The sequence below is a fragment of the Roseococcus thiosulfatophilus genome (assembly GCF_017311575.1).
GTDB classification, from domain to species: Bacteria; Pseudomonadota; Alphaproteobacteria; order Acetobacterales; family Acetobacteraceae; genus Roseococcus; species Roseococcus thiosulfatophilus.
In genome coordinates this window covers 110,091-164,600 of the sequence record NZ_JAFFQY010000033.1, presented here as the reverse complement: position 1 = coordinate 164,600, position 54,510 = coordinate 110,091, and the positions used below count along the sequence as shown (strand labels likewise).

Genomic DNA, 54,510 nt, shown 5'->3' with positions numbered 1-54,510 from the left:
CCCTCCATGCTGCTGGCGGCCCCGCGCGGGGCCGCGTCCTTGTCGCCGTTCAGCCTTCCGGCTCGTCCAGCGCCCCGCGGAGCCGGACCAGCGTGTCGTCCAGCTGGGCCGAAAGCGCCTCCAGCTCCGCGCGCGGGACGGTATCGCCCGCTTCGGCATGGGCCGCCGCCTCGCGCAGCCGGGCGGCACGCCAGGCCTCCAGGGCGCCGGCGAGCCGTTCCACCGCGGCTTCAAGTCGTTCGGCCGCCAGCATGTTCATGTCCTTCGCGGCCAAGCCCGTCTCTCCACGCCCATGCCTCGCTGGGCCCATTCCCCACCGGATGCCGCCCTGTGGGAAAACCCTTGCGGAAAGCGTTGACATGCCAGGGAAGCAGGGTCAACCGCGTTGCAGCATGCTCCCTCCCGCGGCCCTTGCCCCCTGCGTCATCATCCACGGCGCGCCTGAGTTGGCCGCCGTGCTGGCGCTGGCGGGGGAGAGGCCGCCCCGCCTGCTCTCGGCGCCCGGGGCCGCCGGCTCATGGGGGGTGGGCGGGTTTCGCGCGCTGCTGCAGGCGCATGGCGCCCTGCCTCTGGGCATTCTCGACGCGGCCGACGCGCCGGGTCATGCCCTGGCGGCCCTGCGCGTGGGCTTCCGGGCCGTGGTGCTGGACCCCGCGGTCCCGGCCTTCCCGTCCCTGGCGGTGCTCTTCGCCAGCGAGGGCGCCACGCTGATACCGGAGGCCCCGCCCGCGCTCGATCTCGCCAGGGTGCAGTTGCACAAACTGCAGGGCCGGGCGCATCTCGCGCGGTGGCTCGGGCTTCCCCGCACACCTGATCTGGCCTAACACCCGGCAAACAGGCCGATTGCCCCCGAAAGGACATGCGATGAAGCTGACCCCGCAGGTGAAGAAGATCCTCTCCTGGTATGAGAGCGACAACCCCGGCACCAAGGCGAATCTCGCCCGCATCCTGATGACGGGCCGCCTGCGCGGCACCGGCCGCATGGTGATCCTGCCCGTGGACCAGGGCTTCGAGCACGGCCCGGCCCGCAGCTTCGCCTCCAACGCCGCGGCCTATGACCCGCACTACCTCTTCGACCTGGCGATTGATGCGGGGCTGAACGCCTATGCCGCGCCGCTGGGCATGATCGAGGCGGGTGCCTCCACCTATGCCGGCTGCATCCCCACCATCCTGAAGGTGAACAGCAGCAACAGCCTCTCCACCACCAAGGACCAGGCCGTGACCGGCACGGTGGCGGATGCGCTGCGCCTCGGCTGCTCGGCCATCGGCTTCACCATCTACCCGGGCAGCGAATACCAGTTCGAGATGATGGAAGAGCTGCGCGAACTGGCCGCCGAGGCCAAGGATGCCGGCCTCGCCGTCGTCGTGTGGTCCTATCCGCGCGGCCCCATGCTGGACAAGGTGGGCGAGACCGCCCTCGACATCTGCGCCTATGCCGCGCACATGGCGGCGCTGATGGGGGCCCACATCATCAAGGTGAAGCCGCCCACCGACGCCATCAGCCTCGAGGCCGCCAAGAAGACCTATAAGGACTTCCCGGTGGAGGTGTCCGACGGCGCGGCGCGAATCGCGCACATCGTGAAGGCCTGCTTCAACGGACGGCGCCTCGTGGTGTTCTCGGGCGGCGAGACGGCGGGTGCCGACAGCCTGCTCACCTCGGCCCGCGCCATCCATGCGGGCGGCGGCAATGGCTCGATCGTGGGCCGCAACGCCTTCCAGCGTCCGCGCGAGGAAGCGCTGAAGCTGCTCTCCGACATGATCGACATCTACAAGGGCAAGGCCTGATCCAAGGCCGGGCCGAGTGCCGGGGGGCGCGGATTCCGCGCCCCCTTTTTCATGTCCGCTACTCGATGCGGATGTTCGCCTCCCGCACGAGCCGGCCCATGGTGGCGCGGCCTTCGGTGACATAGCGGGCAAACTCGGCGGGGCTGCTGCCCACGGGCACCGCGCCGATCTGGGCGAGGCGCTGCGCCACCTCGGCATCCTCCAGCGCGTTCCGCAGGGCGGCGTGGATGGCGGCGATGGCGGGCTCGGGCGTGCCGGCGGGGGCGAAGAGGCCCGTCCATTCCGACAGCTCCACCCCCTGGATGCCCAGCTCCGCGAAGGTGGCCAGTTCCGGCGCCAGCGCCACGCGCTGCGGTGCCGAGAGCGCGATGAACCGCGCCCGCCCGCCTTCCACGACGGGCTTGGCCGAGAGGAGGGTGATGAAGACGCCGTCCAGCGTGCCGCCCGCCAGGTCCCGCGCCGCCGCGGCGCCGCCGCGATAGGCCACATGGGTCAGTTCCACCCCCGCCGCGCGCGAGAGCATGGCCAGGCCCAGATGCCCCGCCGTCGCATTGCCCTGGGTGCCGATGTTCAGCGGCTGGCGCCGGGCCAGGGCCACGAATTCCTCCAGCGTCCGCACCGGCAGGTCGGCCTTGACGGCCAGCACCTGAGGGAAGGTCACGACCTGCGAGATGGGGGTGAAGGCCGTGCTGTAGTCGAAGGGCAGCCCCTGCAGGAGCGAGGGGTTCACGATGTGGCTGGAGGCGTCCATCAGCAGCGTCTGGCCATCGGCCGCGGCGCGCGCCACCTCGCCCGCGCCGAGCGAGCCGCCCGCGCCGGTGCGATTCTCGACGGCGATGGGCTGGCCCAGGCGCTCACCCATGCGGGGTCCCAGGGTGCGGGTGCTGCTGTCCGCCGCGCCGCCGGCCGAGAAGGGCACGATCATGCGGATGGGGCGGTTGGGGCTCCAGCCTTGGGCGCTGGCCGTGCCGGCGGCGAGCAAAGCGGGCAGGGCGAGGGAAAGGCGGCGGGTCAGCATGGGTGTCCTCCCGGTCATGCAACGGATTACCGGTCAGAAAGCCGCGTGGCCCCGCCCCGTCAAGCCGCATCGCTTCGCTGGCCGCTGAAACCGTGGGGTGCGGCGCGGGGTAGCAGGGGGTCATGACCGACCTGATCGCCATCGCGCTCGTCTTTCTCCTGGCCGGCTTCGTGAAGGGGGTGATCGGGCTTGGCCTGCCCACCATCGCCATGGGGCTGCTGGGGCTGATCCTGGGGCCGGCCCATGCGGCGGCCCTGCTGCTGCTGCCCTCCTTCGTGACGAACCTGGTGCAGATGGGCCCGCCGGCGGCGGCGGTGGCCATGGCGCGACGGCTCTGGCCCATGTTGCTGGGAGTGGCGTTCGGCACCGCGCTGGGCGGCTGGCTCTGGGGCGGTTTTGGCGGGCGGCTCGGTGCCGTGCTGCTGGGCGTGGCGCTGATGGCCTATGGCGCGCTGGGGCTGCTCGCCTGGCGGCCCGCCTGGCCGGCGCGGGCGGGGCTGCCGGTGGGGGTGGCCACAGGCGCGCTGACGGCGGCCACGGGTGTCTTCGTCCTGCCGGCCGTGCCGTGGCTGCAGGCCCAGGGGCTGGGGAAGGAGGGGCTGGTGCGGGCGCTGGGCGTGTCCTTCACCGTCTCCACCCTGGCGCTGGGCGGGCTGCTGGGCGGGGCAGGCCTGCTGGAGGGCGGGCTGCTGCTGGCCTCGCTGCTGGCGCTGGCCCCCGCGCTGGCCGGGCAGTGGCTGGGCGCGCGGCTGCGCCACGCCCTGCCCGAGGCACGCTTCCGGCAGGTCTTTTTCCTGGGGCTGGCCGGGCTGGGGGCGGCGATCGCGCTGCGCTGACGGCGGATAATGCCCACGAATTCTTCACCTTCCGGATGCGAGGCTGGCGTCCAAGGAGAATTCGCATGCAACGCTTCGCCCTGTTCCGCTTCAAGAGCCTCGGCACCAGCCTCGCGCTGGCCATGACGCTGGTCGCCTTCCTGGCCTGTGCGGGCTTCGCGGCCGTGCTGCTGGTGAACCAGCGCGCCTCGCTCGATGAGGACACCGAACGCCGCCTCGCCAGCGCCCGCTCCGGCTTCGAGACCGCGCTGGCCGCCGAGGGGCGCGAGGTGCTGACGGCCTCCGAAATTCTCGCCGCCCTGCCGGCCGTGACCCAGGCCGTTGTCGCGCGCGACCGCGACGCCCTGCTGACCCTGCTGCGCGATGGCCAGGTGGCGGCGCAGGCGCGCGGCCAGCGGCTGAACGTGCATCTGCCGCCCGCGGTGAACCTGCTGCGCGTGTGGCGGCCCGAGCAGCATGGCGACGACATCGCCTCCCGCCGTCGCACCGTCGTGCAGGCCGCCGCCACCGGCCGCAGCGTCGCGGGGCTGGAGGTCGGCGCGGCCGAGGTCTCCCTCTTCGGCGTGGCGCCCATCCGGGCCGGTGGCCAGGTGGTCGGCACCATGGACGTGGCGCTGGGCCTGACGCCGGAGGTGCTGGGCCGCCTGCGCGACGCGGCGGGGCTCGACTTCACCCTCTATCGCCGCACGGCCGATGGCACCGCGCGCATCGGCGGCGGCCTGCCCGGCGCGCCCGATGGCACGCTGGACGCCGCCGCGCGCCAATCCATCCTGGGCGGTGGGGAGTTGCGCCGCGAGGCCCGGGCAGGTGGCCGGGACTTCGCCATCCTGGCCGTGCCGCTGCGGGACTTCGCCGGCCAGCCCATCGGCACGGTGGAATTCGCCTATGACCTCTCCGCGAAGGCGGCCGCGTTCCAGACCGCCCTGCGCTCGGTGGGGCTGACCGCGCTGGTCATGCTGCTGCTGGCCGCCACCGCCGGTCTGCTCTTCGCGCGCGGCCTGAGCCGTCCGCTCAAGGGCATGACGGTGGCGCTGGAAGGCCTGGCCGCGGGCCGGCTGGATGCCAGCGCCGCGGGGGCCGAGCGCCGCGACGAGATCGGCGGCATGGCCCGCGCCTTCGCCACCCTGCGCGCCGCGCTGGTGGAGGCCGAGCGCCTGAAGGCCGCCCAGGCCGAGGCCGAGGCGCGCCTCGCCGCCAGCCGGGCCGAGGCCACCGCCGCCACGGCGGCCGAGGTGGAGGGCTCGCTCTCCGGTGTCACCGGCGCGTTGACCGAGGCCGGCGCCCGGCTGGCCGAGGCGAAGTCGCGGCTGGAAGAGACCTCGCTGCGCTCGGGCGCGGCCAGCCAGGACGCGGCGCAAGGCGCCGGCATGGCGGCCGAGAATGTGCGCGCCGTCGCCGCGGCGGCCGAGGAACTGGCCGCCTCCACCAGCGAGATCGGCCGGCAGGTGAGCGAGGCCGCGCGGGTCGCCTCCGAGGCCAGCCAGCAATCGCGCGAGACGGACGCCAAGGTGCAGACGCTCACCGAGGCCGCGAGCCGCATCGGCGATGTCGTGCGCCTCATCAACGGCATCGCGGGCCAGACGAACCTGCTGGCGCTGAACGCGACCATCGAGGCCGCCCGCGCCGGCGACGCCGGCAAGGGCTTCGCGGTGGTGGCCAGCGAGGTGAAGAACCTGGCCGGCCAGACCGCCCGCGCCACGGAGGAGATCGGCGGGCAGATCACCGCCATGCAGGCCGCCATGGAGGCCGCGGTCAGCGCCGTGGCCGATATCGCCAGCACCATCCAGCGGCTGGACGGCATCACCACCGCCATCGCCGGCGCCGTGGAGGAGCAGGGCAGCGCCACGCGCGAGATCGCGCGTTCGGTGCAGGAGGCGGCGGCGGGCACCTCGCTCGCTTCCACCGCGGCCGAGCGCGTGGCCGGCGAGGTGGATGCCGCGCGCGGCGCCGTGCAGGGCGTGGGCGAGGCCATCGGCCTGATCGGCGAGCAGTCGGGCCGGCTGGACGCCGAGGTCGGGGCGCTGGTGCGGCGGCTGCGGGCGGCATAGCTCCACCATCCGGTGCTTGCCGCGCCGGGCGGCAGGCGCCACACAGGCGGCATGGATGACCGTTGCCGCCTCTATCTCATCACCCCGCCGCGCCTCGATGCGGGCTTCGAGGCGCGGCTGGAAGCGGCGCTGGAGGGCGGCGACGTCGCCTGCCTGCAGCTGCGGCTGAAGGATGCCCCGCGCGAAGAAGTCATCCACTGGACGCGTCGCCTCATGCCCATCGCCCAGGCGCGGGACGTGGCCTTCCTGCTCAACGATGACGCGCCGCTAGCCGCCGAACTGGGTTGCGACGGCGCGCATCTCGGCCAGTCCGATGGCGACCATGCGGGGGCGCGGATGCTGCTCTCGGGGCGCATCCTGGGCATCACCTGCCATGCCTCCCGCCACCTCGCCATGAATGCCGGGGAGATGGGGGCGGATTATGTCGCCTTCGGCGCCTTCTTCCCCACCAGCACCAAGGAGACGCAGCATGTGGCGGATCTCGAGCTGCTGTCCTGGTGGAGTTCGGTGATGGAAATCCCCGCCGTCGCCATCGGCGGCATCACGGTGGAGAATTGCGCGCCGCTGGTGCAGGCGGGGGCGGATTTCCTGGCCGTCGTGGGTGCCGTCTGGAACCATCCGGAAGGACCGGCGGCGGGCGTGGCCGCCATGAACGCCGCCATCGCCGCGGCGCTTGTGGAGGCCCCCGCCCGTGGAACTTGAATACGAAACGGCCGACGTCTTCACCACCACCCGCTTCGGGGGCAACCCGCTCGCCGTGGTCCATGGCGCCGAGGCGCTGGACGGCGCGCGCATGCAGGCTATCGCGCGGGAGTTCAACCTGTCGGAGACGGTGTTCGTCCTGCCCTCGGGCGTGGCCGATGCGCGGCTGCGGATCTTCACCCCGGGCCAGGAGGTGCCCTTCGCCGGCCACCCGAATGTCGGCACCGCGGTGCTGCTGGCCAGGCGCATGGAAGGCGCGCCCGCGACGCTGCGGCTGGAGCAGCAGGCGGGCATCGTCACCGCCTGGATCAGCCGCAACGCCGCCGGCATGCCCACCGCCGCGGAGATCGAGGCGCCGCTGCCCCTGCAACTCGGCGCCAATCTGGACCCCGGTGAGGTGGCCCTCTGCGCCGGCCTGCCACCCGGGGCCATACATCTGAACGGCCACCCGCCCATCGAGGCGGGCTGCGGCCTGCCCTTCGCCATCGCGGAGGTGGAGGATGTGGCGACCCTCGCCGACGCCACGCCCGACACCGCGGCTTTCCGCCGCCACCTCTCCCGCACCGGCGCGCTGCTGTTGCACGCGCCGCTGGGCCTGGGCCGGCGGCGCGTGCGGATGTTCTCGCCGCTGGACGGCATCGGAGAGGACCCGGCCACCGGCAGCGCCAATTGCGCGCTGGCCGGGCTGCTGCTGGCGGTGGCGGGCGGCAGCGTGCTGAATCTGGAGGTGGAACAGGGTGTGGAGATGGGCCGCCCCAGCCTGCTGCACCTGGCCGCGCGGCGTGACGCGGACGGCGCCATCCGGGTGCGGGTCGGCGGCGGGGTGGTGCCCGTCGCGCGCGGCACCATCTGGGTGTGATGGAGGAGATCGATTTCTTCCGGGCCCTGCACCGGCCCGGCACCATCCTCGACATCGGCGCCCATGACGGGCTGCTGACCGCGCCCCTGGCCGAGTTGCCCGGCGCCCATGTCATCGCCTTCGAACCCCTGCCAAGCGCCATGGCCCGGCTGCGCGAGCGGCTCGGCGCGCACCCGCACGTCACCCTGCGCGCCGAGGCGCTGGGCGCCACCCATGGCGAGGCCACGCTGACGCTGCCCGTGGTGGCGGGCGAGGCGGCGGAGCAATGGGCGAGCCTCGCCAAGACCTATGCGGGCCATGCCGGCGTCACCACCGAGCGCCACCCCGTCACGGTCCTGCCGCTGGATGCGCTGGAGCTGACCGACGTCACCGCCATCAAGCTCGATGCCGAGGGCTATGAGGAGGAGGTGCTGCAAGGCGGGCGCGAGACGCTGCGCCGGTGCCGGCCCGCGCTCTCGGTCGAGATCGAGGAACGCCACCGCCCGGGCAGCACCGTGGCCGTCCCGGCGCTGCTGGCCGAATGGGGCTACACGGCCTGGTTCTGGCATGCGGGGCGCCTGCGCCCCTTCGAGGCCTTCGACGCGGCCACCATGCAGGTGGCCAGCCCCGACCCCAGCGTCTTCGCCGCCTCCGACCCCTACATCTTCACCTTCTTCTTCCTGCCTGGCGGGGAGGGGCTGCGGCAGCTTGCCCTGGCGGGATTCCGCACGATGGAGGCCGGAGAAATCCGCTGAAGAGGTAAAGAATTCAACCTGAAATAGAATGTACCGGTCGATTTACCTTGTGAAATTCACTCCGGGCATAAGAAATACCCGGATACAACAAGGAAGGAACGACATGTGCATCTCATGTGAGGGGCCGCGGCTGCCACGGCGAGCAATGTTTGCCACCGGTGCGGGGATGCTTGCCACCTCCCTTGTTTCACCCGCGCTGGCGCAAGGAAATGCTGCCGCGCCGGCCACCCCCGCCGCCGCCCTGCAAGCCCTGGTGGAAGGCAATGCCCGCTATGCCGCCGACCAACCGCGCCGGCGTGACTTCTCCGCGCGCCGCGCCGCCCTCGCCCAGGGTCAGTCACCCTTCGCGGCGGTGCTGGGCTGCGCGGATTCCCGCGTCGCGCCGGAACTCGCCTTCGACCAGAACCCCGGCGACCTCTTCGTGGTGCGCGTCGCGGGCAATTTCGTGACGACGGAGGGGATGGGCAGCCTCGAATTCGGCGCCGCCGTGCTCGGGACGAAGCTGATCCTGGTCCTGGGCCATACGAGCTGCGGGGCGGTCAATGCCACCGTGGACGCGCTGCGCCAGGGCGGCAACGCCCTGCCCGGCAACATCGCCGGGCTGGTCACGGCCATGAACCCGGGCATCGAGCCCGCGATGGCGGGGCCTGGCGGCGATGAGCCGACCCGCCGGGCGCTGGTCTCCAACGTCCGGCACAATGTGCGGGCGCTGGAGACGGCCTCGCCCATTCTGGCGGGGCTGATCTCGCGGGGCGAACTCGCGGTGCGGGGCGGAATCTACGACCTCGCCACCGGGAGGGTCGAGCTGGTCTGAGGTCCTGCCCCCCTTCCGTGCGCTACCGCGCGCGGAAGGGCCGGTGGCAGTCGCCGCAGGCCGCGCCTGTGGCCTGCAGGGCGGCGCCGAAGGCGCGGGCGTCGCCCGACTGCGCGGCGGCGTTCAGCGCTTCGAGGCGCGCGGGGAGGGCGGCGGCGACGCGCTCGAAGGTCGCGCGGTCGGTCCAGATCTCGGGCAGGGCGCGGGTGTCGAGCCCCGCGGTCCCGCGCGCCGTGCCTTCCGGGAAACGGGCGGGGAAGTTCACGAAGAAGGCCTGCACGGCGGCCACCCGCTCGGCGGCCGGGCGGGGGTCGCTACCCGCGCGCGCGATGGCCGCCATGGCCTCCATGTGGGCGCCCACGGCGCGCAGCCCGTCGCGGCGCTCCTGGACGATCTGGGCGGGGTTGGTTTGCGCCGCGGCGGTGCCCAGCAGGGCCAGCAGGCCGAGACCGATGAGGAGTGGCTTTGACATTCGGCTGTCGCTCACAGGTTGAGGCTTTTCATTGCACACCCCCGGCTTGCCCGCCAAGCGCCGTAACGTTAAGAGACCCGCACGGCGCCGGAGTGTAGCTCAGCCTGGTAGAGCACTGTGTTCGGGACGCAGGGGCCGGAGGTTCGAATCCTCTCACTCCGACCAGCCGTTTTCAGACATCCCGCCAGTCATGGCGCCGGGCCTCGAAGGCGTCGCGGCCCAGCATGAACACGGCGGCCGTCCGCGCCAGGATGCGCAGATCCAGCCAGAGCGACCATTCGGAGAGGTAGGCCAGGTCATGCCCCACCACCTCCCGCGCCATGGCCGGGCCCGCGATGGTGCCGGACAGCCCATTGACCTGTGCCCAGCCGGTGATGCCGGGCTTCAGCCGGTGCCGCGCGCCATAGCCGGGCACGATCTCTTCCATCGGCACCCCTGCCACCTCGATGCCGGGGACGTGCGGGCGGGGGCCCACGAAGCTCATCTCGCCGCGCAGCACGTTGATGATCTGCGGCATCTCGTCGATGCAGGTCGCGCGCAGGAAGGCGCCCACGCGGGTGATGCGGCGGTCGCCCTCGCGCACGCCGCGGCGCCCGTCATCGGCCGGGTCCACGCGCAGGGTCCGCAGCTTCAGCACCTCGAAGGGCCGGCCGAACTGGCCCACCCGCCGCTGGCGGAACAGGACGGGCCCGGGGCTCTCCAGCCGGATCGCGATGGCGGCCACCACCAGGATCGGCATCACCACCATGGCCAGGGCGGCCGCCAGAAGCTTGTCCACCGCCTCCTTCACCAGGATGGCGGCGCCCGGCACGGGCGCGCGCACCAGGCGCAGCGCCGGCCGCCCGGCGATGAGCGGGCGTGGCGCCCCCTGCGGCGCGGCGTTGTCGCCCCCCAGCATGACCATCACGTCGGAGGAGAGCCACTGCACCTGCTGGATCACGCGCAGGATGTCTATGGCGCGGCGCATCGGCAGCGCGATGACGATGACGTCAATCCGCTCCCGCGCCGCGAGTCCCGCCAGCACGCGCACATCGCCGCACACCGGCACGCCATGCAGGGCGGCGGGGCGGCGCGTCGCGTCGCGGTCGTCGAAGATGCCCACCAGGTCGGGCGGTTCGGAATTCTCGGGCGCGGTCAAATCCGCGATCAGCCCCTCCGCCTCCTCGGTGGCGCCGATGATGGCGATGCGCCGCCGCAGCCAGCCCTGCCGCACGCCGACCTGCGCGGCCGCGGAGACGAGCAGGCGGGACGCCATCAGCAACATGCCCGCAAGCGCCGGCCACAGCACAAGGGCGTGGGTGGCCTGGCCCCCCAGCGCGGCCAGCGACAGCAGCGCGGCCGCGAGGCCGACCAGTGCCGGATAGGCCATGGCCTCCAGCACGGTCCAGGGCAGGCGCATCATCTGGCCCAGATGGACGGGCCCGAAGGCGCGCATCAGCAAGACGGTCATCACCGGCAGGAGGAAGGCGATGAGCGCGGCCTCCAGCGGCGAGAAGGCGAGCGGCGTCGGCCCCGCCCGCGTCCAGACGAGGCCGGCGAGGGCGAGGGCCAGCAGGTCGGCGAACCCCGCCATCTGGCGCAGCAGCGCCACCGGCGAGGCGCCGCCGGCCGAGGGCGGCGCGGCGATGCCGGTCGCGGACAGGATTTCGGACAGTGGGCCCTCCCCCGAGGCGTGAACCTCAAGTGGAGGATAGCGCGCTTCCGACAAAGGAACAGCCTCGCGGCGCGGCAATGCTCGGCGAATGCTTGTCCGGGCCCCGCGCGCGGCATAAACTCGAGGTAACGGAAGAGGGCGCGTCGCCCGGCTTTCGTCGCATTGCCCGCCATGGCCCTGATGGCCGACATCCTTTGCTGGGGACATCGCGTTTGGCCACCCTGCGGATCGGTACCCCGGGCTTCACCCCACGCCCTTCGGCGGGCTGGTCGCGCCGCCATGGCTGGTGGGCGACGGCGCGCTGGCATGCCCCCTGGATGCTGGTGGCGCTGCTGCTCCCCCCGGCGCTGGCCATCCTGCTTGCCACGCGCGTGCCGCCCCTGCACGAGGCCGAGATGCTGCTGCGCCTGGACGCGCCGCAGGAAGCCCTGGCCGAGGCCGCCCTGCTGCGTGAGCAGGCGCCCCGCGTGACCGATGCGACCGCCGGCCCGCCACGTATGGACATCCTGGCAGAGGGGCGGGTGCTGCGCCTCGTCCTGCCGCACCCCGACCCTGCGGCCGCCACGGCGCAGGTCGAAGCGATGGTCCGCGCCTGGCTTACAGCCCGTGAGAGGTTCTGGTCCGACGCCGAGGCCACGCGCCTCGCGGCCCGGCTCGCCGCCCTGGAGGAGGAGGCGCGCGCCACCACCGCCCGCCTGGGCGCGCTCGACCTGGAGCGGGAGGCCGCCGCCGCCATCGCGCACCGCCAGCGCCTGGCCGAGCGGCTGGACGCCCTGGCCGCCCAACGCGCGGCCGCGACAGGCCGCCTGGCCGCCGCCGAGGCCGCGCTCGCCGCCCAGCCCGGCCGCGTGCTGGGCGCCGTGGAGCGCAGCAACGCGCCCCTGGTGGAGGAACCCCGCACCCTGCTGACGCGCCTGCTGGCCGAGCGCGCCCGCATGCGCGCCCAATACCAGCCCGACGCGCCCATGCTGGCGGAGCTGGAGGCACGCATCACCGACGCCCGCCGCGCCCTGGCCCAGGCGAGCGGCCAGCGTGTCGAGACCGCGCGGGAGGAACGCAACCCCCTGCTGGACGGGCTGGCGGGCCAGGTGCTGGACGCGCGCATCGCCCGCGATGCCCTGGCCGAGGAAATCGCCGAAACCACAAGGCTCCGCGCCGAGGCGGAGGCCCGTGCCGCCGCGCTCCTGGCCGCCCTGGAACCCGGCCGCGAGCGCGCCGCCCTGGCCGCGCGCCTCGCCGCCCGGCCGGTGCAGCAGGCGGCCCCGGTGGGTGTGCCGGAGGCCGCGACCCTGCGTCCCGGCACCACCCATCCCGGCCGGCTCTGGGTCGCGGCCGGTGTGGCGCTGGGCCTGCTCTGCGCCCTGTTGCTGGGCGCGCTGCTGACCCGCTGGCGCGCCGTCTTCCTGCACCCGGCCGAGGCCGAGCGCGCCACCGGCCTTGCCGGGCTGGGCGCGATGCCGGCGCAAGGCCGGGCCGGCACACCCCTCGCCATCGCGAGCCTCGCCGTGCAACTGCTGGACGGCGCGCCGCCCGGCCACGCCCAGATGGTGCAATTCCTCGGCACCGCCGCCGGGGATGGGCGGGACGCCGCCGCCCGCGCCCTAGCGGTGGAACTGGCGCGTACCCACGGGCTGTCGGTGGCGCTGATTGACCTGGATGGCGATGGCCGCCGCCACCTCGCTACGCTGGGCGACCCGGCGCAGCCACCCATTCCCTCGCCCGAGGGCGTTTTCGCCCATGCGACCGGGGTGCCGCGCCTCTGGGTCACCTACCAGCGGCGCGAGGCCGCGCTGATGACGCCCCACGCGCTGGAGGCGGGCGTGCTGCACATGGCCGACCGGCTGCGGTCCGCCTTCGACGTCTGCGTGCTGATCGGTGGCAAGGAGATGGACCACTATGCCCGACGGCGCCTCTCCGCGCTGGTGGACGGCAATATCCTGGTGGTGGGGTGCGGCCGCACGCGCGGGCCGGCGGCCCAGGAGATGATCGGCCAGGTGCAATCCGGCGGCGGGCGCTTCTTCGGCCTGTTCTGGACGGAAGGCGCGCGGACGGCATGAGGCGCGCCCTGCTGGTCCTGCCCCTGCTGGCCGCCTGCACCGGGCAGGAGATCCGCGTGCAGCAGCAGCGGCCCGAGGGCTTCACCGCCTGGACCGACGCGCCCCCCGTCTATCGCTTCGGCCCCGGCGACCGGCTGAACGTCCGCTTCCGCCTGACGCCCGAGTTGAACGAGGCGGCGCTGGTCGGCCCCGACGGCACTATTGCCCTGCGGGCCGCCGGGCGGGTGCGGGTGGGCGGCCTTTCGCCCGCCGAGGCGGAGGCCGCCATCGCCCAGGCCTCGCGCCGCCTGCTGCTGAACCCCGAGGTCAGCGTGGCCTTTGACGAGACCGCCGCCAACCAGGTCTTCGTGGGCGGCATGGTGGAGCGCTCCGGCGCCTTCCCGCTGGTGGGCCGTCGCGGCGTGCTGGAGGCCATCATGCTGGCCGGCGGCTTCACGCCGGAGGCGCGGATGAACGAGGTGGTGCTGATCCGCCGCGACCCCGACAACCGCCCCATGCTCCGCACCGTGAACCTGCAGGGCTTCGCCGCGCGGGCGGAGGCCGACGTGCCGCTCTTTCCGGGCGACATCGTCTTCGTGCCGCGCAGCCGCATCGCGGAGGTGGCCAATTTCGTGGACCAGGCCATCAACCGCACGCTGCCCTTCTCGCGGGGGTTCAGCTACACCATCAACCGTGGCGCCACGGCCGGGACGTTTTGACCGACCGGGTGATGCTGGGGGTGATCGGCCTCGCCCCCCTCGACACGGAGGGCGCGCTGGCCGCCCTTGCGGCGCGCGACCCGGCCGCGCCCTTCGCCTATGTCGTCACCGCCAATGCCCAGCATCTGGCCTTGCTGGCCGAGCCCGCGCACCCCCTGCGCGCCGCCTATGACGCGGCCTGGCTGCGGCTGAATGACAGCCGGGTGCTGTCCCGCCTGCATCGCCTCGCCACCGGAGAGGGCTTTCCTGTGGCGACGGGCAGCGACCTGACGCGGCTGCTCTTCGAGCGGGTGATTGCGCCCGGGGATGCGCTGGTGCTGGTGGGGGGCGATGCCTTGCTGGCCGAGGCGCTGCGCGCACGCTTCGGCCTGACGGCGCTGCATTTGCATGTCCCGCCCATGGGTTGGGCGGCGGACCCTGCCGCCGTGCAGGCGGCGCTGGATTTCGTGCGGGCGCACCCGGCGCGCTTCGTCTTCGTCATCACCGGCGCGCCCGCTTCGGAAACCTTCCTCCAGCGCCTCGCCATCGAGCCGGGGCTGACGGGCACCGGCCTCGCCGTCGGCAGCGCGCTGCGTTTCCTGGTGGGGCAGGTGCGGCGCGCGCCGGTCTGGATGCAGCGGGCGGGGCTGGAGTGGCTGTTCCGCCTGCTCAGCGAGCCGCGCCGGTTGTGGCGGCGCTACCTGGTGGATTCGATGCCTGCGGTGGGCATCGCCCTGCGCCTGGCCCTCAGGCGGCGCCAGCGGGGCTGACCCGCGGCGCCCAGAGCTTCGACAGCGTCGGGTAGAACAGCATGACGAGCCCCAGCGTCATGATCCCGCCCACCAGCCAGTTGGAGAAGAACACGGCCAGCGAGCCTTCGCTCAGCAGCAGGGACTGGCGGAAGCTCTCCTCCGTGCGGTCGCCCAGCACCAGTGCCAGCACCAGCGGTGCCAAGGGGTAGTCCAGCTTTTTCATCACGTAGCCGATCACGCCGAAGATCAGCATCAGCACCACGTCGAACTCGGCCGAGTTCACCGTATAGGCGCCGATGGCGCAGACCATCAGGATGATGGCGGCGATGATGGAGAAGGGCACGCGCAGGATGGCCGCGAACCAGGGCACCGCCGCCAGCACGATGATGAGGCCCACGATGTTGCCGAGATACATGGAGGCGATGAGCCCCCAGACGAAATCCTTCTGCTCGACGAACAGCATGGGCCCCGGCTGCAACCCCCACATGATGAGGCCGCCCAGCAGCACGGCGGCGGTGGGCGAGCCCGGGACACCCAGCGAAAGCATGGGCAGCAGGGCCGAGGTGCCGGCCGCGTGCGCCGCCGTCTCGGGCGCCACCACGCCCTCCATGCGGCCGCGCCCGAAGCTGTCCTTGTCCTTCGCCATCCGCCGCGCCACGCCATAGGACATGAAGGAGGCCGGCGTGGCGCCCGCCGGCGTGATGCCCATCCAGCAGCCGATCAGCGAGGAGCGGATGAACAGCGCCCAGTGCCGCGGCAGCTCGGCCCAGGTGCGCAGCACGGTGCCGAGGGTGATGCGCGCCTTCGCCCCCTTGAACCGCAGCCCTTCCTCGATGGACTGGAAGATCTCGGACAGGCCGAAGAGGCCGATCACCACCACCAGGAAGTCAATGCCACGCATCAGCTCCATGGAGCCGAAGGTCATCCGCAACTGGCCCGTGACGCCATCCATGCCCACACCGGCCAGCAGGAAGCCGAACATCATCGCCGCCAGCGCCTTCAGCGGCGACCCGCGCGCCAGGCCGATGAAGCAGGCAAACGAAAGAAACATCACCGCGAAGAATTCCGGCGGGCCGAATTGCAGCGCGAACTGCGCGACGAGCGGGGCGAGGAAGGTGATCATCACCACCGCGATGAAGGCGCCCACGAAGGAGGAGGTGAAGGCCGCTGTCAGCGCCTCCCCGGCGCGCCCCTGCTGCGCCATCGGGTAGCCGTCGAAGGTGGTGGCGACCGACCAGGGCTCACCCGGGATGTTGAACAGGATGGAGGTGATGGCCCCCCCGAACAGCGCGCCCCAGTAGATGCAGGAGAGCAGGATGATGGCGCTGACCGGCGGCAGGGTGAAGGTCAGCGGCAGCAGGATGGCGATGCCGTTGGCCCCCCCCAGCCCCGGCAGTACGCCGATGAGCACGCCGAGCACGATGCCCGCCACCATCAGCAGCAGGTTTTCCCATTGGAGCGCGACGGCGAAGCCGTGGCCCAGGAGCTGGATCTCTTCCATGTCGGTTCCCGCGGCGCGCGCCCGTCAGGCCGCGCGCGGGGTGTCCGCGCGCCGGGTGGGGCCGTTGCTGGAGGGCGAGGTCAGTAGCCGAGCGCGGTCTCGAGCGGCCCCTTGGGCAGGGCGACCAGGAACCAGATCTCGAAGATGACGAAGGAGACGAGGGCGGCGGCGGCCCCGGACAGCATCGAGGTCACCATCCGGAATTCGCCGAAGCGCCGCATGAAGAAGCCCACCAACACGGCGGAGCTGACATAGATGCCCACCAGCGGGATCACGGCCACATAGATGGCGGTCGGCACGAAGACCTGCGCCACCAGCGCCAACTGCCCCCAGGTGGCGAAGCGCGGCCCGCGCGCGCCGCGCCGGTGGTCGCGCAGCGCGACCACCAGGTTGCCCAGGCTCGCCAGCGCCAGGATGGCGCCGAGCCAGAAGGGGAAGTAGCCCGATTGCGGGCCATCCGCCCCCCAGCCCGCGCCGATGCGGAGGCTGTCCATCATGCCGATGCCGCCCGCCGCCATCAGCACGACGGCGGTCGCGATTTCCATGCCACGTTGGCTCGGGCCACGCTCGGCGGCCGCCTCGGCGCTGGGGATGAGGACGCTGTCCTGGGTGGTGATGCTCATCGTCTCAGCCCCCCGCCGCCAGGAAGCCCGCTTCGCGCATCAGTGTGCGGTGGCGTTCCTCCTCGCGGGTCAGCCATTCGGCGAAGGGCGCGCCGGTCAGGCTGGTGGTGTTGAAGGCGCCCTGGGCCATCAGTTCGCGCCATTCGGGCGTTTCGGAGACGCGTTCGAGCAGGTTCACCCAGAAGGCGGTCTGCGCGGGGGTGATGCCGGGCGCGCCGAAGATGCCGCGCAGCATCAGGTATTCCACGTCCAACCCGCTTTCCTTGCAGGTCGGGATGTCCTGCCAACCCATGCTCTCGGTGACACGGCCCTCGCCCGGCAGGCGACGGCTGTCGAAGACGCAGAGGGGGCGCAGCGTGCCGGCGCGCCAATGCGTCACGGCCTCGATCGGGTTGTTCACCGTGCTGTCGATGTGCCGGCCGACCAGCTGCGTCGCCACCTCGCCGCCGCCCCGGAAGGGCACATAGGTGAAGGTGGCGCCCGTAGCGCGCTGCAGGGCGACGGTGATGATCTGGTCTTCCTGGCGAGAGCCGGTGCCGCCCATCCGCAGGCGCCCGGCGCGCGCGGCCTCCACGAACTGCGCCACGTTCTGCCAGGGGCTCTCGGCATTCACCCAGAGCACGAATTCGTCCAGCGCCATCATCCGGATGGGCGTCAGGTCGCGCCAGGAGAACGGGATGCCGGTGGACATCGGCGTGGTGAACAGGTTCGACAGGCTGATGATCAGCACATGCGGGTTGCCGCGGCTGTTGCGCGCCTCGAGGAAGCCCTCGGCGCCCGCGCCGCCCGCCTTGTTCACCACCATGATGGGCTGGCGCATCAGGCTGTGCTTGCTGACGATGCCCTGAATGACGCGGGCCATCTGGTCCGCGCCGCCGCCCGTGCCGGCGGGAACAAGGAACTGCACCGGGCGCTGCGGCTGCCAGGCGGCCTGCGCCAGAGCAGAGGGGGCCAGGGCAGGGGTGGCGAGGGCGGCGACACCCAGCCCGGCGCCCATTGCGGCAAGCTGACGACGGCGAAGCATCATGGTCGGGGCCCTTTCTCGCTGGCCCTTTGAAAATGCCGTAAAGTCCGCCCGGTGGAAGGGCTTCGTTTTGCAAAGGTGTCAACTTGATGTGAAGCAATGAAAATTCTGAAAATCGGCCGGCTCGACTTTTCGCTTTAGTGAAATGATCCCATGCTTTCTGGAGTTTCGTTTGAGGACATCGCATTGGCCATGACATCCGCGACCCGTCTTTCCGACCTCCTGGCGCGCGGCGCCGCCGAAGCACCGGCGCTTCGTGCCCCCGGTCGTCCGGCCCTGACCCATGGCGCGCTGCGCGACCTCGCCGCCCGCACCGTGGCCACCCTGAACGGGCGCGGCATCGGCCGGGGCGAACGCGTGGCCATCGTGCTGCCCAACGGGCCCGAGATGGCGGCTTCCTTCCTCTGCATCGCGGCGGGTGCCTGCACCGCGCCGCTCAACCCCGCCTACAAGCAGGACGAGTTCGCCTTCTACCTGGAGGACCTCAAGCCCCGCGCCCTGGTGGTGCAGCGGGGCGTCGAGACCTCCGCCCGCGCCGCCGCCGAGGGGTTGGGCATTCCCGTGCTGGAACTGGTGCCGGGCGAAGCCGCCGGCGATTTCACCCTGGAGGGCGGCACCCCCGGCACCGCCGCCCGCCCCGGCATGGGCGACGCCGAGGATGGGGCGTTGGTGCTCCATACCTCCGGGACCACGGCGCGGCCCAAGATCGTGCCGCTGAGCCAGCGCAACATCTGCGCCTCGGCCGCGCATATTGGCGCCACGCTGGAACTGACCGAGGCGGATGTCTGCCTGAACATCATGCCGCTCTTCCACATCCATGGGCTGATCGCGGCGGTGCTGTCTTCCGTCGCGGCCGGCGGTGCCGTGGTCTGCACGCCGGGCTTCGACGGGATGCGCTTCTTCCGCCTGCTCGAGGAGGAACGGCCCAGCTGGTACACGGCCGTCCCCACCATGCACCAGGTGATCCTGGCCCGCGCCGAGCGCAACGCGGACGTCATCGCACGCGCGCCGCTGCGCTTCATCCGCTCCTCCTCCGCCTCGCTCCCCGGCCCGGTGATGGAGGCGATGGAGAAGGCTTTCGGCTGCCCACTCGTCGAGAGCTACGGCATGACCGAGGCCGCGCACCAGATGGCCTCCAACCCGCTGCGCGGCGCGCGCAAGCCTGGCGCTGTCGGCCTGCCCGCCGGCCCCGAGGTCGCCATCATGGACGAGGACGGCAGGATCCTCCCGCAGGGTGGCATCGGCGAGGTGGTGATCCGCGGCCCCAACGTGACGGCGGGCTACGACAACAACCCCGACGCCAACGCCAAGGCCTTCACGAACGGCTGGTTCCGCACCGGCGACCAGGGGATGCTGGACGCCGATGGCTACCTGGTGCTGACCGGGCGGCTGAAGGAGCTCATCAAGCGCGGCGGCGAGCAGGTGAGTCCGCTGGAGGTGGATGGCGTGCTCTCCGCCCACCCCGCGGTCGCGCAGGCGCTGACCTTCTCCATCCCGCACAAGATGCTGGGCGAGGAGGTGGGGGCCGCCATCGTGCTGCGCGAAGGCCAGGAGGTGAGCGAGCGCGAATTGCGCGACTTCGCGGCCCGCCAGCTTGCGGACTTCAAGGTTCCCCGGAAAATCGTCTTCCTGCCGGAGATTCCCAAGGGCGCCACGGGCAAGCTCATGCGGATCGGCCTGGCGGAGAAGCTGGGGGTGACGGCTTGATGCACGCCCTGGGTCGCGGAGCGGCGGAGCAGCGGAGCGTGAATCCATGGCGATGAAAGTTTGCGTCTTTGGGGCAGGGGCCATCGGCGGGCTGATGGCGGCCAAGCTCGCCGCCGCGGAGGCCGCCGAGGTGACCATCATCGCCCGCGGCCCGCACCTGGCGGCCATGCAGTCGAATGGCCTGAAGCTGATCAGCGAGGGGGCGGAGACGGTGGTGCATCCCCGCTGCGTCGCCACGCCCGAGGAGGCTGGGCCGCAGGACGCCGTCATCATCACTCTCAAGGCCGTGGGGCTGCCGGGTGCCGCGCCGCAGATCGCGAAGCTGCTGGGGCCGGAGACGGCCCTCGTCTCGGCCGTGAATGGCATTCCCTGGTGGTATTTCCACAAGTTTGGCGGCGAGTTCGACGGGCGGCGGGTGGAAAGCGTGGACCCGGGCGGCGAGGTCTCCCGCCTGCTGCCGCCCGAGCGCGCCATCGGCTGCATCGTCTACCCGGCGGCCGAGGTGGCCGAGCCCGGCGTGATCGAACATACCTATGGCGACCGCTTCACCCTGGGCGAGCCGTCCGGGGAGCGCACGGCACGGGTGGAGGCCCTTGCCAAGGCCCTGGTCGCGGCCGGGTTCAAGGCGCCGGTGCGGCCCAAGATCCGCGACGAGATCTGGGTGAAGCTCTGGGGCAACCTCGCCTTCAACCCGATCAGCGCGCTGACCTCGACCACGCTGGATGTCATCACCGCCCCCGGCGAATTGCGGGACCTCGCGCGGGCCATGATGCTGGAGGCGCAGGAAATCGGCCAGGCGCTGGGCGTGCGCTTCGCCATTGATGTGGACAAGCGCATCGCCGGCGCCGCGGAAGTCGGCGCGCACCGCACCTCCATGCTGCAGGACCTGGAGCGCGGGCGGCCCATGGAGGTGGAGGCGCTGCTCGGCGTCATTGTCGAATTCGCGGAACTGACCGGACGCCCCGCGCCCAGTTGCCGCACCGTGCTGGCGCTGCTGCGGGCGAGAGCGCGCGCGGCGGGCTGCCTCTGATGCAGGGCAGGCGTTAACGGTTAACGGTTCACGCGCACGCCGCGATTCCATAAGGTAAGCCAGACTTTCATCTGGAGTGTCGGGCGCGTGGACAATTTGCCTCCGGCGAAACCCGCCCCGGCGCGGGCGGACCCCGTGCGGGGCGCACGGCTGACGGCCTCGCTCGGCCGTCTGGCGCGGATCGGCTTCGCGGTGCTGGTGGTGGGGGCCACCCTGTTCTTCCTGCATGACCGCTTCTCCACTGTGCAGGCGCAGAAGGCGCTGATGGCCGGCCAGGCACTGACCTTGCGCGCCCCCATCGAGGGCCGGCTGGACATGCACCCGCATTTGCCCGGCGCCTGGTTTGGCCAGGGCGACAGCTTCGCGAGCATCGTGAATGAGCGCGTGGACACCCAGCGCCTCGATGAGCTGCGCGCCACGCTGGAGGGGATGGAGGCCGAGGTCGCGGCCCTGGTCAGCCGTATGGAGGCCACCCGCGTGCTGCTCGCCGCCGCGACCGGCACGGCCGACAGCTTTCGCCAGACCCGCCTGGACCAGCTCCGCGCCCGCATCGCGGAGGGCGAGGCGCTGCTGGGCGCCGCCCAGGCCCGGCTGCGCGAGGCCGAGGCCGCCGCCTCACGCGGGGAGCGGCTGCTGCGCCAGGGCATCATCAGCCTCGCCGCCGTGCAGGGGCTGCGGCGGGACCTTGCCGTCGCGCGCGACGAGGCGGCCGCGACGACGGAGCGCGTGGCCTCGCTGCGCGCCGAGGAGGAAGGTGCCCGCCGCGGCATCTTCGCCGCCGACAATGCGAGCGATCGCTCCGTCTCGCAGCAGAACATGGACCGCCTGAGCCTCGCGCTGGTGGAGCTGGAGACGCAGCTCGCCGAACGCCGCGCCCGGCGCGACGCGACCCGCCGCCAGTTGGAGGCCGAGACGGCGCGGGTGGGCGGCTGGCCAATGCGCCCATCGAGACGCCGGAGCCCGCCCTGCTGGCCCGCCTGCTGGTGCAACCGGGCAAGACGGTACGGCCGGGGCAGGAGCTGGCGCGGCTGATTTCCTGCGCCGCCCCCCTCATCACCGCCGAACTGGATGAGCGCGGCTTCCGCCAGACGCATCTCGGCCAGCAGGCGGAGTTCCGGCCCCTGGGCGGCGGGCCCGCCCTGCGCGCCGAGGTGATCCAGCGTGTCGCCCCCAGCTTCACGCCCGGTGAGGCGCGCGCTTTGCCGCAGGTGATCCTGCGCCCCGTGACGCCGCCGGAGGGCTGCGAGACGGGCCGCCTCGGCGCCGTGCATTTCCACTGAGCCATGGACCCGCTGGCGGAAGCCTTCCTGCCCGTGCTGCTGGTGCTGTCACTGGCGGCGTTCCTGCCCTGGATTTCCTCCATCAACCCCTGGGCGCGGTGGGTCGGCGCCTGGCTGACCATCCTGCTGATGGGCCGTTACCTGTTCTGGCGCGCGACCGAGACGCTGCCCGAGCCGGCGCTGGACCCGTTGGCGCTGGGGGCCTGGGCCTTCTTCGTGGTGGAGGTGATCGGCAGCTTCGCGGGCGTGCTGCTGCTGCATGTGCTCTCGCGCACCCTGGACCGCAGCGCGGAGGCCACGGCGCATCCGGTGGAAAGCCACCCCGGCGGCCCGCCGCTCATTGACCTGCTGATTCCGACCTACAACGAGCAGGAGGAGATCCTCTACCGCACCATCGTGGGCGCCATGTCGCAGGACTATCCGCGCTTCCGCGTCTGGGTGCTGGATGACGGCAAGCGCGCCTGGCTGCGCGAGATGTGCGAGAGGCTGGGCGCCAACTACCGCATCCGCGGCGACAACAGCCACGGCAAGGCGGGCAACATGAACGCCACCTTCTGGCACCTCATGACGCTGGACGAGAAGCCGGATGCCATCGGCGTGCTGGACGCGGATTTCGTGGCCACGCCGCTCTTCCTGCGCCGCGCCGCCGCCCTGTTCCATGACCCCAAGGTGGCGCTGGTGCAGACGCCCCAGCATTTCTTCAACCCCGACCCCATCCAACTCAACCTCGGCGACGCCGCGCGCGTGCCGGACGAGCAGCGCTTCTTCTTCGACGTGGTGCTGGCGTCCAAGGACGCGCATGGCACGGCGTTTTCCTGCGGCACCTCCTCCATCGTGCGGGCGGATTGCCTGGCGCGCATCGGCGGCTTCCCGACCGAGAGCGTGACCGAGGACATCCTCCTCTCGATCAAGCTGACCGGCATTGGCCACAAGACCGCCTATCTGAACGAGCCCCTGACGGCAGGCCTCGCCCCCGAGGGGTTGCAGGAATACCTGACGCAGCGCGGCCGCTGGTGCCTCGGCACCATGCAGATCGTCCGCACGCCCTGGGGCCCCTTCTCGCGCGGGGCCAATACGCCGCTGCTGATGCGGCTGCACACCATGGACACGGTCCTGTTCTGGACCATGACGCCCATCCTGCGCATCCTCTGCCTGCTGATGCCGGTGCTCTATTGGTGGACCGGACTCGTGGTGGTGCAGACGGATCTGCATGGGCTGATCTCGCACCTCGGCCCCTACTGGATCTGCTGCGTCATCTTCCTGGGCTGGGTCAGCCGCGGCACCAACGTGCCCATCCTGGCCGATGGCATGTCGCTGCTGGTGGCGCGCGAATCGCTGCGGGCCAGCGCGGTGGGGCTGTTCGGCAACAAGAACCAGAAGTTCAAGGTGACGGCCAAGGGCGCCACGCGCGACCGCACCGTGGTGCAATGGAGCCTGGCGGGCTGGTTCCTGGCCATCGCGGCCCTGACCGTGGCGGGCATGGTGCTGCGCCTGGTGCTGGGGCCCATCGAGGGCACGCCGCCCGCCGCCGAATCCATGAACCTGTTCTGGAGCGTCTACAACATCATCATGCTGGCGGTGGCCTCGCTGATGTGCGTGGAGGCGCCCCGCTACCGGCGCGAGGAGCGTTTCCTGGCCGGCGAGGCGGCCGTGCTGCGCCAGGAGGGGCGGGAGGTGCCGGCGGTGCTGGAGGATGTTTCGCTGCTCGGCTGCCGCCTGCGGCTGCGGGCGCCTGGGCGTCCCGCCACCGATGCGCGCGTGGTGGTGTCCATCGCCGAGGTCGGCGAGGTGCCGGCCCTGGTCCGCGCCGCGGGGGCGGACCATTGCCAACTGGTCTTCGACGCCGATGCGGAGCAGCGCGCGGCCCTGGTGCGGAAGCTCTTTTCCGGCCGCTACCGTCATTCGGTCACGACCCTGCGCCCCTTGGCCTTCATGGGCATCCTGTTCCGCAAGGCGTTCATGTAGGCCAAGGCATGGAGTGGGCTGGCCTTGTCGCGGAGACCGGGTTACGCCAAGGCCATGTCGCGTCATTTCGCCTTCATGCATGTTCCCAAAACCGCCGGTATCGCCTTCGCCTTGGCCATCAGGGCCGCGACCGCCGCACCGGGCGACGTCTTCGGCTTCGACCGGCACCAGTTCGGCAGCTACGATGCCTTTGACGAGTTGGACGAGGCCCAGCGTTCCCTGATCCGGTTGCAGGCGTCCGATTGGCCGCAGGGCATCGGCTTCGTCCGCGGCCATGTGACGCTGGGCACGCTGCGCGCCGCCTATCCCCGGCATGAACTCCTGACCGTGCTGCGCGAGCCGTGGTCGCGTCTCATCTCGCTCTGGCTGTTCTGGCGCGGGCAGTCCGAGGCGGAGATGCAAGGCTGGGGCGGCTGGGGTGAACGGGTGGGTGCGGCGCGCGGGTCGCTCGGGCGTTTCCTCGCGAACCCTCTTCTGGCCACCCAGACCGACAATGTGCTCGTTCGCCTGCTGCTGGCTCCGCATCCGCTGGTCCCGCCGGAGGGGTTCATTCCTTCATCCGCCGACCGGCTCCTGTTGCCGGCCGCCCGCGCGGCCCTGGCCCGGTTCGACTTCGTGGGCTGGTCGAGGATCGGGCGCTCGGCACAAAACTTGGCCAATTCCTGGGTCGGCCCGCGCCGCTCGGCCGACACAACGTCACCACCCTGGCGTCGGCCCCGCTGCGACCGGCTTTCGATGAGGAGATGACCCCGGGAACGCATGACCTGCTGGAGAGGAGGTCGCGGCTGGACCGGCAGCTCTGGGCCGAGGTCGCGACGGAGCAGGGGCTCGATGTGGCGGCGGATTGCGCGTTCCGACGCGCGTTGCGGCGCTACCGCAAGAACAACATGCTGAACTGAGAAGGGGGTGGTGCCGACGGCGAGAATCGAACTCGCGACCTACCGATTACGAATCGGTTGCACTACCGCTGTGCTACGTCGGCCCAGATCCGCGGCGGGGCAGGGCCCACCGCGCTGACGGCCCGCTCTTAGCCCCGCCGCGCCGCCCGCGCAACCGGGCTTGCCTCGATGCGGCAAGGCGCCATCTGCATTGCGCGCAATTTCGCGCCCCGTGCTACCAGCGGACATGGCCCTCGAACCCGACCTCCTGCTCGACCGGCGTCGCCTCAAGCGGCAGCTCGCCTTCTGGCGCACCACCCTCGTCCTCGGCGTGGTGGTGGGCTTGGCCGTCATCTTCGGCGGGCCCGGGCCCGCCGCCAGCGTGCTGGGCGGGCAGCATGTGGCCCGGCTGACGCTGGCGGGCACCATCAGCGAGGACCGCCGCACCCTGCGCCTGCTGGAACGCGCCGCGCGCGATGACGACATGCGGGCCCTTCTGGTCATGATCAACAGTCCGGGCGGGTCGGTCGCGGGTGGCGAGGCCTTCCACGCCGCCATCGCCCGCGTGCGCGCGGCCGGCAAGCCGGTGGTGGCCGTGATGGGCGGCACCGCCGCCTCGGCCGGATACATGGTGGCCCTGCCGGCGCACCGCATCTTCGCCCGCGAATCCACGCTGACGGGCTCCATCGGCGTGCTGCTGCAAAGCTTCAACGCGGCGGAATTGCTGGAAAGCCTGGGCGTTCAGCCGGAAAGCATCACCTCCGGCCCGCTGAAGGACCAGCCCAGCCCCTTCCGCCCGCTGACCGAGGAGGGGCGCGCCACGCTGGCCGCCGTGGTCGAGGACATGCAGTCCCAGTTCGTCGCCATGGTCGCCGCCGGGCGCGACATGCCCGAGGCCCAGGTGCGCGCCGTGGCCGATGGTCGCGTCATGACCGGCCGCCAGGCGATGGCGCTGGGGCTGCTCGATGCCATCGGCGGCGAGGCCGAGGCGCGCGTCTGGCTCGCGGAACAGCACGACGTCCCGCGCGATCTCAGGGTGCGCGACCTGGACCCGCGCGGCACGGCCGAACGTGCACTTTCCTCCATGTCGGATGCCTTCTGGGGAGGAGCTTCGCGCCTGCTTCGCGCGGAAGGCCTATTTCCCTGGCAAATTTCGCTTCGATAAACGCTGAACATCCTGCAATCTTGACCACATCGGGTTGTGTGGACGTACGAAGTCGCGAGGAGCGCCATGACAAAAAGCGAGTTGATCGCGCATCTGGCCACCCAGCACCCGCATTTGCGGCAGCCGGACGTGGAACTTGTGGTTGGTACGATCTTCGAGGAGATCAGCAAGGCCCTCGCGCGCGGGGACCGGGTGGAACTGCGCGGCTTCGGCGCCTTCACCACGCGCAAGCGCGACGCCCGCCAGGGCCGCAACCCCCGCACCGGCGAGAGCGTGGCCGTGGCCAGCAAGGGCATGCCGCATTTCCGCCCGGGCAAGGAACTGCGGATCCGCGTCAATGGCGGCCAGGACCCCGGCGAGGGCGCCTGACCCGCCCCGGCTGACGCCGCCGCGATTCCGGGGTAACGCATGCGGCATGCTCGCTCGTCCCCAAGCCCCGGGCGGCCGCCTGATCGCGGCCCTCGATACCCCGCGCCTCGATGAGGCCCTGTCCCTCGCCGACAGCATGGGGGGTGCCCCCGCCGTGCTGAAGCTGGGGCTGGAGCTGTTCTGTGCCGAGGGGCCGGCGGCGCTGGACGCGCTGACCGCCCGCGCGCCGGTCTTCCTGGACGTGAAGCTGCACGACATTCCGAACACCGTGGCCGGCGCGGTGCGCGCCCTCTGCCCCCGTGGGCCCGCTATGATCACGCTGCATGCCGGCGGCGGCGCCGCCATGATCACGGCTGCGCGCGAGGCGGCGGAGGCGGCCGGCGGAGCGCGCCCCATCCTGCTCGCCGTCACGGTGCTGACCAGCATGGACGCGGCCACCCTGCACGAGGTGGGCGTGGCCGGTGGCCCGGCCCAGCAGGTGCTGCGCCTGGCGCGCATGGCGCTCTCGGCCGGCGCCGATGGCCTGGTCTGCTCCGCGCGGGAAGTGGCGCTGATCCGCGACGCGCTGGGCGAGGAGCCGCTGCTGGTCGTGCCCGGCATCCGCCCGGCCGGCAGCGCCCATGGTGATCAGGCGCGCGTCGCCACCCCGGAGGAGGCCGTGGCCGCCGGTGCCGACTGGATCGTGGTGGGCCGGCCCATCACCGCCGCCCCCGACCCCGGCGCTGCCGCCCGCGCCATCGTGGCGGCGCTGCCGCGATGAGCGTCTGGGTGAAGGTCTGCGGTATCGCGACCCCCGAATCCCTGGCGGCGGCTGCCCAAGCGGGCGCGGATGAGGTGGGTTTCGTGTTCTTCCCCGCCTCGCCCCGCGCGCTGACGCCGGAACAGGCGGGTGCCCTCTCGGCCACGCTCGAGGGCGGGCCGGGAAGGGTGGGCCTCTTCGTGGACCCGACCGACGAGGAACTGGCGGAAACGCTGGCCGCCGTGCCGCTCGACACCATCCAGCTCCATGGCGAGGAGACGCCCGCCCGCGTCGCCGAAATCCGCGCCCGCTTCCGCCGCCCGGTGATGAAGGCGCTGGGCATCGCGACCGAGGCCGACCTTGCCGCCATCCCGCCCCACGCCGCGGTGGCGGACCGGCTGCTGCTGGACGCCAAGGCGCCGCCCGGCGCCGCGCTGCCCGGGGGCAACGCCCAGCCCTTCGAATGGCGCCTGGTGCGAGGCTTCGCGGTCGGCCGGCCCTGGCTGCTGGCCGGCGGCCTCACGCCGCACAATGTCGCCGAGGCCATCGCCACCTCTGGCGCGCCGGGTGTGGATGCCTCTTCCGGGCTGGAGAGGGAGCGCGGGGTGAAGGACCCCGCCCTGGTCGCCGCCTTCGTCAAGGCCGCGCGGGGCAGCTGACAGCCGGCGCCGTCCGGGCCCGCACGATCCGGGGTTGGGGAAAGCCGCGCGCTTGGCTATCACTGTCGGCCCCGGGGGGCCGCACCGCCCCCCGCGCACCTCAGTCCCGGGAACGCTCCGTTGAACAAGCCCCTCACGCGCCCGAACACCTATCGCAGCGGCCCCGACGCCGCCGGCAAGTTCGGCGGCTTCGGCGGCCGCTATGTGGCCGAGACGCTGATGCCCCTCATCCTCGAGGTGGAGCAGGCCTACAACGCCGCCAAGGCGGACCCGACCTTCGACGCGGAGTGGCGACGCCTGCTGACGCATTATGTCGGCCGCCCCAGCCCCCTCTGGTATGCCGAGCGCGTGACGGAACATCTCCGCGCCGAGGCCGCGCCCGGCATGGGGGCCAAGGTCTATTTCAAGCGCGATGAGCTGAACCACACGGGTGCCCACAAGATTAACGCGGTGCTGGGCCAGATCCTGCTGGCCAAGCGCATGGGCAAGAAGCGCATCATCGCCGAGACGGGCGCGGGCCAGCACGGCGTCGCCACCGCCACCGCCTGCGCGCTGTTCAACCTGCCCTGCACCGTCTTCATGGGCGCCACCGACGTGGCCCGCCAGCAGCCCAACGTCTTCCGCATGAAGCTGCTGGGCGCCGAGGTGGTGGCGGTCGAATCCGGCGCCGCCACGCTGAAGGACGCGATGAACGAGGCGTTGCGCCACTGGGTCGCGAATGTGGAGGACACCTACTACTGCATCGGCACCGTGGCCGGCCCGCACCCCTATCCCGTCATGGTGCGCGACTTCCAGAGCGTGATCGGCAGCGAGACCCGCGCCCAGATGATTGAGGCCGAGGGCCGCCTTCCCGACGTGCTCGTGGCGGCGATCGGCGGCGGGTCCAACGCCATGGGCCTGTTCCATCCCTTCCTGGACGATGCCGATGTGCGGATGCTGGGCGTGGAGGCGGGTGGCCATGGCGTGGACACCGTCACCGGCCATGCGGCGAGCCTTACGGGCGGCCGCCCCGGCGTGCTGCACGGCAACCGCACCTACCTGCTGCAGGACGAGCACGGGCAGATCCTGGAAGGCCATTCGATCAGCGCCGGCCTCGACTACCCCGGCGTGGGGCCGGAGCACGCCTGGCTGCATGAGCTGGGCCGGGTGGAATATGTGAACGCCACCGATGACGAGGCGCTGGCCGCCTTCCAGCTCTGCTCGCGCCTCGAGGGCATCATTCCCGCGCTGGAGCCCGCGCATGCGCTGGCCCATGTGATCAAGGTGGCGCCGACGCTGCCCGAGAGCACGCTGATCGTGATGAACATGTGCGGCCGGGGCGACAAGGACATCTTCACCGTCGCCCGCCTGCTGGGGGAGGAGTTCTGATGTCCGCCACCGCGACCGAATCCCGCCCCGTGGCCGCCACCGGCTCGCGCATCGCCGCCCGTTTCGCGGCCCTGCGCGCCGAAGGACGGGGCGCGCTGATCCCCTTCCTCGAAGCCTATGACCCCGACCGCGCGACCAGCATGGAGATCCTGCGCGGGATGCCGGGCGCGGGCGCCGACCTCATCGAGATCGGCGTGCCCTTCACCGACCCGATGGCGGATGGGCCCATCATCCAGCTCGCGGGCCAGCGCGGGTTGAAGGCGGGTGCGACGCTCGGCGGCACGCTGGAAATGGTGCGGGAATTCCGCGCGGGCGATTCCGAGACGCCCGTGATCCTGATGGGCTACCTGAACCCCGTCCTTTCCTATGGGGCCGAGCGCTTCGTGGCCGACGCCGCCGCCGTCGGCGTGGACGGCCTGATCGTCGTGGACATGCCGCCCGAGGAGGCCGAGGTCCTGGCGCCGCATGCGCAGGCCGCGGGGCTCGACATCATCCGCCTCGTCGCCCCCACCACGGATGCGGCGCGGCTGCCGGTGGTGCTGAACGCCTCCTCCGGCTTCGTCTACTATGTCGCCATCACCGGCATCACCGGCACGCGCAGCGCGGACCCCGAGGCGCTGGAAGCCGCCATCCCGCGCATCCGCGCGCACACGGACCTGCCCATCTGCATCGGCTTCGGGGTGCGGACGCCCGAGCAGGCGGGGCATGCGGCGCGCGTCTCGGACGGCGCGGTGGTGGCCTCGGCGTTGATCGAGACCATGTCGCGCACCCTGGATGGTGAGGGCCGGGCCACCCCTGGCACGGCGCAAGCCATGCTGGACCAGGTGCGGGCGCTGGCGGCCGCGGTGCGCGGGGCGCGTTGAGGGGGCGCCTCGCCCTCAACCTTCGGGCGCACCATGCGTTTCAAGCCCCGCAACAGCGGGACGCATGACCATGACTCACGCCGAACCGCCGGAGATGGTCACCGATCCCTTCCGGGATCTGTCGGGGCCCATGGCGGACCGCATGCGCCAGCACGACTGGCCGACCACCTCCTTCGGCCCGCCCGACGGCTGGCCAACCCCGCTCTGCACCCTGCTGCGGCTGATGCTCTCGGCCAACCAACCCATGTTCATCGGCTGGGGGCAGGAGGCTCGCATCCTCTACAACGAGGCCTATGCCGAGGTGCTGGCCGACAAGCACCCGGCCGCCCTGGGCGAACCGCTGCTGGAGGTGTGGTCCGAAATCCGCGAGGACCTCTCCCCCATCCTCGCGGAGGTGCAGGCGAGCCGCCCGGTCCACATGGACCAGATCCGGCTGAACATGCTCCGGCGGGGATACCTGGAGGAGACCTTCTTCGCCTTCTCCTACACCCCCATCCAGGACGAGGCGGGCGCGTGGGCCGGGCTGTTCTGCGCCTGCACGGAGACCACCGCACAAGTGCGCCTGCAAAGGGCGCTGGCCGAGAGCGAGGCGCGCGCGAGCCGCCTGCTGGAGAGCATCACCGACGGTTTCATCGCCATCTCGCCCGATTGGCGCATCGCCTTCCTGAACCGCCAGGGCGAGCGCATCCTCGGTCCCTTGCAGCGCGGCAGCACGAGCTTCCGCGGCGCCTCCTTCTGGGAGGCCTTTCCCGAGGTGGTGGGCACCCCCTTCGAGGCGGTCTATCGCCGCGCCATGGACCAGGGCGTCGCCGGCAGCACGGAGGCCTATTTCGCCCCGCTCGACACCTGGTTCGACCTGCGGGCCTATCCCACGGCCGATGGCATTTGCGGCCATTTCCTGGATGTGGGCGAGCGTAAGCGCGCCGAGCGTCACCGCGAACTGCTGATCCATGAGCTGGACCACCGCGTGAAGAACACGCTGGCCATCGTCCAGGCCATCGCGTCGCAGACCTTCCGCGCGACGCCCGCCCTGGCCGAGCCCACCCGCGCCTTCCAGCAGCGGCTGGGCGCCCTGGGCGCGGCGCACAACCTGCTGACGCGGCAGAGCTGGGACCATGTCTCGCTGGAAGCGCTGGCGACCGAGGTGACGGCCAGCGCCTGCGACCGGCCGGAGCGCGTCACCTTGCAAGGCCCCGAGGTGATGCTGCCGCCCAAGGCGGCCATCACGCTGGCGATGGCGCTGCACGAACTCTGCACCAATGCGCTGAAGCATGGCGCGCTGACGACCGATGCGGGGCGGGTGGACCTCGACTGGAGCGAGGCGGGGCCGGGCGACTTCTGGCTGATGTGGCGCGAATGGGATGGGCCGGCCCTGCAGCCGCCCAGCCATCGCGGCTTCGGCCTGCGCATGATCGAACAGGCGCTGGCGCAGGAATTCCATGGCCAGGTCTCGCTCGAGTTCCGGCCCGAGGGGCTGGTCTGCACGCTGCGCGGCCGGCTGCCGCTGGACGGCTGACCCCGCTTGGCCGAGCATTCGCCCCCAAGGGATGGAGGCGAAGATGGCGCAGGTGGGTTTCGTGGGCTTGGGCATGATGGGGCGCCCCATGGCGGGCAACCTGGTGGCCAAGGGGGTGTCGCTCAGGACGCATGACGCCGCGGGCCAGGCCATCGAGGGAGCGGAGGCCGTGGGCCTGGAAGGCCTGGCACCCTGCGACACCATCATCCTCATGCTGCCCGACAGCCCCGCCGTGGCCGCGGTGATGGAAGGGCTGCTGCCCGTTCTGCGGCCCGGCGCGCTGGTGATCGACATGGGCAGCTCCGTCCCCGCCGAGACGCGGCGCTGGGCGGCGGCGCTGGAGGCCCGCGACTGCGCCATGCTGGACGCGCCCGTCTCGGGCTCGGTCCCCAAGGCGCGGGCGGGGACGCTTGCCATCATGGTGGGCGGTGCCCCCGCCGATGTGGCGCGCGCCGACGCGCTGCTGCGGCTGATGGGCGAGGCCATCATCCCCACCGGCCCGGTGGGCAGCGCCCATGCGATGAAGGCGCTGAACAACTACGTCTATGCGGCCGGGCTCCTGGCGGTGAGCGAGGCCGCGTTGATGGCCGAGGCGGAGGGGCTGGACCTGAACATCCTCACCGCCGTGATGAACGCGAGCTCGGGCCGCAACATCGCGACCGAGACGAAGCTGGCGCAGGAGATCATCACCGCGCGCTATGCCGGCGGCTTCCAGCTCGGCCTCATGCGGAAGGACCTGGAGACGGCGGGGCGCATTGCCGCCGGCACCGGCACGGCCCATGCGCTGCTCGACCTCTGCCGGGCGCAATGGGGCGCGGCGGTGGAGCGGCTGGGGCCCAAGGCCGACAACACCGAGATCCATCGCCATCTGAAGGGCTGACCTCAGGCGGCGCCCTTGCGCTCGGCCAACAGGTCGCGGATTTCGGTGAGCAGCCGCACATCGGCGGGTGGGACCGGGGGCTTCGCGGCCTCCTGCTTCTTTTCGTGCTCCAGGCGGCGGCGGACGCTGTTCAGCCCCTTCACCATCAGGAAGACGATCCAGGCCAACAGCAGGAAGTTCAGCACCACGGTGGCGAAGTTGCCATAGGCCAGCACCGCGCCCTGGGCGCGGGCCGCTTCCAGCGTGGTGGCCGTGACGGCGGGCGAGAGGGGCAGGAAGTAGTTGGAATAGTCCAGCCCGCCGATGATCGCCCCCGCGATGGGCATGATGATGTCACTCACCAGCGAGGACACGATCCGCCCGAAGGCGGTGCCGATGACGACGCCCACCGCCAGGTCCATGACATTGCCCCTGGCGATGAACTCCCGGAATTCCTTCAGCATCGGCACCTTCCCGCAAGTTGAGATGCGAGCGTAACGCCTCAACCCAGCTTGTGGTTGGCCATGGCCTCCAGCGCCTGCACCAGGCCCGAGTGGTCCCAGCCCTCGCCGCCCATGGCCGCGCAGGCCGAGAACAGCTGCTGCGCGGAGGCGGTGTTGGGCAGCGCCACGCCCAGTTCCTTCGCCGATTGCAGGGCGAGGTTCAGGTCCTTCTGGTGCAGCTTGATGCGGAAGCCCGGGTTGAAGGTGCGGTTGATCATCCGCTCGGCATGGACTTCCAGGATGCGGCTGTTGGCGAAGCCGCCCATCAACGCCTGGCGCACCTTGGCGGGGTCGGCGCCGGCCTTGGAGGCGAAGACCAGCGCCTCGGCCACCGCCTCGATGTTCAGCGCCACGATGATCTGGTTCGCGACTTTCGTGGTCTGCCCCGCGCCATTGGGGCCGACGAGGGTGATGTTCTTGCCCATCGCCTCAAAGAGCGGCAGGGCGCGGGCGAAGGCGGCCTCCGGCCCGCCCACCATGATGGTGAGTGCCGCGTTCTTCGCACCCACCTCACCGCCGGAGACGGGCGCGTCGAGATAGTCGCAGCCCAGCGCGTTCACGCGCGCGGCATAATCCTTGGTGGCGGTGGGGCTGATCGAGGACATGTCGATGACCAGCTTGCCCGCGGAAAGCCCCGCGGCCACGCCGCCCTCGGCGAAGAGCGCGCGCTCCACATCGGGCGTGTCGGGCACCATGATGATGATGACCTCGGCGGCCTTTGTGGCGGCGGTGGCGTCGGGCACGATGGTGAAGTTGGCGCGCGCCTCGGGCTTCAGGCTGGCGCGTTCGGGCGCGATGATCTCGTGGCCGGCGCGGGCCAGGTTCTCGGCCATGGGCTGGCCCATGATGCCGAGGCCGATGAATGCGATCTTCATGTGGCGTCTCTCCTTGGAAATCAGGCCCGATAGGGCGCGAACCAGCCGAGCCCGGCCAGCGTCTCGCCCTTGGGCCGGTATTCGCAGCCGATCCAGCCGCGATAGCCGCTGGCGTCAATGGCGTCGAAGACGAAGGGCCAGTTGACCTCGCCGGTGCCGGGCTCGTGGCGGCCGGGCGTGTCGGCCACCTGCATGTGGGCGATGTAGGGCAGGAGTTCGCCCGCGCGGCGGGACACATCGCCCTCCGTGATCTGGCAGTGGTAGAGGTCGAACTGCAGCCCCAGCCGCTCCGGCCCCACCGCTTCAATGACGGCCACCGCCTCGCTGGTGCGGTTCAGGAAGAAGCCCGGGATGTCGCGGTGGTTGATGGGCTCGATGATGGGCTTCACGCCCACCTTCATGCATTCCTCCGCCGCCCAGTCGAGGTTGGCGGCGTAGGTGCCGAGCAGCGTGTCGCGCGGGACGCCGGCGGGGGTCAGGCCCGCCATGACGTGCAGCCGCGGGCAGGAGAGGGCGGCGCTATATTCGAGCCCGCGCTTGATCCCTTCGCGGAATTCGGCGCGGCGGTCGGGCAGGCAGGCGGTGCCGCGCTCGCCATTGTTCCAGTCGCCCGGCGGGCCGTTGAACAGGACCTGGGCGAGCCCCTGGTCCTTCAGGCGCGTCGCGATCTCGGCGGCGGGGAATTCATAGGGGAAGAGGAATTCCACCGCCTCGAAGCCTGCCGCGCGCGCGGCGGCGAAGCGGTCCAGGAAGGCGAGTTCGTTGAACATCATGGAAATATTCGCTGCGAAGCGCGGCATGGCCCGTTTCCCCTCCTGGCGTCGAAGCGCCCGTCATCCGGCGCGACGATGGACCAAACGCCCCGATCTGCCCAGACGCGGCGCATTGTGGCGGGTGGCGCGCCGTAGCATGCTCATCCCATGCCCCTGATCCGTTTCATCACGCATCCGGAGGTCATCATCGACCCCGCCGTTCCGGTGCCGGACTGGAAGCTCTCCGCCGAAGGCTTGCGCCGCACGGCGGCCATGCTGGAGCGACCCTGGGTGGCAGGCATCCGCGCTGTCTTCACCAGCGCCGAGCGCAAGGCGCGCGACATGGCGGCGCCCCTGGCGGCGCATCTGGACCTCTCGCCCGTCGAGGACGAGGCCTTGGGCGAGAATGACCGCTCCGCCACCGGCTATTTGCCCAAGGCCGAGTTCGAGCGCGTGGCCGACGCCTTCTTCGCCAACCCCTTCACCAGCATCCGCGGCTGGGAACGTGCCGTGGATGCGCAGCGCCGCATCGTCGCCGCGGTGGACCGCGTCATCGCCACCGCCCCGGCCGAGGGCGACGTGGCGATCATTTCCCATGGCGGGGTGGGCGCGCTTCTGCTCTGCCATCTGACGGGCGCGCCCATCAGCCGTGCGAAGGACCAGCCCGGCGGCGGTGGCGGCAACGTCTTCGCCTTCGATGCCAGGACGCGGGCGCTGCACCATGGCTGGCGCCCGATCGAGGCCTGACGTCACGCGTTGCCCGTCAGGTACTCCATCGCCGCCCGCACACCCTCGGGCTTGTGCGGCACGCCCGCGATCCGCAGCCCCATCTCGATGCCCGAGAGCGTGGCCATGAGCTGCAATTCGCTGATGTCGCCCAGATGCCCGATGCGGAAGACGCGGTCGTTCAGCTGGCCGAGGCCGTTGCCGAGCGACATGTTGAACCGCTCCACGATGGCGGCACGCAGCGCATTGGCGCTGTGGCCCTCCGGCAGGCGCACGCCCGTCAGCACCGAGGAATAATGCCGCGGCTCCTGGCACTGCACCTCCAGCCCCCAGGCGCGCACGGCGCGGCGGGTGGCCTCAGCCATGCGGCCATGGCGGGCGAAGACGTTCTCGAGCCCCTCCTCCAGCAGCATGTCGAGCGCGGTGTCGAGCGCGTAGAGCATGTTCGTCGCCGGCGTGTAGGGGAAATAGCCGGTGGCGTTGGACGCGATCATCGGCTTCCAGTCCCAGAAGCTGCGCGGCAGCTTCGCCGTGTCGCCGGCCTTGAGCGCCTTGGCGCTGACCGCGTTGAAGGACAGGCCCGGCGGCAGCATCAGCCCCTTCTGTGAGCCCGAGACCGTGACGTCCACGCCCCATTCATCGTGCCGGTAGTCCATGGAAGCCAGGCCGCTGATGGTGTCCACCAGCAGCAGGGCCGGGTGGCCGGCGGCATCAATGGCGGCGCGGACCTCGGCGATGCGGCTGGTGCAGCCTGTGCTCGTCTCGTTGTGCACCACGCAGACGGCCTTGATCTCATGGCCCTTGTCGGCGCGGAGATATTCCTCGATGCGCGCGGGCTCGGCGCCGCGGCGCCAGTCGCCCTTCAGGAATTCGGGGCGGATGTCGAGGCGCTCGGCCATCTCGCGCCAGAGGCTCGCGAACCAGCCCGTCTCGCACATCAGCACGCGATCGCCGGGAGAGAGGGTGTTGACCAGCGCCGCCTCCCAGGCCCCTGTGCCGGAGGCGGGGTAGATGACGACGTGGCTCTGGGTTTGGAAGACCTTCTTGACCTTGTCGAGGATCATCTTGCCCATCACGCCGAAATCCGGGCCGCGATGGTCCATGGTGGGGTTGTCCATGGCGCGCAGCACCCGGTCCGGCACGTTGGACGGGCCCGGGATTTGCAGGAAATGGCGGCCGGGCGTGGTGCGGGTCTGGAAATAGGCCATGACGATCCTCCTGTGCTGCGGCCCGGTGTGCCCCAGATCGCGCCCCCGCGCCAATGAGTTCGGCTTGTGCGCGGGATGAGGATTATCCATCTGACGCCGCGCCGCTTCGGGGCTAGATAGGGCGACATGAACGCCATGCCCGCACAGATCGGCGACAGCCGCCTCGCCCAGCGCCTGCAACGCGAAACGGAAGGGGAGGTGCTGTTCACCCCCGCCGATCGCGGCCGCTATGCCACCGATGCCTCGATCTACCAGGTCGAGCCCATCGGCGTGCTGGTCCCCAAGACGGCCGCGGATGTGGAAGCCGCGATGGCCATCTGCCGCGAGGAGGGAGTGCCCGTCCTGCCGCGCGGCGGCGGCACCAGCCAATGCGGGCAGACGGTGAACCGCGCCCTGGTGCTGGATTGCACGAAGCATCTGCGCCGCGTGCTAAACGTGGAGGGCGAGACGGCGCGGGTGGAGCCGGGCATCACGCTGGGCGCGCTGAACGAGGCGCTGAAGCCTTCGGGAAAATTCTTTCCGGTGGACCCCAGCACCTGGGCGCGCTGCACCATCGGCGGCATGGCGGGGAACAATTCCTGCGGGTCCAAGTCCATCCGCTACGGGCTGATGGCCGACAATGTGCGGGCCATTGACGGCATCCTGGCTGACGGTTCGCGCCATATCTTCGGCGAGGGGCTGCCTAACACGGACCTCGTTGCCCGCCTGCATGCGTTGGGGGAGCGCGAGGCCGCCGAGATCGCCGAACGCTTCCCCGAACAGCTTCGCCGCGTGGGCGGCTACAACCTGGATGCGCTGACGCCGGCCGCCCGGGTCGCCGGCCGTGGCAACCTGGCGCGGCTGCTGGTGGGCAGCGAAGGGACGCTGGCCTTCTCGGCCGCGCTCGATCTCAAGCTCTGGCCCATCAAGCCGCGCAAGGTGGTGGGCATCTGCCAATTCCCCACCTTCCGCCGCGCCATGGAGGCGTCCAAGCACCTCGTCACGCTCGACCCCGAGGCGGTGGAGCTGGTGGACCGCACGATGATCGAGCTGGGGCGCTCCATCCCCATCTACCGCCCCATCATCGAGCGCATGTTGATCGGGGAGCCTGACAGCCTGCTGATCGTCGAGTTCCACGGCCATGAGGATGCGCCGCTGCTGGCCGCGCTGGACCGGCTGGAGGAGATGATGGGCGACCTCGGCCTGCCCGGCATGGTGGTGCGCGCGACGGACGCGGCGTTCCAGGCCGAGGTGGCGGAGGTCCGCGAGGCCGGCCTCAACATCATGATGTCCATGAAGGGCGACGCGAAGCCCGTCTCCTTCATCGAGGACGCGGCCGTCTCCCTGGAGGATCTGCCGGACTACACCGAGCGCCTGACTTCCGTCTTCGACAAGCACGGCGTGAAGGGCACCTGGTATGCCCATGCCAGCGTGGGCTGCCTGCATGTGCGCCCCGTGCTGAACATGAAGGATGGTGGCGATGTGCGCCGCATGCGCGAGATCGCGGAGGAATGCTTCGCCCTGGTGCGCGAATACAAGGGCAGCCATTCCGGCGAGCACGGCGATGGCATCGTCCGCTCGGAATTCCATGAGAGCATGTTCGGCCCGCGCATCGTGCGCGCCTTTGAGGCGGTGAAGGATGAGTTCGACCCGAACGGCCTCCTCAACCCCGGCCGCGTCGTTCGCCCGCCGCGCATGGATGACCGCACGCTGTTCCGCTACGGCCCGGACTATGCCGCCCTGCCAGTGACGCCGGCGCTCGACTGGTCCGCCTGGCCCGGCCCGCAGCGCGGCCTGCTGGGTGCCGTGGAGATGTGCAACAACAACGGCACCTGCCGGAAGTTCGACGCCAATGTCATGTGCCCGAGCTATCGCGTCACGCGCGAGGAGCAGCACCTGACGCGCGGCCGCGCCAACACGCTGCGCCTGGCGCTGACCGGGCAGATCCCTGGCGGCATCGGCGGCGAGGCGGCGGTGGAGGCCATGTCCCTCTGCGTCTCCTGCAAGGGCTGCAAGCGCGAATGTCCGACCGGCGTGGACATGGCGCGCATGAAGATCGAGGTGCTGGCTGCGCGCAACGCGCGCCAGGGCGTGCCGCTCAAGGACCGGTTGATCGCGACGCTGCCGCGCTGGGCGGGCATGGCCTCGGCGGTGCCCTTCCTGGCGAACCTGCGCGATGCCATCCCTGGCCTCGCGAAGCTGTCGGAGAAGCTGCTGGGGCTGTCGGCCGAACGCTCCCTGCCGCGCTTCCGCCGCGATGCCTTCCGCGATGGCGAGGCCCGCGCGGGCAGCGGCACGAAGGAGGTGCTGCTTTTCGCCGACACCTTCAACCGGCATTTCGAGCCGGAAAACCTCCGCGCCGCCGTGCGCGTGCTGGCGGCCTCCGGCTACAGCGTGAAGCCGGCACAAGGGGAGGGGGGGCGCCCGCTCTGCTGCGGCCGCACCTACCTCGCCGCCGGCATGGTGGAGGAGGCGCGGGCCGAGGCGCGCCGCACCCTCGCGGCCCTGGCGGGGTCCGATGCGCCGGTGCTGGGCCTCGAACCTTCCTGCCTGATGACGCTGCGCGACGAGTTCACCGCCCTGCTGCCTGGCGCCGAGAGCGAGGCGCTTTCGAAGCGCGCCTTCCTCGCCACCGAGTTCCTGGAGAAGGAAGGCACGCTGCCCGCGCTCAAGCCCGTGGCGGCGGCCGCCCACATCCATGGCCATTGCCACCAGAAGGCCTTCGGCGCCTTCCCCGCCGCGGTGAAGGCGTTGCGGCGCGTGCCGGGCATGGAGGTGAAGCCCATCGCATCGTCCTGCTGCGGCATGGCCGGCGCCTTCGGCTATGAGGCGCGGAACATCGAGGCCTCCAAGGCCATGGCCGAACTCTCGCTGCTGCCCGCCGTGCGCGCCGCCCCCGCCGACGACATCATCGTGGCCGACGGCACCTCCTGCCGCCACCAGATCCAGGATCTGTCGGGGCGCGAGGCCCTGCACTCCATCCGCGTGCTGGAGCGGGGCTTGTGAAGGCCGTCCTGGACTTTTGGTTCGCGGACGGGCCCGACACGCCCCGCAAGGCCTGGTTCCAGCGCGATGACGCTTTCGACGCCGAAATCCGCGCCCATTTCGGCCCCCTCGTCCCCGCCGCGCGGGAGGGCGCGCTGGATGGCTGGGCCGCCACGCCCGAGGGCGCGCTGGCCTTGCTGATCCTGCTCGACCAGTTCCCCCGCAACCTGTTCCGCGGCCACCCCGACGCCTTCGCCAGCGACCCGCACGCGCTGGGCCTGGCACGGGAACTGGTGCTGCGCCAGCGCATGGATCTGCGCGTGACGCCCACCCAGCGCCCCTTCTTCTACCTGCCCTTCGAGCACGCCGAGGATATGGCGGCGCAGGACCTCTCGGTGGCCCTGTTCGAGGGGCTGCGTGACCACCCCGCCGCTGCCGCCCCGGGCGGCAGCATTGACTATGCTTGGCGGCATCGCGTCGTCATCGCGCGCTTCGGCCGCTTTCCCCACCGCAACGCCACGCTCGGCCGGGACAGCACGCCAGCGGAACTGACCTATCTGGCCCAGCCCGGCGCCGGATTCTGAAGGACCATCCATGCAACTCGTCGGCCGTTTCCTCTCCCCCTTTGTGCGGCGCGTAGCCGCGACGCTGAATCTCTACGGCATGGAGTTCACCTCACTGCCGCTGGCCACCACCACTGACGGCGCGGCCATCGCCGGCTACAACCCGGTGGGCCGCGTGCCGAGCCTGATCCTGGAGGATGGCGAGGTGCTGGTGGACAGCAACGCCATCCTCGACCACCTGGACGAGGTGATGGGTGAGGCGGCCCTGACGCCCCATGCCGGCGCTGAGCGTCGCCTCGTGCTGCGCGCCACCGCCATCGGCGTCGGCGTCATGGAAAAGACCGTCCAGGCCTATTACGAAACCATCCGTCGGCCGGAGGCGCTGCGCTGGGCCGAGGGGGCTGCGAATTTGCAGGCCCAGGCGCAGGGCGGTTTCGCGGCGCTGGAGGCCATGGCGGAGGGGGATTTCCTCCGCCTCGGCCGCCTGACCCAGGCGGATGTGACGGCCGTCGTGGCGCTCGACTTTGCGGCCAAGGTACTGCCTGGCCTGGTGGAAGGCCGCTATCCGCGCCTGCACGCCCTCAGCGCCCGGCTGAACGCCGACGCGCGGGTGGGGAGCACGGCGTTCAAAGGGTGATTCCGCTTCACGCTTTGTTCAGGCCGCGCCGGGCATATCCCTGGCGCGGCCAAAAGGCGGTACCTCCCATTGCTCCAAAATAATGCATGCTGCATTGCAGCAAAAAGGTCTTGATCCCTGTCCTGACCTCCCCATAATGTTACGCATACGGGAGAAATCGCTGCACGGCCCTTCACGCCGACCCCGTCAGGGGGAGGCACCGGACGAAAGAGGGTCAGATGCAACGTCGTCAACTTCTAGCCACCGCCACTGGGCTGGTCCTTCCCGCCCCGGCCCTGCTTCTTCACCGCCGCGCCGAGGCCGCCCAGCGCCTGGCCGAGCCGGACCCCGTGGATGTGGAGCTGGTCCTGGCCGTGGATGTCTCCCGCTCGGTGGACGCCGTCGAGATGGAGATGCAGTTCAATGGCTACGCCTCCGTCTTCCGCGATCGTTCCTTCATCGAGGCCATGACGCACGGGCCCATCGGCAGCATCGCCGTCACGCTCTTCACCTGGTCCGACTGGAACATCCAGGAACACCTGGTGCCCTGGGCGAAGCTGGACAGCCCCGCCGCCGCCGAACGCTTCGCCGCCGCGATCGATGCCGCGCCGCGGCGCACCCATCTCTACACCTCCATCTCCGCCGCCATTGATTTCGCCTCCACCCTGTTCGGCCGCGGCTATGAGGGCACGCGCCGCGTCGTGGACATCTCGGGCGACGGCATCAACAATTCCGGCCGGGAGGTCGCGGATGCGCGGCGCGAGGCGCTGGAGAAGGGCATCGTGCTGAACGGCCTGGCCGTGCTCGACCGCACGCCGCCGCCCCCGGGGCTGATGGCCACCCAGCCGCTGGACGAGTATTTCCAGGAACGTGTCATCGGCGGCCCCGGCGCCTTCCTGATGGTGGCGGACGGCTTCGAGAGCTTCGGCCAGGCGGTGCGCCGCAAGATCATCCGCGAGATCGCGGCCGCTCCTCCGCCAGGGCCCCGCGTGGAACGCGCCTACGGCTAGAGCGCTTGGTCTAGCTTGCGGCGGGCGCGGCGAGCCTCCATCGTTCGGCACCCCCGGACGAGGAACCTGCCATGCCCGCGACGCTGCGCCTGCACACCTGGCCCACCCCCAATGGCCACAAGGTCCATATCCTGCTGGAGGAGCTAGGCCTGCCCTATGAGGTGGTGCCCGTGAACATCGGTGCGGGCGAGCAGTTCCGCCCCGAATTCCTCGCCATCACGCCCAATCACCGCATCCCCGCCATCGAGGACCCCGAGGGGCCGGACGGTCAGCCCCTCGCGCTCTTCGAAAGCGCGGCCATCATGATCTATCTGTGCGAGAAGACCGGCAGCGCCCTGCTGCCGGCCTCGGGCGCGGCACGCCACATCTGCCTGCAATGGCTGATGTTCCAGATGGGCGGCGTGGGGCCCATGTTCGGCCAGTACAACCACTTCGCGGCCTATGCGCCGGAGAAGATCCCCTACGCCATCACCCGCTATTCCAACGAGGTGCAGCGCCTGCACCGCGTGCTGGAGAAGCGCCTGGCGGAGGCCGAATACCTGGGCGGCGACGCCTACACCATCGCCGACATCGCGACCTTCCCCTGGGTTCGGAACCCCGATCGCCGCGGCATTGATCTCGCGCATTTCCCGAATGTGAAACGCTGGCACGATGCCATCGCGGCCCGCCCGGCCGTCCAGCGCGGCGTCCAGGTCCTGGCCGAGCGCCAGCGCCAGGGTCAGATCACGGACAAGGAACGCGAGAACATGTTCGGCGCCACACAGTTCCAGGCCAGGTGACACATGGCCGAGATTGATCACATCGTCCTCGGCGCCCGCACGCTCGAGGAGGGTGCCGCCTTCGTCGAACGTCTGCTGGGCGTGAAGCCCCAGCCGGGCGGCCGACATGAGGGGGCCGGCACGCACAACATGCTGCTGGGCCTCGGCCCCGACTGCTACCTCGAGATCATCGCCGCGGACCCGGCCCAGCCCGAGCCGCCGCACCCGCGCCTGTTCGACCTGGATGACGCGGCCACGCGCACCATGCTCGAGTCGGAGCCGCGGCTGCTGAGCTGGGTGGCGCGCACGCCCGCCATGGACGCCGTGATGTCCCGCCTCGGGCCGCGCGGCGGCGAAATCCGTGAGATGCAGCGCGGCGACCTGCACTGGCGCATGGCCATCCCGCCGCAGCGGCAGGACATGGACAACCTCATCCCCGCCCTCATCGAGTGGAAGGGAGAGCGCGCGGGCAAGCGCCTGCGCGACAGCCATTTCCGCCTGGTGGGGTTGGAGGCCGAGCACCCGGAGGCGGACCAGGTCCATGCCGCCCTGCAGGAGCGCGGCCTGGGCGAGGCGCTGTTGGTGAAGCGCGGCGCGCATCCGCGGTTGATCGCGAAGCTGCGCGGGCCGAAGGGCGACGAGATGGCGCTGACAAGCCGGTAACCGCGTCGGCCCCCGCCGGACAGGGCGACATGCCCGGTTCGGCGGGGTTTTCGTGGCGCATGGGGGCGTGTTAATCCAATCGGAATGTCAGCACCCTTCCGCCAAGCCGCGGCCCCGCAAGGCGCCGGTGCCGTCGCCTTGCGCGCCGCGCGCCGGGCGTCGTCAGGCCGCGCCGGGCCGGTAGCGCCACACGCTGGCGGGCGGGAAGTTGAGCGGCGTCCAGGCGAGGCGCCGCGCCCCCAGCGAAAGCTTGTCGTAGGGCAGGGGCGAGGTGATGCAGTAGGTGTAGAGCAGGAAGCCCTTGCCGGGCGCCACGCTCTCCACCGCGTCCACGAAGGCCTGCTGGCGCTCCAGCGGCAGCAGCACCAGCGGGATGCCGCAGATGGCCGTCCCGATTCGGTTCTGCATGTGGGCGGGCAGGGCGTTCTTCAGGTCGAAGGCATCGCCGCAGATCACGTTCACGCCGGGCAGGCTCTCGCGCAGGAACTCGGCCATCTCGGGCACGATCTCGACCACGATGAGCTTGTGCGCGGGCACGCCGGCGGCCAGCAGGGCCCGGGAGATGACGCCGGTGCCCGCCCCCAGTTCCAGCACATATTCCTCCGGCTCCCGCTCCACCGCCGCGGCGATGCGGCGGCACAACGCCGGCGAGGACGGAATGATGGACCCCATCTGAAGGGGGTTGCGCAGCCAGCGCTTGAAGAACAGGCTGGCGTTGGCCGTCTCGCCCTTGGGGCTGGAAGATTGCGGCCCCTGCTGCGGCCGTGCGGGGGTGTTGATGCCGGGGGTGATTTCGGACACGTGGCACTCCTGTTCTGTTGCAAGCCCGCTCCGGGCCTCGTTGACGGTCCTGGGGGCCGGCAATGACCGCCCGTATCCTCGCGGTGGACGACATCGCGACCAATCTGCGGCTGCTCGAAGCGAAACTTCAGGCCGAGTATTATGAAGTCCTGCTCGCCTCCAGTGGCCAGGAGGCCCTGCAGGTCGCTTTCACACAATTGCCAGACGTTATTCTTCTGGATGTCATGATGCCCGGGATGGACGGGTATGAAGTGTGCCGGGCGCTCAAGGCGGATATCCGCACGCAGCATATTCCGGTGGTCATGGTCACCGCGCTGACGGACAGCACGGAGCGGGTGCGGGGTCTCGAAGCCGGGGCGGATGATTTCCTCTCCAAACCCGTGGACAACGCCACGCTTTTCGCCCGGTTGCGCGCGCTGTTGCGGGTGAAGCAGGTGCAGGATGCCTGGCGGCTGCGCTCGGACACCGCGCGGGAACTGGGCATCGACAACCCCGCGCCCCCGGCCATCTCGGTCCAGGGGGCCAGGGCGCTGATCTTGAACGCCGATGTGGATGAGGCGCGCGCCGTGCGCGAGGCCCTCCTGGCCGACGACATGATCGTCTACACGGTGACCAGCGTGGACGAGGCCTTCCAGCGCCTGTCCAAGGGCGATGTGGACCTCGCCCTCTTGGCCCTGCCGGTGGACCCGGGCGAGGTGCTGCGCCTCGCCTCCCGCCTGCGGGCGCAGAACGCCACGCGCGACCTGCCGCTGATCCTGCTGGCCGATTCGCACCAGAAGACGGAGGTGCTGCGCGGCTTCGACCTGGGCGCCAACGACCATTGCTTCCGGCCGATGGACCCCAACGAACTGCGCGCCCGTGCCCGCAACCAGGTGCGCCGCAAGCGCTACCAGGAGAGGCTGCGCGCGGACCTCGACCGTTCGTTGGAAATGGCGGTGACGGACCAGCTCACGGGGCTGCGGAACCGCCGCTATGTCCGCCGCCACCTGGACAGCCTGCTGCGGACCGAGGCGGCCGCCGTGCTGATCCTGGACATCGACAAGTTCAAGGCCATCAACGACACCTATGGCCATAATGTCGGCGATGCCGCCCTGCGCGAGGTGGCTGAGCGCCTGCGCGAGCAGCTGCGCGCCGTGGACGTGGTGGCCCGCTATGGCGGCGAGGAATTCCTGGCCGTGCTCGCCGGCGCCCAGGCCCAGGCGGCCATGCTGGTGGCCGAGCGGCTGCGTGAGGCGGTGGCCATCCTGCCCGTCCAGTCGGAGGGGCATGTTGTGCCGATCACCATCAGCATCGGCGTTGCGGTGGGTGAGCCAGGCATGCCGGCCGACCGGCTGATCGGGGCGGCGGATTCGGCCCTTTATCGTGCCAAGCGCGACGGGCGGAACCGCGCCTACCTGGCCGGCGAGGAAGACGCCAAGGCCGCAGGCTGAGCGCCACATGCAAAAACCCCGCACCCGGGGGGGTGCGAGGCCCAAAGCATCCGGCGTGGTGAGGCCCCCGTGAAGGGGGCGTCAGCTCACTTGATCTTGGCTTCGCGGAAGACGACGTGCTTGCGCGCGACGGGGTCGTACTTCTTCAGCTCCAGCTTGCCCGTGGCCGTGCGGGTGTTCTTCTTCGTCACGTAGAAGTAGCCGGTGTCGGCCGTGCTGGTCAGCTTGATGAGGATGGTGTTGGCCTTGGCCATGATCTTACTCTTTGCGCTCGAAACCGGGAGGGGCTGTATCTAACGCCCCAGGGGTGGAGGTCAAGCCTTGCGCTTGCGTCGCCCGCCCCGCACCTCGGCGGCCTGGCCGCCCATCTGCAATTCGAAGAGCAGGCTGCCGGTCTGGCCATTGGCCTCGCGCAGGCGGGCCTCCACCGGGTCACCCAGTGAAATCACCTGACGGGACTGTCGGCCGAGCAGGCGGCGGTTCCCCTCCTCCACGATCCAGAAATCCTGCGGCAGGGCCTTCATGGGCACGAAGCCCGAGGCGCCCGTCTCGTCCAGCGTGACGAAGACGCCAAAGGCATGGATGCCAGAGATGCGGGCGGCGAAGACCGCCCCCACGCGCTCGGCCAGGTAGGCGGCGAGGAAGCGGTCCACCGCCTCGCGCTCGGCCGCGGCGGCGCGGCGCTCGGTGGCGGTGATGTGCTCGGCCGTGTCGGGGAAGCGGGCGGCCTCGGCCTCGGTCAGCCCATCGGAGCCGAGCTTCAGGCCACGCACCAGGGCGCGATGCACCAGCAGGTCCGCATAGCGCCGGATGGGCGAGGTGAAATGCGCGTAGCGCGACAAGGCGAGGCCGAAATGCCCCAGATTGTCCGGCTCATAGGCCGCCTGGGACTGGCTGCGGAGCACCGTCTCATGGACCATCCGTGCCTCCGGCCGGTCCTTCACCTTCTCCAGCAGCCGCGCGAAATGCGCCGGGCGGATGGTGCCCGTGACGGCGAGCGTCAGGTCGAGGGTGCCCAGGAATTCCCGCAGCGACTTCAGCTTCTCATCGCTGGGCGGCGCGTGGACGCGGTACATGCAGGGCTGGCCCAGCCGCTCCAGCTCCTCCGCCGCGCAGACATTGGCCGCCACCATGAACTCCTCGATGAGGCGGTGGCTGTCCAGGCGCGGGCGGGGGACGACGCCTGTCACGTTGCCCTCGGCGTCCAGCAGCACGCGGCGCTCGGGCAGGTCCAGCTCCAGGGTGCCGCGCCGCTCCCGCGCCGAGAGCAGGGCGCGGAAGGCGCCGTAGAGACGGCTCATATGCCCGGTGGCGAGGCCTTGCGGCTCCTCGCCCGCATCATGGGCGGCCTGCACCTCCTCATAGGTGAGGCGTGCGGCGGAGCGCATGAGGCCCCGCCCGAAGCGGTGCGCCTGCTTGTTGCCCTGCGCGTCGAAGCGCATCTCGACGAAAAGGCAGCCGCGATTCTCGTTCGGGCGCAGGCTGCACCAGCCATTGGACAGCGCCTCGGGCAGCATGGGGACCACGCGGTCGGGGAAATAGACGCTGTTGCCGCGGGTCCAGGCCTCGCGGTCCAGCGCGCTTCCCGGCGTCACGTAATGCGCCACATCGGCGATGGCCACGATGATGCGCCAGCCGTCGCCTTCGGGCTCGGCGAAGACGGCGTCGTCGAAATCACGCGCATCGTCGCCGTCAATCGTCACGAGCGGCATCTCGCGCAGATCGGTGCGCTTGCCCAAGCCCACCTCCCGCGCCGCCTCGGCCTCGCGCTCGGCCTCGGCGGTGAAGATGTCGGGGATGCCATGGGTGTGGATGCAGATGAGCGAGACCGAGCGCGGTTCGCCCACCACGCCCAGCCGTTCCACGATGCGCGCGGGGCGCAGCCCGTAGCCGGTGGAGGGCAGGGATTCCGCCAGCACGATCTCGCCGCCGCGGGCGCCGCCCTCCTCGCCGGGGGGCACGGCCCATTCGGCCTTCTGCCGCCGGTCGGTCGGGATGATGCGCCCATCCTGGAACACGCCCAGGATGCGCTTGCGGTCCTGCGGCTGGCCGAGGCGCTTCAGCGTGCGCCCCTCATATTTGTCGCCGCCCAGATGCTTGAGGCGGGCCAGCACGCGCTCGCCCACAGCCAGCGCCGTCTGGCCGCGCCGCTCGGGGTGCATGTAGACCACCGGGCGGCCGGCGCCCTCCCAGTTCAGCGGGCGGGCGATGGGGTCGCCATCGGGGTCGGTGCCGAAGATTTCGACCACGCCCGTCTCGGGCAGGGTTTCGCGCACGGCACGCGCCGACCTGGCCCCAGGCGTGCCGCCCCCCACGAAGCTGCGCTTGCCCACGGGGGCGGTGGTGCCGTCCAGCTTGATCTCGGAGAGGAGCTGGCGAAGGGCGGGCCGCTGCTCGGTCGGCAGGCCGAAATGCCGGGCGATCTCGGTCTTGGAGACACGGCCGCCGGTGGTGGCGAGAAACTCGCGGATCTCGGCCTTGCTGGGCAGGGTGTCACGCCGCGGCGTGGATTTGACGCGGGCGCGCGGGAGGGCCGCGGTCTTGACCTTCGGCGCGGCCTCATCATCCGCGCGGCGCTTGGCATTGGACTTCCGGGCGGCCCGCTGGGTCCCGCCGGTCTTCTTGGCCTTCTGGCCCTTCGCCGGCGGACCCATGCGGGGCATCAGCTCGCGGCCTTCTTGCTGGTGGACTTTTTCGCGGCGGCCTTCTTCGTGGCCGGCTTCTTGGCCGGCGCCTTCTTGGGCGCGGCCTTCTTCACCGGCGCCTTCTTCGGGGCGACGGGGGTGGCCTCGGCCTTGGGTGCCGCCGCCTTCTTCGCCGGCGCCTTGCGGCCCTTCATGCCCTTCTTGGGCGGCAGCTCCTTGCCCTTCTCGGCCAGCAGCTTCACCGCCTCGTCGAGCGTCACGGCTTCCATCTCGGTGCCGCGCGGCAAATTGGCCACGCGGGTGCCGTGCAGCAGGAAGGGACCGAAGCGGCCGCGCCGGACTTCGACGGCACCGCCCTGCGGGTGCTCGCCGATCGTGATGCCGCGCGGCTTGGCGTCCGCCAGCAGGGCCACCGCGCGGTTCAGCCCGATGGTCAGCGGGTCATCATCCCGGTCCATGGATTTGCTGAGCGCCCCCATCTTCAGATAGGGCCCGAAGCGGCCGAGGTTGGAGCTGATCTCCTCCCCCGTCTCCGGGTGCAGCCCCACGATGCGGGGCATGGAGAGCAGTGCCAGCGCGGCCTCCAGCGTCATCGTCTCGGGGTCCATCCCGCGCGAGAGGCTGGCGCGCTTGGGCTTGGTGGGCTTGCCCTTGGCGTCCACGCCCCCCTCGCCCAGCTGCGCGTAGATGCCATAGGGCCCGCGCCGCAGCGACACCTCCTGGCCCGTGGCCGGGTCGGTGCCCAGCACGCGCACGCCATCGGCCAGGGCCTGTTGCCCTTCGCCCTCGGCGCCAGGCACGGCCAGCGGCCGCGTGTAGCGGCACTCCGGATAGGCCGAGCAGCCGATGAAGGCGCCCGTGCGCCCCAGCCGCAGCCCCAGCCGCCCGTTGGAGCAGGAGGGGCAGACCCGCGGGTCGCCTCCATCCGCCTGGCGGGGGAAGAAGTGGGGGCCGAGTTCCTCGTCCAGCCGGTCAATGACGTCGCTGATCTTGAGGTCGGCCGTCGCCTCGATGGCCCCGTGGAAGTCCCGCCAGAACTGCCGCATCACCGCCCGCCAGTCGGCCCGCCCGCCCGAGATGTCATCGAGCTGCTCCTCCAGCCCCGCGGTGAAGCCCGTGTCCACATAGCGTTCGAAGAAGGCGACGAGGAAGGCCGTGACCAGCCGCCCACGGTCCTCCGGCATGAAGCGCCGCTTGTCGAGCTTCACATATTCCCGATCCTGCAGGACCTGCAGGATGGAGGCATAGGTGGAGGGCCGGCCGATGCCCAACTCCTCCATCTTCTTCACGAGCGACGCCTCCGAGAAGCGCGGCGGTGGCTGGGTGAAGTGCTGGCTGGCCGTCACCTCGTGGCGCTTGGTCGGCTCGCCCTGGCGCATCGGGGGGAGGATGCGGCTGTCCTCGTCCTCGGAGGAGGCGCCGTCATCCACATCCTCCCGATACAGCTTTAGGAAGCCGTCGAAGGCGATGACGCTGCCGGTGGCGCGCAGCCGGGTGCGGCCCGTGGGTTCGATCAGCTCCACCGTCGTCTGGTCGAGTTCGGCCGACTGCATCTGGGACGCCACGGCCCGCTTCCAGATCAGCTCGTAGAGCTTGCGCTGGCCTTCATTCAGGTAGCGGGCGGCGCGCTCCGGCGTCAGGGTCACGTCGGTGGGGCGGATCGCCTCATGCGCCTCCTGCGCGTTCTTGGCGCGGGAGGCGTATTCGCGCGGCGCGCCGGGCAGGTAGTCCTCGCCGAACTGCGCCTTAATGTGGCCGCGCAGCTCCTGGATGGCCTCGCGCGCCATCTGCACGCCATCCGTCCGCATATAGGTGATGAGGCCCACGGTTTCGCCGCCGATGTCCACGCCCTCATAGAGCTGCTGGGCGGTGCGCATGGTCATCTGCGCGCCCATGCCGAGCTTGCGGCTGGCTTCCTGCTGGAGCGTGCTGGTCTGGAAGGGGGCGGGCGGGTTGCGCTTGACGCGCTTCTTGTCCACCGAGCCCACGGTGAAATTCGCGGCCTCGACGGCGGCCTTCGCCGCCATCGCCGTGGCCTCGTTGGGCAGGTCGAACTGTTCGAGCTTGCGGCCCTCGTGATGCGTCAGCCGCGCCTGGAAGGGCGCGCCGCTGACCGTCGCCATCCGGGCCTCGATGGTCCAGTATTCGCGGGCGACGAAGGCCTCGATCTCGGCCTCGCGCTCGCAGATCAGGCGCAGCGCCACCGACTGCACGCGGCCGGCCGATTTCGACCCCGGCAGCTTGCGCCACAGCACGGGCGAGAGGTTGAACCCCACCAGGTAGTCCAGCGCGCGGCGGGCCAGGTAGGCCTCGATCAGCGGCGTATCCAGCTTGCGCGGGTGGGCGATGGCGTATTGCACCGCGCGCTTCGTGATCTCGTTGAAGGTGATGCGCTCGACGGCCACGCCCTTCAGCGCGCCAGACTTCGCCAGCATGTCCTGGACGTGCCAGGAGATGGCCTCGCCCTCGCGGTCCGGGTCGGTGGCGAGGTAGAGGCGGCGGGCCCCGCGCAGGGCGGAGGCGATCGCCTTCACCTGCTTCTGGCCGCGCTCATCCGCCTCCCAATCCATGGCGAAATCCTCCTCGGGACGGACGGAGCCATCCTTGGGGGGCAGGTCGCGCACATGGCCGAAGCTGGCCAGCACCTTGTAATCGCCGCCGAGGTATTTCTCGATGGTCTTGGCCTTGGCCGGGCTCTCGACGACAACGATGTCGGTCACGTCTGGTCCTTCCGGGCCCTGATCCGTTCGTGGGCCGATTCACGCTGCCGCCGCGAATCGACGACAGCGATCGGACCACTAGCGCAGGGCCACCCGATTCCCGGGCAGGGTTTCGATCCGTCCAGCGAGCTCCAATTCCATGAGCGCGCCGGCAAGTTCGGGGGCAGATAGCTGGCAGCGCCGCCCCAACTCGTCAACCGAGATGGCCGTCGGGCCTAGGGATTCAAGAAGTTGCGCGGCCGCGTCGGAGGGTGCGGGCGGCGCTTCCGTCGGTATTTCAGGTGCTTGGGGCAGGCTGTCCAGCAGCATCCGGCGTCGGGCGACCGGGGCGGCCGGCAGGTGGTCCAGGACATCGGCCGCCGTTTCCGTGATCTGAGCGCCGCGCCGCAGCAATTCATTGGAGCCCCGGCAGCGCGGATCGAGGGGGTGGCCGGGCACGGCGAAGAGCTCCCGCCCCGCCTCGGCGGCGAGCCTCGCGGTGATGAGCGTGCCCGATTGCAGCGCCGCCTCCACCACCACGACGCCGAGCGAGACCCCGGCCACGATGCGGTTGCGGCGGGGGAAATGCCGCTCGCGCGGGGGCGTGCCGAGCGGCGCCTCGGACAGCACCAGGCCGCCCTCGGCCGCGATGCGCGCCTGGAGCTTCGCGTTCTCGGGCGGGTAGGGCTGGTCCAACCCGCCCGCCACCGCCGCCACGGTGCGCCCCGAGCGCAGCGCGCCCAGATGCGCCGCCGTATCAATGCCGCGCGCCAGGCCCGAGACGATGGTGACGTCCCGCACCGCCAGCGCATCGGCCAGGTCCTCGGCGAAGCGGCGGCCGAGGGCGGAGGCGTTGCGCGCGCCCACCATGGCCACGCAGCGCTGGCCGAGTGCCGCCATGTCGCCCAGCGCCGCCAGCAGCAGCGGCGCGTCGTCCAGCTCGGCCAGCAGGGAAGGGTAGTCGTCGGCGCCCAGGAAGAGCAGGTGGGCGCCCATGCGCTCCAGCGCCTCCATCTCCCGCAGCGCCAGGTCGCGCGGGCAGGCGCGGGGGCCGAGGGCATCCAACGCCGCCTCCGCGCTGCCATGCCGCGCCATCAGGCGGCGGTGCAGGACGGGCCCCACCCCCTCGGTGCGGGCGAGGCGGAAGGCGGCGAGGCTCATTTTCCGGCGCCGATGCGCGGCTCCGTCCCCGCCAGCAGGCGGCGGATGTTTTCTTCATGTCGCACAAAGACATAGGCGGCGATGGCCAGCACGGCGACGCCCGACCACAGCGGCAGCACCACCAGCGCCACCCCCGCCGCCACCACCATGGCCGAGAGCGCGCCCACCGAGGAGATGCGCGACAGCCGCGCCGCCACCAGCCAGGTCACGGCGGCCGCCACGAAGACGCCCCAGCCCAGCCCCAGCATGACGCCCAGCGCCGTCGCCACCCCTTTGCCGCCCTTGAAGCCGAGCCAGAGCGGGTGGCAATGCCCCAGCACCGCGGCCACCGCCGCCACGGGCGCCAGATGCGGCCCGAACCAGGCGGAAACCAGCCAGACCGCGACGGCGCCCTTCAGGAAATCCAGCGCCAGCGTCGCCGCCGCCACCTTCTTGTTGCCCGTGCGCAGCACATTGGTCGCGCCGATATTGCCCGAGCCGATGGCGCGGATGTCCCCCAGCCCCGCCGCCCGCGTCAGCAGCAGGCCGAAGGGGATGGAGCCCAGCAGCATGGCGCCCACCGCGGCCATGAAGGTGTCCAGCACCGCAATCATCCGAAGACGCGCCTCCCGGCCTTGAAGGTGGCCAGCACCCGGCCCTCCAGCGCCCGCCCGTCGAAGGGCGAGTTCTGCGCCTTGCCCGGCAGCGCGCCGTCGCGCACCTGCCAGGCGCGATCGGGCGCGACCAGGCACAGATCGGCCGGCGCGCCCTCCGCGAGGCGCCCTGCCTCCACCCCCAGCAGCGCGGCGGGGCGGCAGGTCAGCAAGGCCAGCGCGTCGCGCAGCGTCAGGTCGCCGCCATGCACCCGGGCCAGGGTCACGCCCAGCAGCGTCGCCAGCCCCGCCCCGCCCGCCTCGGCCTGAGCAAAGGGCAGGCGCTTGTCATCCGCGTCGCGCGGCTGGTGGTCGGAGGCGATGGCGTCAATCGTGCCATCGGCCAGGGCCGCCACCACGGCCAGGCGGTCGGATTCGGCGCGCAGCGGCGGGCTCAGCTTCGCATAGGTGCGGAAATCGCCGATGGCGGTCTCGTTCAGGTCGAAATAGGGGGGCGCTGTGTCGCAGGTGACGCGCAGACCCTCGTCCTTGGCGGCACGAATCAGGTCCAGCGCGGCCGCCGTGCTGACATGGGCGAAATGCACATGGCCGCCGGTGAGGCGGGCGAGGGCGATGTCGCGGGCCACCATGATGGCCTCGGCGGCGGCGGGTAAGCCGGGCAGGCCGAGGCGGGTGGCGAGTTCCCCCTCGGTCGCCGCGCCCTGGCCGGCCAGGGAGGGCTCCTCCGGGTGCTGCACCACCATGGCGCCGAAGCCGCGCGCATAGGAGAGCGCAAGCCGCATGGTCCGCGCGGCCGCGATGGCGCGGGTGCCATCGGTGAAGGCCACCGCACCCGCCTCCCGCAGCAGCCCGTACTCGGAGAGTTCCTTGCCCGCGCAGCCCTTGGTGGCGGCGGCATAGGGCAACAGCGTCAGGCTGCCCGTTGCCTCGCCGCGACGGATCATGAATTCGACCAGTGCCGGGTCATCCAGGGCGGGATTGGTGTCGGGCAGCACGGCGAGCGTGGTGATGCCGCCCGCCGCCGCGGCCTGGGCGGCCGAGGCGATGGTCTCGCGGTGCTCGGCGCCCGGCTCGCCCAGTGCCGCGCGCATGTCCACGAGGCCGGGGCAGAGGATGGCGCCGGCGGCGTCCAGCACCTCCGCGCCCTCGGCCGGCGCGCCCTTCAGGCTCGCGATGCGCCCGCCCGAAACCAGCAGCGCGCCCGGCGCGTCGAGGCCCGAGGCGGGGTCGAGAAGGCGGGCATTGGTGATGAGAAGGTCGCGCATGGGCCTGGGTTATAGACGGGCGTCCACGCCTGCGTCAGAGGGCCTTGGCCATGAACACCCGGTCGTAGCCATCCTGCATGGCGCGGTGGGTCTCGGCATAGCCAAGCCGGGTGTAGAGGGCGATGTTCTCCACCATCCGCGCATGGGTGTAGAGCCAGATGCGCCCATGGCCGCGGCGCCGGGCCTCCTGTTCCGCGAACGCCATCAGCCTCCGGCCGACGCCCTGGCCCGGCGCGGCGGCGGCGATGTTGTCGAGCAGCATCCCCTCCGCCGTGTCCTCCAGCACCAGCAGGCCCAGGATCGCACCCGCTTCCTCCATCACCCAGCCCTGGCCGGCGGCAATCCGGGCGGCGTAGTCATCGCCCATCGGGCCGGGTTCCCGTCCCAGGCGTGGCACGTAATGGGCATAGGCGGCACGCACCAGCGCGGCCAGGGCCGGGGCTTCATGGGGGAGGGCGGGGCGAATGTGGCGGGTCACGGCGCCAGGATAGGATGGCGCGGCGGGGGTTGGGAGCAGGGAAAGCTTAAGCATTGTGACGCCATGGAGACGAACGCGAACTGGAGCGTTCTCAATGACATCCATGCCCCTTTCCACGGTCGCGGCGCCCGCCGCCGAGACGACCGCGCCCGAACGTGTCCTGGCCCTCACCGACAGCGCCGCCCAGGTGGCCGCGGGCAAGGTGCGCGCGATCCAGGCCATCACCCGCCAGACGCGCGTGCTCGCGCTCAACGCCACCATCGAGGCGGCCCGCGCGGGCGAACTCGGGCGTGGCTTCGCCGTGGTGGCGGGGGAGGTGAAGAACGTGGCGGGCGAGGTCGCGCGGCTCGCCACCGAGATGGAGTCCGAACTGACCTCGGCCTTCGGCGATCTCCGCGCGGTGGGCGAGCGCATGGTGAGCGAGGTGCGCGGGCAGCGGCTGGTGGACCTGGCGCTGAACGCCATCGAGATCATGGACCGCAACCTCTATGAGCGCAGCTGCGACGTGCGCTGGTGGGCCACCGATTCGGCCATGGTCGAGGCGGCGTCCGACCCTTCCGGACCTCGCCGCGCCCATGCGGCGAAGCGGCTGGGCGTCATCCTCTCGGCCTACACCGTCTATCTGGACCTGTGGCTGGCCGATGCCCAGGGGCGCGTGATCGCCCATGGGCGGCCTGACCGCTTTCCGGGCGTGGTGGGCCTCGATGTCTCGCACGAGCCCTGGTTCCAGCAGGCGCGGGCCACCCGCAGCGGCGATGACTTCGCGGTGGCCGACATCACCCCCTGCGTGGCCCTGGGCGGCGCGCCCGTGGCCACCTATGCGGCGGCCGTGCGCGAGGGGGGCGA

The 54,510-nt window shown here is 71.2% G+C and carries 54 protein-coding genes and 2 tRNA genes (1 of these 56 cut by a window edge); 36 read left to right on the top strand and 20 right to left on the bottom strand.

Going from position 1 to position 54,510, the window contains the following annotated elements; genetic code table 11:
- Window positions 1-49 precede the first annotated feature (49 nt).
- The gene (locus JTN19_RS12555) at window positions 50-274 is read right to left on the bottom strand and encodes a hypothetical protein (RefSeq protein ID WP_206933082.1); all 225 of its coding nucleotides are present in this window, start codon (window positions 272-274) and stop codon (window positions 50-52) included.
- Window positions 275-392: 118 nt separating this feature from the next.
- On the opposite strand from JTN19_RS12555, the gene JTN19_RS12550 reads away from it, so the two are divergent.
- Window positions 393-824: a hypothetical protein gene (locus JTN19_RS12550; protein WP_206933073.1), complete on the top strand. Its 432-nt coding sequence runs from the start codon at window positions 393-395 to the stop codon at window positions 822-824.
- Between the two features lie 40 nt (window positions 825-864).
- Window positions 865-1,785, top strand: coding sequence for a class I fructose-bisphosphate aldolase (locus tag JTN19_RS12545; RefSeq protein WP_206933071.1), 921 nt, complete (start codon window positions 865-867; stop codon window positions 1,783-1,785).
- Window positions 1,786-1,843: 58 nt separating this feature from the next.
- On the opposite strand, the gene JTN19_RS12540 is transcribed toward JTN19_RS12545, so the two are convergent.
- Window positions 1,844-2,803, bottom strand: coding sequence for a Bug family tripartite tricarboxylate transporter substrate binding protein (locus tag JTN19_RS12540; protein ID WP_242531101.1), 960 nt, complete (start codon window positions 2,801-2,803; stop codon window positions 1,844-1,846).
- Window positions 2,804-2,925: 122 nt separating this feature from the next.
- Here JTN19_RS12540 and JTN19_RS12535 point away from each other — a divergent pair, with 122 nt between their 5' ends.
- From JTN19_RS12535 to JTN19_RS12510, 6 genes are all read left to right on the top strand, one after another.
- Window positions 2,926-3,639: a sulfite exporter TauE/SafE family protein gene (locus JTN19_RS12535; protein ID WP_206933068.1), complete on the top strand. Its 714-nt coding sequence runs from the start codon at window positions 2,926-2,928 to the stop codon at window positions 3,637-3,639.
- 65 nt (window positions 3,640-3,704) lie between these two features.
- Entirely contained in the window at window positions 3,705-5,687 is a 1,983-nt protein-coding gene (locus tag JTN19_RS12530; RefSeq protein WP_206933067.1) for a methyl-accepting chemotaxis protein, read from the top strand.
- Between the two features lie 51 nt (window positions 5,688-5,738).
- Window positions 5,739-6,389, top strand: coding sequence for a thiamine phosphate synthase (thiE, locus tag JTN19_RS12525; RefSeq protein WP_206933066.1), 651 nt, complete (start codon window positions 5,739-5,741; stop codon window positions 6,387-6,389).
- On the top strand, window positions 6,379-7,248 hold the full coding sequence (locus JTN19_RS12520) for a PhzF family phenazine biosynthesis isomerase (RefSeq protein WP_206933065.1): 870 nt from the start codon (window positions 6,379-6,381) through the stop codon (window positions 7,246-7,248). The genes thiE and JTN19_RS12520 overlap by 11 nt, the downstream gene beginning before the upstream one ends.
- Window positions 7,248-7,982 (top strand): FkbM family methyltransferase, encoded by a 735-nt coding sequence (locus JTN19_RS12515; protein WP_206933064.1) that lies wholly within the window; start codon window positions 7,248-7,250, stop codon window positions 7,980-7,982. Before JTN19_RS12520 ends, JTN19_RS12515 begins: the two co-directional genes overlap by 1 nt.
- A 166-nt stretch (window positions 7,983-8,148) precedes the next feature.
- Window positions 8,149-8,796, top strand: coding sequence for a carbonic anhydrase (locus JTN19_RS12510; RefSeq protein ID WP_242531099.1), 648 nt, complete (start codon window positions 8,149-8,151; stop codon window positions 8,794-8,796).
- 22 nt (window positions 8,797-8,818) lie between these two features.
- Here the strand turns inward: JTN19_RS12510 and JTN19_RS12505 are convergent, their stop codons facing one another.
- Window positions 8,819-9,268, bottom strand: coding sequence for a c-type cytochrome (locus JTN19_RS12505; RefSeq protein WP_191084055.1), 450 nt, complete (start codon window positions 9,266-9,268; stop codon window positions 8,819-8,821).
- An 88-nt stretch (window positions 9,269-9,356) separates the two neighbouring features.
- Between JTN19_RS12505 and JTN19_RS12500 the strand changes: the two genes are divergently transcribed.
- Window positions 9,357-9,433: transfer RNA gene (locus JTN19_RS12500), tRNA-Pro, on the top strand.
- Between the two features lie 7 nt (window positions 9,434-9,440).
- On the opposite strand, the gene JTN19_RS12495 is transcribed toward JTN19_RS12500, so the two are convergent.
- On the bottom strand, window positions 9,441-10,976 hold the full coding sequence (locus JTN19_RS12495; RefSeq protein ID WP_206933062.1) for an exopolysaccharide biosynthesis polyprenyl glycosylphosphotransferase: 1,536 nt from the start codon (window positions 10,974-10,976) through the stop codon (window positions 9,441-9,443).
- A gap of 158 nt (window positions 10,977-11,134) precedes the next feature.
- On the opposite strand from JTN19_RS12495, the gene JTN19_RS12490 reads away from it, so the two are divergent.
- The 3 genes from JTN19_RS12490 to JTN19_RS12480 are packed head-to-tail and all read left to right on the top strand — an operon-like array spanning window position 11,135 to window position 14,426.
- The gene (locus JTN19_RS12490) at window positions 11,135-12,979 is read left to right on the top strand and encodes a hypothetical protein (RefSeq protein WP_206933053.1); all 1,845 of its coding nucleotides are present in this window, start codon (window positions 11,135-11,137) and stop codon (window positions 12,977-12,979) included.
- Window positions 12,976-13,677, top strand: a complete 702-nt coding sequence (locus JTN19_RS12485; RefSeq protein WP_206933051.1) for a polysaccharide biosynthesis/export family protein — start codon at window positions 12,976-12,978, stop codon at window positions 13,675-13,677. The genes JTN19_RS12490 and JTN19_RS12485 overlap by 4 nt, the downstream gene beginning before the upstream one ends.
- Complete coding sequence (locus JTN19_RS12480) at window positions 13,674-14,426, top strand: WecB/TagA/CpsF family glycosyltransferase (RefSeq protein WP_242531098.1); 753 nt, start codon at window positions 13,674-13,676, stop codon at window positions 14,424-14,426. The genes JTN19_RS12485 and JTN19_RS12480 overlap by 4 nt, the downstream gene beginning before the upstream one ends.
- Here JTN19_RS12480 and JTN19_RS12475 read toward each other — a convergent pair.
- The 3 genes from JTN19_RS12475 to JTN19_RS12465 all read right to left on the bottom strand — a co-directional run bounded on the left by JTN19_RS12475 (window position 14,404) and on the right by JTN19_RS12465 (window position 17,559).
- On the bottom strand, window positions 14,404-15,909 hold the full coding sequence (locus JTN19_RS12475; protein WP_206933050.1) for a tripartite tricarboxylate transporter permease: 1,506 nt from the start codon (window positions 15,907-15,909) through the stop codon (window positions 14,404-14,406). The two genes, JTN19_RS12480 and JTN19_RS12475, sit on opposite strands and share 23 nt — an antisense overlap.
- Before the next feature lie 80 nt (window positions 15,910-15,989).
- Entirely contained in the window at window positions 15,990-16,532 is a 543-nt protein-coding gene (locus tag JTN19_RS12470; RefSeq protein ID WP_206933039.1) for a tripartite tricarboxylate transporter TctB family protein, read from the bottom strand.
- 4 nt (window positions 16,533-16,536) lie between these two features.
- On the bottom strand, window positions 16,537-17,559 hold the full coding sequence (locus JTN19_RS12465; protein ID WP_242531097.1) for a Bug family tripartite tricarboxylate transporter substrate binding protein: 1,023 nt from the start codon (window positions 17,557-17,559) through the stop codon (window positions 16,537-16,539).
- A gap of 189 nt (window positions 17,560-17,748) precedes the next feature.
- On the opposite strand from JTN19_RS12465, the gene JTN19_RS12460 reads away from it, so the two are divergent.
- The 7 genes from JTN19_RS12460 to JTN19_RS12430 all read left to right on the top strand — a co-directional run bounded on the left by JTN19_RS12460 (window position 17,749) and on the right by JTN19_RS12430 (window position 24,437).
- Window positions 17,749-19,263 carry an acyl--CoA ligase gene (locus JTN19_RS12460; protein WP_206933037.1) on the top strand — a complete coding sequence of 505 codons (1,515 nt, stop codon included), beginning with the start codon at window positions 17,749-17,751 and terminating at the stop codon, window positions 19,261-19,263.
- Between the two features lie 46 nt (window positions 19,264-19,309).
- A complete protein-coding gene (locus JTN19_RS12455; RefSeq protein ID WP_242531096.1) occupies window positions 19,310-20,293 on the top strand; it encodes a 2-dehydropantoate 2-reductase in 984 nt (327 codons plus the stop codon).
- An 87-nt stretch (window positions 20,294-20,380) separates the two neighbouring features.
- The gene (locus tag JTN19_RS12450; RefSeq protein WP_206933031.1) at window positions 20,381-21,325 is read left to right on the top strand and encodes a hypothetical protein; all 945 of its coding nucleotides are present in this window, start codon (window positions 20,381-20,383) and stop codon (window positions 21,323-21,325) included.
- Window positions 21,277-21,573 carry an HlyD family secretion protein gene (locus tag JTN19_RS12445; RefSeq protein ID WP_206933029.1) on the top strand — a complete coding sequence of 99 codons (297 nt, stop codon included), beginning with the start codon at window positions 21,277-21,279 and terminating at the stop codon, window positions 21,571-21,573. The genes JTN19_RS12450 and JTN19_RS12445 overlap by 49 nt, the downstream gene beginning before the upstream one ends.
- A gap of 3 nt (window positions 21,574-21,576) precedes the next feature.
- Complete coding sequence (locus tag JTN19_RS12440) at window positions 21,577-23,538, top strand: glycosyltransferase (RefSeq protein WP_206933027.1); 1,962 nt, start codon at window positions 21,577-21,579, stop codon at window positions 23,536-23,538.
- Between the two features lie 75 nt (window positions 23,539-23,613).
- A complete protein-coding gene (locus tag JTN19_RS12435; RefSeq protein WP_206933019.1) occupies window positions 23,614-24,285 on the top strand; it encodes a hypothetical protein in 672 nt (223 codons plus the stop codon).
- A complete protein-coding gene (locus JTN19_RS12430; protein WP_206933017.1) occupies window positions 24,282-24,437 on the top strand; it encodes a hypothetical protein in 156 nt (51 codons plus the stop codon). Before JTN19_RS12435 ends, JTN19_RS12430 begins: the two co-directional genes overlap by 4 nt.
- Window positions 24,438-24,445: 8 nt before the next feature.
- Here JTN19_RS12430 and JTN19_RS12425 read toward each other — a convergent pair.
- Window positions 24,446-24,520, bottom strand: a tRNA-Thr gene (locus JTN19_RS12425).
- A gap of 143 nt (window positions 24,521-24,663) precedes the next feature.
- Here JTN19_RS12425 and sppA point away from each other — a divergent pair.
- The 8 genes from sppA (at window position 24,664) to JTN19_RS12385 (ending at window position 31,975) form a co-directional block, all read left to right on the top strand.
- On the top strand, window positions 24,664-25,581 hold the full coding sequence (sppA, locus tag JTN19_RS12420) for a signal peptide peptidase SppA (protein ID WP_206933015.1): 918 nt from the start codon (window positions 24,664-24,666) through the stop codon (window positions 25,579-25,581).
- Between the two features lie 66 nt (window positions 25,582-25,647).
- Window positions 25,648-25,950 (top strand): integration host factor subunit beta, encoded by a 303-nt coding sequence (gene ihfB / locus JTN19_RS12415; protein WP_184386350.1) that lies wholly within the window; start codon window positions 25,648-25,650, stop codon window positions 25,948-25,950.
- Window positions 25,951-25,996: 46 nt separating this feature from the next.
- Entirely contained in the window at window positions 25,997-26,710 is a 714-nt protein-coding gene (gene pyrF / locus JTN19_RS12410) for an orotidine-5'-phosphate decarboxylase (RefSeq protein WP_206933013.1), read from the top strand.
- Window positions 26,707-27,348, top strand: coding sequence for a phosphoribosylanthranilate isomerase (locus tag JTN19_RS12405; protein ID WP_206933011.1), 642 nt, complete (start codon window positions 26,707-26,709; stop codon window positions 27,346-27,348). Before pyrF ends, JTN19_RS12405 begins: the two co-directional genes overlap by 4 nt.
- Before the next feature lie 120 nt (window positions 27,349-27,468).
- Complete coding sequence (gene trpB / locus JTN19_RS12400; protein WP_206933009.1) at window positions 27,469-28,716, top strand: tryptophan synthase subunit beta; 1,248 nt, start codon at window positions 27,469-27,471, stop codon at window positions 28,714-28,716.
- Window positions 28,716-29,579, top strand: coding sequence for a tryptophan synthase subunit alpha (gene trpA, locus JTN19_RS12395; RefSeq protein WP_206933007.1), 864 nt, complete (start codon window positions 28,716-28,718; stop codon window positions 29,577-29,579). The genes trpB and trpA overlap by 1 nt, the downstream gene beginning before the upstream one ends.
- A gap of 64 nt (window positions 29,580-29,643) precedes the next feature.
- Window positions 29,644-31,095, top strand: a complete 1,452-nt coding sequence (locus JTN19_RS12390) for a sensor histidine kinase (protein WP_206933005.1) — start codon at window positions 29,644-29,646, stop codon at window positions 31,093-31,095.
- A 43-nt stretch (window positions 31,096-31,138) separates the two neighbouring features.
- Window positions 31,139-31,975, top strand: a complete 837-nt coding sequence (locus JTN19_RS12385) for an NAD(P)-dependent oxidoreductase (protein WP_206932996.1) — start codon at window positions 31,139-31,141, stop codon at window positions 31,973-31,975.
- Between the two features lie 2 nt (window positions 31,976-31,977).
- Here the strand turns inward: JTN19_RS12385 and mscL are convergent, their stop codons facing one another.
- Genes mscL through otnI form a run of 3 tightly spaced genes read right to left on the bottom strand, consistent with a single transcriptional unit; the run spans window position 31,978 to window position 34,132 of the window.
- The gene (gene mscL / locus JTN19_RS12380; RefSeq protein ID WP_191084073.1) at window positions 31,978-32,418 is read right to left on the bottom strand and encodes a large conductance mechanosensitive channel protein MscL; all 441 of its coding nucleotides are present in this window, start codon (window positions 32,416-32,418) and stop codon (window positions 31,978-31,980) included.
- Between the two features lie 38 nt (window positions 32,419-32,456).
- Window positions 32,457-33,332 (bottom strand): 2-hydroxy-3-oxopropionate reductase, encoded by an 876-nt coding sequence (locus JTN19_RS12375; protein WP_206932992.1) that lies wholly within the window; start codon window positions 33,330-33,332, stop codon window positions 32,457-32,459.
- A gap of 20 nt (window positions 33,333-33,352) precedes the next feature.
- A complete protein-coding gene (gene otnI / locus JTN19_RS12370) occupies window positions 33,353-34,132 on the bottom strand; it encodes a 2-oxo-tetronate isomerase (RefSeq protein WP_206932982.1) in 780 nt (259 codons plus the stop codon).
- 120 nt (window positions 34,133-34,252) lie between these two features.
- Here otnI and JTN19_RS12365 point away from each other — a divergent pair, with 120 nt between their 5' ends.
- Entirely contained in the window at window positions 34,253-34,831 is a 579-nt protein-coding gene (locus JTN19_RS12365; RefSeq protein ID WP_242531095.1) for a histidine phosphatase family protein, read from the top strand.
- Between the two features lie 2 nt (window positions 34,832-34,833).
- Here the strand turns inward: JTN19_RS12365 and JTN19_RS12360 are convergent, their stop codons facing one another.
- The gene (locus JTN19_RS12360) at window positions 34,834-36,018 is read right to left on the bottom strand and encodes a pyridoxal-phosphate-dependent aminotransferase family protein (protein ID WP_206932980.1); all 1,185 of its coding nucleotides are present in this window, start codon (window positions 36,016-36,018) and stop codon (window positions 34,834-34,836) included.
- Between the two features lie 126 nt (window positions 36,019-36,144).
- On the opposite strand from JTN19_RS12360, the gene JTN19_RS12355 reads away from it, so the two are divergent.
- The 6 genes from JTN19_RS12355 (at window position 36,145) to JTN19_RS12330 (ending at window position 42,592) form a co-directional block, all read left to right on the top strand.
- Window positions 36,145-39,003, top strand: a complete 2,859-nt coding sequence (locus JTN19_RS12355) for an FAD-binding and (Fe-S)-binding domain-containing protein (protein WP_206932977.1) — start codon at window positions 36,145-36,147, stop codon at window positions 39,001-39,003.
- Window positions 39,000-39,566, top strand: coding sequence for a DUF924 family protein (locus JTN19_RS12350; protein ID WP_206932969.1), 567 nt, complete (start codon window positions 39,000-39,002; stop codon window positions 39,564-39,566). The genes JTN19_RS12355 and JTN19_RS12350 overlap by 4 nt, the downstream gene beginning before the upstream one ends.
- 10 nt (window positions 39,567-39,576) lie before the next feature.
- The gene (locus tag JTN19_RS12345) at window positions 39,577-40,182 is read left to right on the top strand and encodes a glutathione S-transferase family protein (protein ID WP_206932967.1); all 606 of its coding nucleotides are present in this window, start codon (window positions 39,577-39,579) and stop codon (window positions 40,180-40,182) included.
- A gap of 218 nt (window positions 40,183-40,400) precedes the next feature.
- Window positions 40,401-41,171, top strand: coding sequence for a DUF1194 domain-containing protein (locus tag JTN19_RS12340; RefSeq protein ID WP_206932965.1), 771 nt, complete (start codon window positions 40,401-40,403; stop codon window positions 41,169-41,171).
- A 71-nt stretch (window positions 41,172-41,242) separates the two neighbouring features.
- Complete coding sequence (locus tag JTN19_RS12335; RefSeq protein ID WP_206932963.1) at window positions 41,243-41,950, top strand: glutathione S-transferase family protein; 708 nt, start codon at window positions 41,243-41,245, stop codon at window positions 41,948-41,950.
- Window positions 41,951-41,953: 3 nt separating this feature from the next.
- Entirely contained in the window at window positions 41,954-42,592 is a 639-nt protein-coding gene (locus JTN19_RS12330) for a VOC family protein (protein WP_206932961.1), read from the top strand.
- A 162-nt stretch (window positions 42,593-42,754) separates the two neighbouring features.
- Here the strand turns inward: JTN19_RS12330 and JTN19_RS12325 are convergent, their stop codons facing one another.
- Window positions 42,755-43,393, bottom strand: a complete 639-nt coding sequence (locus JTN19_RS12325) for a class I SAM-dependent methyltransferase (protein ID WP_340643324.1) — start codon at window positions 43,391-43,393, stop codon at window positions 42,755-42,757.
- 62 nt (window positions 43,394-43,455) lie between these two features.
- On the opposite strand from JTN19_RS12325, the gene JTN19_RS12320 reads away from it, so the two are divergent.
- A complete protein-coding gene (locus tag JTN19_RS12320; RefSeq protein ID WP_206932959.1) occupies window positions 43,456-44,823 on the top strand; it encodes a PleD family two-component system response regulator in 1,368 nt (455 codons plus the stop codon).
- 86 nt (window positions 44,824-44,909) lie between these two features.
- On the opposite strand, the gene rpmG is transcribed toward JTN19_RS12320, so the two are convergent.
- From rpmG to JTN19_RS12285, 7 genes are all read right to left on the bottom strand, one after another.
- The gene (gene rpmG / locus JTN19_RS12315; protein WP_184386368.1) at window positions 44,910-45,077 is read right to left on the bottom strand and encodes a 50S ribosomal protein L33; all 168 of its coding nucleotides are present in this window, start codon (window positions 45,075-45,077) and stop codon (window positions 44,910-44,912) included.
- A 60-nt stretch (window positions 45,078-45,137) separates the two neighbouring features.
- Complete coding sequence (gene rnr, locus JTN19_RS12310) at window positions 45,138-47,486, bottom strand: ribonuclease R (RefSeq protein WP_206932957.1); 2,349 nt, start codon at window positions 47,484-47,486, stop codon at window positions 45,138-45,140.
- Window positions 47,486-50,188, bottom strand: a complete 2,703-nt coding sequence (gene topA, locus JTN19_RS12305; protein ID WP_206932947.1) for a type I DNA topoisomerase — start codon at window positions 50,186-50,188, stop codon at window positions 47,486-47,488. The genes rnr and topA overlap by 1 nt, the downstream gene beginning before the upstream one ends.
- A 78-nt stretch (window positions 50,189-50,266) precedes the next feature.
- On the bottom strand, window positions 50,267-51,328 hold the full coding sequence (dprA, locus tag JTN19_RS12300) for a DNA-processing protein DprA (protein ID WP_206932938.1): 1,062 nt from the start codon (window positions 51,326-51,328) through the stop codon (window positions 50,267-50,269).
- Complete coding sequence (plsY, locus tag JTN19_RS12295) at window positions 51,325-51,921, bottom strand: glycerol-3-phosphate 1-O-acyltransferase PlsY (protein WP_206932920.1); 597 nt, start codon at window positions 51,919-51,921, stop codon at window positions 51,325-51,327. Before plsY ends, dprA begins: the two co-directional genes overlap by 4 nt.
- Window positions 51,918-53,186 (bottom strand): dihydroorotase, encoded by a 1,269-nt coding sequence (locus JTN19_RS12290; protein ID WP_206932916.1) that lies wholly within the window; start codon window positions 53,184-53,186, stop codon window positions 51,918-51,920. The genes plsY and JTN19_RS12290 overlap by 4 nt, the downstream gene beginning before the upstream one ends.
- Before the next feature lie 34 nt (window positions 53,187-53,220).
- Entirely contained in the window at window positions 53,221-53,664 is a 444-nt protein-coding gene (locus JTN19_RS12285; protein ID WP_340643323.1) for a GNAT family N-acetyltransferase, read from the bottom strand.
- A gap of 103 nt (window positions 53,665-53,767) precedes the next feature.
- Here JTN19_RS12285 and JTN19_RS20415 point away from each other — a divergent pair, with 103 nt between their 5' ends.
- On the top strand, window positions 53,768-54,510 hold the 5' portion of the coding sequence (locus JTN19_RS20415) for a methyl-accepting chemotaxis protein (protein ID WP_340643322.1). 322 nt of this gene lie beyond the right edge of the window; only the first 743 of its 1,065 coding nucleotides appear in the window; it begins with the start codon at window positions 53,768-53,770; the stop codon falls past the right edge of the window.

Excerpts from the sequence above, each read along its gene's own strand:
- JTN19_RS12550 (WP_206933073.1), top strand. The coding sequence starts at position 393 with ATGCTCCCTCCCGCGGCCCTTGCCCCCTGCGTCATCATCCACGGCGCG.
- JTN19_RS12545 (WP_206933071.1), top strand. The coding sequence starts at position 865 with ATGAAGCTGACCCCGCAGGTGAAGAAGATCCTCTCCTGGTATGAGAGC.
- JTN19_RS12540 (WP_242531101.1), bottom strand. The coding sequence starts at position 2,803 with ATGCTGACCCGCCGCCTTTCCCTCGCCCTGCCCGCTTTGCTCGCCGCC.
- JTN19_RS12535 (WP_206933068.1), top strand. The coding sequence starts at position 2,926 with ATGACCGACCTGATCGCCATCGCGCTCGTCTTTCTCCTGGCCGGCTTC.
- JTN19_RS12530 (WP_206933067.1), top strand. The coding sequence starts at position 3,705 with ATGCAACGCTTCGCCCTGTTCCGCTTCAAGAGCCTCGGCACCAGCCTC.
- thiE (WP_206933066.1), top strand. The coding sequence starts at position 5,739 with ATGGATGACCGTTGCCGCCTCTATCTCATCACCCCGCCGCGCCTCGAT.
- JTN19_RS12515 (WP_206933064.1), top strand. The coding sequence starts at position 7,248 with ATGGAGGAGATCGATTTCTTCCGGGCCCTGCACCGGCCCGGCACCATC.
- JTN19_RS12510 (WP_242531099.1), top strand. The coding sequence starts at position 8,149 with ATGCTTGCCACCTCCCTTGTTTCACCCGCGCTGGCGCAAGGAAATGCT.
- JTN19_RS12505 (WP_191084055.1), bottom strand. The coding sequence starts at position 9,268 with ATGTCAAAGCCACTCCTCATCGGTCTCGGCCTGCTGGCCCTGCTGGGC.
- JTN19_RS12485 (WP_206933051.1), top strand. The coding sequence starts at position 12,976 with ATGAGGCGCGCCCTGCTGGTCCTGCCCCTGCTGGCCGCCTGCACCGGG.
- JTN19_RS12475 (WP_206933050.1), bottom strand. The coding sequence starts at position 15,909 with ATGGAAGAGATCCAGCTCCTGGGCCACGGCTTCGCCGTCGCGCTCCAA.
- JTN19_RS12470 (WP_206933039.1), bottom strand. The coding sequence starts at position 16,532 with ATGAGCATCACCACCCAGGACAGCGTCCTCATCCCCAGCGCCGAGGCG.
- JTN19_RS12465 (WP_242531097.1), bottom strand. The coding sequence starts at position 17,559 with ATGATGCTTCGCCGTCGTCAGCTTGCCGCAATGGGCGCCGGGCTGGGT.
- JTN19_RS12460 (WP_206933037.1), top strand. The coding sequence starts at position 17,749 with ATGACATCCGCGACCCGTCTTTCCGACCTCCTGGCGCGCGGCGCCGCC.
- JTN19_RS12455 (WP_242531096.1), top strand. The coding sequence starts at position 19,310 with ATGGCGATGAAAGTTTGCGTCTTTGGGGCAGGGGCCATCGGCGGGCTG.
- JTN19_RS12440 (WP_206933027.1), top strand. The coding sequence starts at position 21,577 with ATGGACCCGCTGGCGGAAGCCTTCCTGCCCGTGCTGCTGGTGCTGTCA.
- JTN19_RS12435 (WP_206933019.1), top strand. The coding sequence starts at position 23,614 with ATGCATGTTCCCAAAACCGCCGGTATCGCCTTCGCCTTGGCCATCAGG.
- JTN19_RS12430 (WP_206933017.1), top strand. The coding sequence starts at position 24,282 with ATGACCCCGGGAACGCATGACCTGCTGGAGAGGAGGTCGCGGCTGGAC.
- sppA (WP_206933015.1), top strand. The coding sequence starts at position 24,664 with ATGGCCCTCGAACCCGACCTCCTGCTCGACCGGCGTCGCCTCAAGCGG.
- ihfB (WP_184386350.1), top strand. The coding sequence starts at position 25,648 with ATGACAAAAAGCGAGTTGATCGCGCATCTGGCCACCCAGCACCCGCAT.
- pyrF (WP_206933013.1), top strand. The coding sequence starts at position 25,997 with ATGCTCGCTCGTCCCCAAGCCCCGGGCGGCCGCCTGATCGCGGCCCTC.
- JTN19_RS12405 (WP_206933011.1), top strand. The coding sequence starts at position 26,707 with ATGAGCGTCTGGGTGAAGGTCTGCGGTATCGCGACCCCCGAATCCCTG.
- trpA (WP_206933007.1), top strand. The coding sequence starts at position 28,716 with ATGTCCGCCACCGCGACCGAATCCCGCCCCGTGGCCGCCACCGGCTCG.
- JTN19_RS12390 (WP_206933005.1), top strand. The coding sequence starts at position 29,644 with ATGACCATGACTCACGCCGAACCGCCGGAGATGGTCACCGATCCCTTC.
- JTN19_RS12385 (WP_206932996.1), top strand. The coding sequence starts at position 31,139 with ATGGCGCAGGTGGGTTTCGTGGGCTTGGGCATGATGGGGCGCCCCATG.
- mscL (WP_191084073.1), bottom strand. The coding sequence starts at position 32,418 with ATGCTGAAGGAATTCCGGGAGTTCATCGCCAGGGGCAATGTCATGGAC.
- JTN19_RS12375 (WP_206932992.1), bottom strand. The coding sequence starts at position 33,332 with ATGAAGATCGCATTCATCGGCCTCGGCATCATGGGCCAGCCCATGGCC.
- otnI (WP_206932982.1), bottom strand. The coding sequence starts at position 34,132 with ATGCCGCGCTTCGCAGCGAATATTTCCATGATGTTCAACGAACTCGCC.
- JTN19_RS12365 (WP_242531095.1), top strand. The coding sequence starts at position 34,253 with ATGCCCCTGATCCGTTTCATCACGCATCCGGAGGTCATCATCGACCCC.
- JTN19_RS12360 (WP_206932980.1), bottom strand. The coding sequence starts at position 36,018 with ATGGCCTATTTCCAGACCCGCACCACGCCCGGCCGCCATTTCCTGCAA.
- JTN19_RS12355 (WP_206932977.1), top strand. The coding sequence starts at position 36,145 with ATGAACGCCATGCCCGCACAGATCGGCGACAGCCGCCTCGCCCAGCGC.
- JTN19_RS12345 (WP_206932967.1), top strand. The coding sequence starts at position 39,577 with ATGCAACTCGTCGGCCGTTTCCTCTCCCCCTTTGTGCGGCGCGTAGCC.
- JTN19_RS12340 (WP_206932965.1), top strand. The coding sequence starts at position 40,401 with ATGCAACGTCGTCAACTTCTAGCCACCGCCACTGGGCTGGTCCTTCCC.
- JTN19_RS12335 (WP_206932963.1), top strand. The coding sequence starts at position 41,243 with ATGCCCGCGACGCTGCGCCTGCACACCTGGCCCACCCCCAATGGCCAC.
- JTN19_RS12330 (WP_206932961.1), top strand. The coding sequence starts at position 41,954 with ATGGCCGAGATTGATCACATCGTCCTCGGCGCCCGCACGCTCGAGGAG.
- JTN19_RS12320 (WP_206932959.1), top strand. The coding sequence starts at position 43,456 with ATGACCGCCCGTATCCTCGCGGTGGACGACATCGCGACCAATCTGCGG.
- rpmG (WP_184386368.1), bottom strand. The coding sequence starts at position 45,077 with ATGGCCAAGGCCAACACCATCCTCATCAAGCTGACCAGCACGGCCGAC.
- rnr (WP_206932957.1), bottom strand. The coding sequence starts at position 47,486 with ATGCCCCGCATGGGTCCGCCGGCGAAGGGCCAGAAGGCCAAGAAGACC.
- dprA (WP_206932938.1), bottom strand. The coding sequence starts at position 51,328 with ATGAGCCTCGCCGCCTTCCGCCTCGCCCGCACCGAGGGGGTGGGGCCC.
- plsY (WP_206932920.1), bottom strand. The coding sequence starts at position 51,921 with ATGATTGCGGTGCTGGACACCTTCATGGCCGCGGTGGGCGCCATGCTG.
- JTN19_RS12290 (WP_206932916.1), bottom strand. The coding sequence starts at position 53,186 with ATGCGCGACCTTCTCATCACCAATGCCCGCCTTCTCGACCCCGCCTCG.